General features: G+C 69.3%; 61 protein-coding genes, 1 tRNA gene and 1 pseudogene (2 of these 63 only partly in view). 34 read left to right on the top strand and 29 right to left on the bottom strand.

The window, feature by feature from the left end; translation table 11 throughout:
- Both efeB and efeO read left to right on the top strand, forming a co-directional pair.
- Positions 1–92 carry the final stretch of an iron uptake transporter deferrochelatase/peroxidase subunit gene (gene efeB / locus CK240_RS05870; RefSeq protein WP_095639403.1) on the top strand. The gene continues 1225 nt to the left of window position 1, outside the view, so only the last 92 of its 1317 coding nucleotides appear in the window; its start codon lies beyond the left edge, outside the window; its stop codon occupies positions 90–92.
- Between the two features lie 24 nt (positions 93–116).
- A complete protein-coding gene (gene efeO / locus CK240_RS05865; protein WP_095639402.1) occupies positions 117–917 on the top strand; it encodes an iron uptake system protein EfeO in 801 nt (266 codons plus the stop codon).
- A gap of 45 nt (positions 918–962) precedes the next feature.
- On the opposite strand, the gene CK240_RS05860 is transcribed toward efeO, so the two are convergent.
- Positions 963–2108, bottom strand: coding sequence for an aminotransferase class V-fold PLP-dependent enzyme (locus CK240_RS05860; RefSeq protein ID WP_095639401.1), 1146 nt, complete (start codon positions 2106–2108; stop codon positions 963–965).
- A 168-nt stretch (positions 2109–2276) separates the two neighbouring features.
- Between CK240_RS05860 and CK240_RS05855 the strand changes: the two genes are divergently transcribed.
- The 3 genes from CK240_RS05855 (at position 2277) to CK240_RS05845 (ending at position 5115) form a co-directional block, all read left to right on the top strand.
- Positions 2277–2969 (top strand): type 1 glutamine amidotransferase, encoded by a 693-nt coding sequence (locus CK240_RS05855; protein ID WP_095639400.1) that lies wholly within the window; start codon positions 2277–2279, stop codon positions 2967–2969.
- Between the two features lie 69 nt (positions 2970–3038).
- Entirely contained in the window at positions 3039–4394 is a 1356-nt protein-coding gene (locus CK240_RS05850; protein ID WP_095639399.1) for a glutamine synthetase family protein, read from the top strand.
- A gap of 61 nt (positions 4395–4455) precedes the next feature.
- Positions 4456–5115 carry an SDR family NAD(P)-dependent oxidoreductase gene (locus tag CK240_RS05845; protein ID WP_095639398.1) on the top strand — a complete coding sequence of 220 codons (660 nt, stop codon included), beginning with the start codon at positions 4456–4458 and terminating at the stop codon, positions 5113–5115.
- Between the two features lie 6 nt (positions 5116–5121).
- On the opposite strand, the gene CK240_RS05840 is transcribed toward CK240_RS05845, so the two are convergent.
- From CK240_RS05840 to CK240_RS05830, 3 genes are all read right to left on the bottom strand, one after another.
- Complete coding sequence (locus tag CK240_RS05840; RefSeq protein ID WP_095639397.1) at positions 5122–6615, bottom strand: carboxypeptidase M32; 1494 nt, start codon at positions 6613–6615, stop codon at positions 5122–5124.
- Complete coding sequence (ctaA, locus tag CK240_RS05835) at positions 6612–7754, bottom strand: heme A synthase (protein WP_095639396.1); 1143 nt, start codon at positions 7752–7754, stop codon at positions 6612–6614. The genes CK240_RS05840 and ctaA overlap by 4 nt, the downstream gene beginning before the upstream one ends.
- A gap of 75 nt (positions 7755–7829) precedes the next feature.
- Positions 7830–8585, bottom strand: coding sequence for an RNA methyltransferase (locus CK240_RS05830; RefSeq protein WP_095639395.1), 756 nt, complete (start codon positions 8583–8585; stop codon positions 7830–7832).
- 100 nt (positions 8586–8685) lie between these two features.
- On the opposite strand from CK240_RS05830, the gene CK240_RS05825 reads away from it, so the two are divergent.
- From CK240_RS05825 to CK240_RS05810, 4 genes are all read left to right on the top strand, one after another.
- Positions 8686–9294 (top strand): thiamine phosphate synthase, encoded by a 609-nt coding sequence (locus CK240_RS05825; RefSeq protein ID WP_095639394.1) that lies wholly within the window; start codon positions 8686–8688, stop codon positions 9292–9294.
- A 59-nt stretch (positions 9295–9353) separates the two neighbouring features.
- Complete coding sequence (gene guaA / locus CK240_RS05820; RefSeq protein ID WP_095639393.1) at positions 9354–10913, top strand: glutamine-hydrolyzing GMP synthase; 1560 nt, start codon at positions 9354–9356, stop codon at positions 10911–10913.
- A 237-nt stretch (positions 10914–11150) separates the two neighbouring features.
- Positions 11151–11861 carry a hypothetical protein gene (locus CK240_RS05815; RefSeq protein WP_135058798.1) on the top strand — a complete coding sequence of 237 codons (711 nt, stop codon included), beginning with the start codon at positions 11151–11153 and terminating at the stop codon, positions 11859–11861.
- A 15-nt stretch (positions 11862–11876) separates the two neighbouring features.
- Complete coding sequence (locus CK240_RS05810) at positions 11877–12254, top strand: putative quinol monooxygenase (RefSeq protein WP_095639391.1); 378 nt, start codon at positions 11877–11879, stop codon at positions 12252–12254.
- Positions 12255–12309: 55 nt separating this feature from the next.
- Here CK240_RS05810 and CK240_RS05805 read toward each other — a convergent pair whose 3' ends face one another.
- From CK240_RS05805 to alr, 7 genes are all read right to left on the bottom strand, one after another.
- Positions 12310–13107, bottom strand: coding sequence for a transporter associated domain-containing protein (locus tag CK240_RS05805; protein ID WP_240517306.1), 798 nt, complete (start codon positions 13105–13107; stop codon positions 12310–12312).
- 164 nt (positions 13108–13271) lie between these two features.
- Positions 13272–13793, bottom strand: a complete 522-nt coding sequence (gene ybeY, locus CK240_RS05800) for an rRNA maturation RNase YbeY (protein ID WP_095639389.1) — start codon at positions 13791–13793, stop codon at positions 13272–13274.
- The gene (locus tag CK240_RS05795) at positions 13786–14886 is read right to left on the bottom strand and encodes a PhoH family protein (protein ID WP_167649975.1); all 1101 of its coding nucleotides are present in this window, start codon (positions 14884–14886) and stop codon (positions 13786–13788) included. The genes ybeY and CK240_RS05795 overlap by 8 nt, the downstream gene beginning before the upstream one ends.
- Before the next feature lie 91 nt (positions 14887–14977).
- The gene (locus CK240_RS05790; RefSeq protein WP_095639388.1) at positions 14978–15730 is read right to left on the bottom strand and encodes an ABC transporter ATP-binding protein; all 753 of its coding nucleotides are present in this window, start codon (positions 15728–15730) and stop codon (positions 14978–14980) included.
- An 8-nt stretch (positions 15731–15738) separates the two neighbouring features.
- Positions 15739–16530 carry an MlaE family ABC transporter permease gene (locus CK240_RS05785; RefSeq protein ID WP_095639387.1) on the bottom strand — a complete coding sequence of 264 codons (792 nt, stop codon included), beginning with the start codon at positions 16528–16530 and terminating at the stop codon, positions 15739–15741.
- Positions 16496–16831: a hypothetical protein gene (locus CK240_RS05780; protein ID WP_095639386.1), complete on the bottom strand. Its 336-nt coding sequence runs from the start codon at positions 16829–16831 to the stop codon at positions 16496–16498. The genes CK240_RS05785 and CK240_RS05780 overlap by 35 nt, the downstream gene beginning before the upstream one ends.
- 61 nt (positions 16832–16892) lie before the next feature.
- Positions 16893–17933, bottom strand: a complete 1041-nt coding sequence (gene alr / locus CK240_RS05775) for an alanine racemase (RefSeq protein ID WP_095639385.1) — start codon at positions 17931–17933, stop codon at positions 16893–16895.
- Positions 17934–18107: 174 nt separating this feature from the next.
- Here alr and CK240_RS05770 point away from each other — a divergent pair, with 174 nt between their 5' ends.
- The 8 genes from CK240_RS05770 (at position 18108) to CK240_RS05740 (ending at position 24741) form a co-directional block, all read left to right on the top strand.
- On the top strand, positions 18108–19640 hold the full coding sequence (locus tag CK240_RS05770; RefSeq protein WP_095639384.1) for an acyl-CoA carboxylase subunit beta: 1533 nt from the start codon (positions 18108–18110) through the stop codon (positions 19638–19640).
- Between the two features lie 5 nt (positions 19641–19645).
- On the top strand, positions 19646–20389 hold the full coding sequence (locus CK240_RS18190) for a DUF6497 family protein (protein WP_240517304.1): 744 nt from the start codon (positions 19646–19648) through the stop codon (positions 20387–20389).
- 181 nt (positions 20390–20570) lie between these two features.
- Positions 20571–20708 (top strand): hypothetical protein, encoded by a 138-nt coding sequence (locus tag CK240_RS18625; RefSeq protein WP_167649974.1) that lies wholly within the window; start codon positions 20571–20573, stop codon positions 20706–20708.
- 78 nt (positions 20709–20786) lie between these two features.
- Positions 20787–21185 carry a hypothetical protein gene (locus CK240_RS05760; RefSeq protein WP_095639383.1) on the top strand — a complete coding sequence of 133 codons (399 nt, stop codon included), beginning with the start codon at positions 20787–20789 and terminating at the stop codon, positions 21183–21185.
- Positions 21186–21315: 130 nt separating this feature from the next.
- Positions 21316–21549, top strand: coding sequence for a hypothetical protein (locus CK240_RS05755; protein WP_095639382.1), 234 nt, complete (start codon positions 21316–21318; stop codon positions 21547–21549).
- Positions 21550–21678: 129 nt separating this feature from the next.
- Positions 21679–21900 carry a hypothetical protein gene (locus CK240_RS05750; protein WP_095639381.1) on the top strand — a complete coding sequence of 74 codons (222 nt, stop codon included), beginning with the start codon at positions 21679–21681 and terminating at the stop codon, positions 21898–21900.
- Between the two features lie 101 nt (positions 21901–22001).
- Positions 22002–24059 (top strand): acetyl-CoA carboxylase biotin carboxylase subunit, encoded by a 2058-nt coding sequence (locus tag CK240_RS05745; RefSeq protein WP_095639380.1) that lies wholly within the window; start codon positions 22002–22004, stop codon positions 24057–24059.
- Positions 24034–24741 carry a hypothetical protein gene (locus CK240_RS05740; protein WP_135058796.1) on the top strand — a complete coding sequence of 236 codons (708 nt, stop codon included), beginning with the start codon at positions 24034–24036 and terminating at the stop codon, positions 24739–24741. Before CK240_RS05745 ends, CK240_RS05740 begins: the two co-directional genes overlap by 26 nt.
- On the opposite strand, the gene CK240_RS05735 is transcribed toward CK240_RS05740, so the two are convergent.
- Positions 24707–24889, bottom strand: coding sequence for a hypothetical protein (locus tag CK240_RS05735; protein WP_095639378.1), 183 nt, complete (start codon positions 24887–24889; stop codon positions 24707–24709). The genes CK240_RS05740 and CK240_RS05735 overlap by 35 nt on opposite strands.
- Positions 24890–24985: 96 nt before the next feature.
- Positions 24986–25537: a DUF4174 domain-containing protein gene (locus tag CK240_RS05730; RefSeq protein ID WP_240517303.1), complete on the bottom strand. Its 552-nt coding sequence runs from the start codon at positions 25535–25537 to the stop codon at positions 24986–24988.
- Between the two features lie 45 nt (positions 25538–25582).
- On the opposite strand from CK240_RS05730, the gene scpA reads away from it, so the two are divergent.
- From scpA to CK240_RS05705, 5 genes are all read left to right on the top strand, one after another.
- The gene (gene scpA, locus CK240_RS05725; RefSeq protein ID WP_095639377.1) at positions 25583–27718 is read left to right on the top strand and encodes a methylmalonyl-CoA mutase; all 2136 of its coding nucleotides are present in this window, start codon (positions 25583–25585) and stop codon (positions 27716–27718) included.
- 153 nt (positions 27719–27871) lie between these two features.
- Positions 27872–28690: a glycosyl transferase gene (locus CK240_RS05720; protein WP_095639376.1), complete on the top strand. Its 819-nt coding sequence runs from the start codon at positions 27872–27874 to the stop codon at positions 28688–28690.
- Positions 28678–29187: a hypothetical protein gene (locus CK240_RS05715; RefSeq protein ID WP_095639375.1), complete on the top strand. Its 510-nt coding sequence runs from the start codon at positions 28678–28680 to the stop codon at positions 29185–29187. The genes CK240_RS05720 and CK240_RS05715 overlap by 13 nt, the downstream gene beginning before the upstream one ends.
- Positions 29184–29621 (top strand): methyltransferase family protein, encoded by a 438-nt coding sequence (locus CK240_RS05710; RefSeq protein ID WP_095639374.1) that lies wholly within the window; start codon positions 29184–29186, stop codon positions 29619–29621. The genes CK240_RS05715 and CK240_RS05710 overlap by 4 nt, the downstream gene beginning before the upstream one ends.
- 77 nt (positions 29622–29698) lie before the next feature.
- Complete coding sequence (locus tag CK240_RS05705; RefSeq protein ID WP_095639373.1) at positions 29699–31000, top strand: homoserine dehydrogenase; 1302 nt, start codon at positions 29699–29701, stop codon at positions 30998–31000.
- Here CK240_RS05705 and CK240_RS05700 read toward each other — a convergent pair whose 3' ends face one another.
- Both CK240_RS05700 and CK240_RS05695 read right to left on the bottom strand, forming a co-directional pair.
- The gene (locus tag CK240_RS05700) at positions 31001–31675 is read right to left on the bottom strand and encodes a GntR family transcriptional regulator (RefSeq protein WP_095639372.1); all 675 of its coding nucleotides are present in this window, start codon (positions 31673–31675) and stop codon (positions 31001–31003) included.
- Positions 31676–31794: 119 nt separating this feature from the next.
- Positions 31795–32475, bottom strand: a complete 681-nt coding sequence (locus CK240_RS05695; protein WP_095639371.1) for a M48 family metallopeptidase — start codon at positions 32473–32475, stop codon at positions 31795–31797.
- Positions 32476–32583: 108 nt separating this feature from the next.
- On the opposite strand from CK240_RS05695, the gene CK240_RS05690 reads away from it, so the two are divergent.
- From CK240_RS05690 to CK240_RS05680, 3 genes are all read left to right on the top strand, one after another.
- Positions 32584–32901 (top strand): TIGR02300 family protein, encoded by a 318-nt coding sequence (locus CK240_RS05690; RefSeq protein WP_095639370.1) that lies wholly within the window; start codon positions 32584–32586, stop codon positions 32899–32901.
- A 181-nt stretch (positions 32902–33082) separates the two neighbouring features.
- Positions 33083–33158 (top strand) — tRNA-Ala (locus CK240_RS05685).
- A 52-nt stretch (positions 33159–33210) separates the two neighbouring features.
- Positions 33211–33531 (top strand): YnfA family protein, encoded by a 321-nt coding sequence (locus CK240_RS05680; RefSeq protein ID WP_095639369.1) that lies wholly within the window; start codon positions 33211–33213, stop codon positions 33529–33531.
- Positions 33532–33542: 11 nt separating this feature from the next.
- On the opposite strand, the gene CK240_RS05675 is transcribed toward CK240_RS05680, so the two are convergent.
- Positions 33543–34826, bottom strand: coding sequence for an O-acetylhomoserine aminocarboxypropyltransferase/cysteine synthase family protein (locus CK240_RS05675; RefSeq protein ID WP_095639368.1), 1284 nt, complete (start codon positions 34824–34826; stop codon positions 33543–33545).
- Between the two features lie 131 nt (positions 34827–34957).
- On the opposite strand from CK240_RS05675, the gene CK240_RS05670 reads away from it, so the two are divergent.
- Entirely contained in the window at positions 34958–36787 is a 1830-nt protein-coding gene (locus CK240_RS05670; protein WP_095639511.1) for a M3 family oligoendopeptidase, read from the top strand.
- 4 nt (positions 36788–36791) lie between these two features.
- Positions 36792–38000 carry a dipeptidase gene (locus CK240_RS05665; RefSeq protein ID WP_095639367.1) on the top strand — a complete coding sequence of 403 codons (1209 nt, stop codon included), beginning with the start codon at positions 36792–36794 and terminating at the stop codon, positions 37998–38000.
- A gap of 78 nt (positions 38001–38078) precedes the next feature.
- Here CK240_RS05665 and CK240_RS05660 read toward each other — a convergent pair whose 3' ends face one another.
- Genes CK240_RS05660 through CK240_RS05650 form a run of 3 tightly spaced genes read right to left on the bottom strand, consistent with a single transcriptional unit; the run spans position 38079 to position 39889 of the window.
- The gene (locus tag CK240_RS05660; RefSeq protein ID WP_095639366.1) at positions 38079–39137 is read right to left on the bottom strand and encodes a 5-(carboxyamino)imidazole ribonucleotide synthase; all 1059 of its coding nucleotides are present in this window, start codon (positions 39135–39137) and stop codon (positions 38079–38081) included.
- Positions 39130–39615, bottom strand: a complete 486-nt coding sequence (gene purE / locus CK240_RS05655) for a 5-(carboxyamino)imidazole ribonucleotide mutase (protein ID WP_095639365.1) — start codon at positions 39613–39615, stop codon at positions 39130–39132. Before purE ends, CK240_RS05660 begins: the two co-directional genes overlap by 8 nt.
- A gap of 55 nt (positions 39616–39670) precedes the next feature.
- Positions 39671–39889, bottom strand: a complete 219-nt coding sequence (locus CK240_RS05650; RefSeq protein WP_095639364.1) for a YdcH family protein — start codon at positions 39887–39889, stop codon at positions 39671–39673.
- Positions 39890–40059: 170 nt separating this feature from the next.
- On the opposite strand from CK240_RS05650, the gene CK240_RS05645 reads away from it, so the two are divergent.
- A complete protein-coding gene (locus CK240_RS05645; RefSeq protein ID WP_095639363.1) occupies positions 40060–40470 on the top strand; it encodes an Hsp20 family protein in 411 nt (136 codons plus the stop codon).
- Between the two features lie 11 nt (positions 40471–40481).
- Positions 40482–40706, top strand: a complete 225-nt coding sequence (locus tag CK240_RS05640) for a DUF1150 family protein (protein ID WP_095639362.1) — start codon at positions 40482–40484, stop codon at positions 40704–40706.
- Positions 40707–40727: 21 nt separating this feature from the next.
- On the opposite strand, the gene CK240_RS05635 is transcribed toward CK240_RS05640, so the two are convergent.
- The 4 genes from CK240_RS05635 to trxB form a co-directional block, all read right to left on the bottom strand.
- Positions 40728–41537, bottom strand: a complete 810-nt coding sequence (locus CK240_RS05635; RefSeq protein WP_095639361.1) for a glycosyltransferase — start codon at positions 41535–41537, stop codon at positions 40728–40730.
- Entirely contained in the window at positions 41534–42313 is a 780-nt protein-coding gene (locus tag CK240_RS05630) for a hypothetical protein (protein ID WP_095639360.1), read from the bottom strand. Before CK240_RS05630 ends, CK240_RS05635 begins: the two co-directional genes overlap by 4 nt.
- A gap of 64 nt (positions 42314–42377) precedes the next feature.
- Positions 42378–44114 carry a bifunctional sulfate adenylyltransferase/adenylylsulfate kinase gene (locus CK240_RS05625; RefSeq protein WP_420818610.1) on the bottom strand — a complete coding sequence of 579 codons (1737 nt, stop codon included), beginning with the start codon at positions 44112–44114 and terminating at the stop codon, positions 42378–42380.
- Positions 44115–44228: 114 nt separating this feature from the next.
- A complete protein-coding gene (gene trxB / locus CK240_RS05620) occupies positions 44229–45263 on the bottom strand; it encodes a thioredoxin-disulfide reductase (protein ID WP_095639358.1) in 1035 nt (344 codons plus the stop codon).
- A 168-nt stretch (positions 45264–45431) separates the two neighbouring features.
- Between trxB and CK240_RS05615 the strand changes: the two genes are divergently transcribed.
- Positions 45432–45917: an Lrp/AsnC family transcriptional regulator gene (locus CK240_RS05615; RefSeq protein WP_090755562.1), complete on the top strand. Its 486-nt coding sequence runs from the start codon at positions 45432–45434 to the stop codon at positions 45915–45917.
- On the opposite strand, the gene pgeF is transcribed toward CK240_RS05615, so the two are convergent.
- Genes pgeF through lgt form a run of 3 tightly spaced genes read right to left on the bottom strand, consistent with a single transcriptional unit; the run spans position 45914 to position 48650 of the window.
- Positions 45914–46672 (bottom strand): peptidoglycan editing factor PgeF, encoded by a 759-nt coding sequence (gene pgeF, locus CK240_RS05610; RefSeq protein ID WP_095639357.1) that lies wholly within the window; start codon positions 46670–46672, stop codon positions 45914–45916. The two genes, CK240_RS05615 and pgeF, sit on opposite strands and share 4 nt — an antisense overlap.
- Entirely contained in the window at positions 46669–47787 is a 1119-nt protein-coding gene (locus tag CK240_RS05605; RefSeq protein ID WP_095639510.1) for a class I SAM-dependent methyltransferase, read from the bottom strand. The genes pgeF and CK240_RS05605 overlap by 4 nt, the downstream gene beginning before the upstream one ends.
- Entirely contained in the window at positions 47784–48650 is an 867-nt protein-coding gene (gene lgt, locus CK240_RS05600; protein ID WP_095639356.1) for a prolipoprotein diacylglyceryl transferase, read from the bottom strand. Before lgt ends, CK240_RS05605 begins: the two co-directional genes overlap by 4 nt.
- Positions 48651–48771: 121 nt before the next feature.
- Between lgt and CK240_RS19165 the strand changes: the two are divergent.
- Positions 48772–49011: pseudogene (locus CK240_RS19165) on the top strand (accessory factor UbiK family protein); the annotation flags it as partial.
- A 397-nt stretch (positions 49012–49408) separates the two neighbouring features.
- Here CK240_RS19165 and CK240_RS05590 read toward each other — a convergent pair.
- Positions 49409–49678 (bottom strand): DUF6476 family protein, encoded by a 270-nt coding sequence (locus CK240_RS05590; RefSeq protein ID WP_338048955.1) that lies wholly within the window; start codon positions 49676–49678, stop codon positions 49409–49411.
- Between the two features lie 37 nt (positions 49679–49715).
- Between CK240_RS05590 and CK240_RS05585 the strand changes: the two genes are divergently transcribed.
- From CK240_RS05585 to CK240_RS05575, 3 genes are all read left to right on the top strand, one after another.
- Positions 49716–50771 (top strand): RluA family pseudouridine synthase, encoded by a 1056-nt coding sequence (locus CK240_RS05585; protein ID WP_095639353.1) that lies wholly within the window; start codon positions 49716–49718, stop codon positions 50769–50771.
- Between the two features lie 31 nt (positions 50772–50802).
- Positions 50803–51705: an RNA polymerase sigma factor RpoH gene (rpoH, locus tag CK240_RS05580; protein WP_095639352.1), complete on the top strand. Its 903-nt coding sequence runs from the start codon at positions 50803–50805 to the stop codon at positions 51703–51705.
- Positions 51706–51981: 276 nt separating this feature from the next.
- Positions 51982–53004, top strand: a complete 1023-nt coding sequence (locus CK240_RS05575) for a hypothetical protein (protein ID WP_095639351.1) — start codon at positions 51982–51984, stop codon at positions 53002–53004.
- A 298-nt stretch (positions 53005–53302) separates the two neighbouring features.
- Here the strand turns inward: CK240_RS05575 and CK240_RS05570 are convergent, their stop codons facing one another.
- Positions 53303–54394 carry an SPOR domain-containing protein gene (locus tag CK240_RS05570; protein WP_095639350.1) on the bottom strand — a complete coding sequence of 364 codons (1092 nt, stop codon included), beginning with the start codon at positions 54392–54394 and terminating at the stop codon, positions 53303–53305.
- Between the two features lie 75 nt (positions 54395–54469).
- Positions 54470–54703 carry the 3' portion of a uracil phosphoribosyltransferase gene (upp, locus tag CK240_RS05565; RefSeq protein WP_095639349.1) on the bottom strand. Its footprint extends 405 nt past the window's final position, so the window shows 234 of its 639 coding nt (coding positions 406–639); the start codon falls outside the window, past its right edge; it ends in the stop codon at positions 54470–54472.

Here is a 54703-nt window from a genome sequence, read left to right as displayed (position 1 = left end):
TCTTCGCCCTGCCCGGCTTTTCCGACGCTTCCGACGATTACCTCGGCCGCCAGCTGATCGGCGCGCTTGGCCCCATCCCGACGCCCGCCTGACGGGCGCTGTACAAAGGACCGACGATGAAGACCTCGCTTGCCCTGATCGCGCTGCTGCTGCCGGGCGCCGCCCTGGCGCAGGACGCGCAGTTGAACCTTGTCGCGCCCATGGCCGAATACAAGCTGTATGTGGCCGAGCATACGCAGGAACTGGTCAAGGACACCCGCGCCTTCACCGACGCCGTGAAGGCCGGCGACATCGAAACGGCCAAGTCCCTTTTCGCGCCGACCCGCCTGCATTACGAGATGATCGAGCCGGTGGCCGAGCTGTTCAGCGACCTCGACGTGTCGATCGACAGCCGCGCCGACGACCACGAGCAGGCCGAACAGGACCCCGGCTTCACCGGCTTCCACCGCATCGAATACGCGCTGTGGGAAAAGAACTCGACCGAGGGCATGGCGCCGGTCGCCGACAAGCTGATGGCCGATGTCGAGGATCTTGCCGGGCGGATCGAGGGGCTGACCTTCCCGCCGCAGGTCGTCGTCGGCGGCGCGGCCGTCCTGATGGAGGAGGTCGCGGCCACCAAGATCTCGGGCGAGGAGGACCGCTACAGCCACACCGACCTGTGGGACTTCCGCGGCAACTTCGACGGCGCGCGCAAGATCGTGGAACTGTTCCGCCCCCACGTGGACGACACCGCGTTCCTGTCCACGGTGGACGCCAACTTCGCCCGCGTGGACCAGACGCTGGAGAAATACCGCGAGGGCGAGGGCTACCAGACCTATGACAAGCTGACGGACGAGGACCGGCGCGTCCTGGCCGCCGCCGTCAACACCCTGGCCGAGGACTTGGCCACCCTGCGCGGCCGCGTCGGCCTGAACTGAGCATGAACAGGGAAACGCCCGGCTGCCGGGCGTTTCCCCCGGACCTCAGCCCGCAAGCACCTCGTCCAGCACGCGGGTGAAGCGCGCCACGGTGCCGTCCACGTCCTTCAGCTTGTCCAGCCCGAAAAGGCCCAGCCGGAAGGTCGAGAACTCGGACCCCTCGCCCACCTGGAGGGGCACGCCCGCGGCGATCTGCATCCCCTTTTCCGCGAACTTGCGGCCGTTGCGGATGTCGGGATCGTCGGTGTAGCTGACCACCACGCCCGGCGCGGCGAAGCCGTCCGCCGCGACCGAGCGGAACCCGCGTTCGGCCAACACCGCGCGGACCTTGCGGCCAAGGTCCCACTGGGCGGCACGGGCAGCCTCGAACCCCATCTCGCGCGTTTCCACCATCGCGTCGCGCAGGACCACCAGCGCGTCGGTCGGCATGGTCGCGTGATAAGCGTGGCCGCCGTCCTCGTAGGCCTTCATGATCGCGCGCCATTTCTTCAGGTCCAGCGCGAAGCTGTCGCTGGTCGTCTTTTCCAGCCGCTCCAGCGCGCGGGCCGAGAACATCACCAGACCGGCAGCGGGCGAGGCGCTCCAGCCCTTCTGCGGGGCCGAGATCAGCACGTCCACGCCCAGGGCCTTCATGTCCGCCCAGACCGCGCCCGAAGCGATGCAGTCCAGCACCATCAGCCCGCCGACCTCGTGCACCGCCTGCGCCAGCGTGGCGATGTAGTCGTCGGGCAGGATCAGGCCCGCCGAGGTTTCCACATGGGGCGCGAAGACGACGCCGGGGCGCGTGCGGGCGATCTCGGCCACCACGTCCTCGATCGGGGGCGGGGCATAGGACGGGCGCGGCTGGTTTCCTTCCGGCCGCGCGGGCTGCACCTCGGCATCCGAATCGAAGTTGGCCGCGTCGTGGATCTGCGTCCAGCGGAAGCTGAACCAGCCGTTCCGCACGATCAGCGCGTCGGCGTCGCGGGCGAACTGGCGGGCCACCGACTCCATCGCATAGGTGCCGCCGCCCGGAACGATCGCCACGCCCTCGGCCCCGTAGACCTCGCGCGCGATGTCCGAGATGTCCCGCATGACGGCCTGGAACTTCTTCGACATGTGGTTGAGGCTCCGGTCGGTGAAGACGACCGAGAACTCCATCAGGCCGTCGGGATCGACCGCGCTGCGTCCGTCTGGGCCAAGTCCTGTCATCGCCGTCCCCTTCCTTCGTGAAATCCCCGGCACCCTAGCCGCGCGAGCCGACCGGTGCCAGCGCGACTGTTGTCTGGCCAACGCGGGGAAAGGCCCGCCGTTCCGGCCCTCTTGCGACCCCCCGGTCCCGCGCCTACCTTGGCCGCACCACGATCTGCGAGAGTTCCGATGCGCATCGGCATCCTGAAATGCGGCCAGTCGCCCGACGTCACGCGCGCCGAGCATGGCGACTATGACGACATGTTCGAGCGGCTTCTGGCGGGGCGCGGCTTCACCTTCGACCGTTACCACGTCGAGGCGATGGAGTTTCCCGAAAGCGTCCACGCCGCCGACGGCTGGCTGATCACCGGATCGCGCCACGGCGTCTACGAGGACCACGCCTTCATCCCGCCGCTGGAGGATTTCATCCGCGCGGCCTTCGCCGCCGATGTGCCGATGGTGGGCGTCTGCTTCGGCCACCAGATCATCGCGCAGGCGATGGGCGGGCGCGTCGTCAAGCATCCCGAGGGCTGGCGCGTCGGTGCGCAGGACTACGTGATCGGCGGCAAGCCGATGGTGCTGAACGCCTGGCACCAGGACCAGGTGGTGGACCTGCCCCCCGGCGCCAGGGTTGCCGGCACCAACGAGTTCTGCCAGGCAGCCGCGCTGGTCTATGACCACCGCGCCTTCACCGTGCAACCCCACCCCGAGTTCCGGGACGGCTTCATCGACGGCCTGATCGAGCATCGCGGCGGCGCGGTCCCGGGCGAGTTGCTGGACCGGGCCCGCGCCCGGCGCGGCGACGCGGATTCCCTTGCCCTGGCCGACAGGATCGAGGCGTTCTTCAAGGATCCCGAAGGAACGGCGGAGGCCGTTCTCTGACCCAAGGCGGCGGCCGGTGCGACCGGCGCCCGACACAGAGAAAGCCGGAAGCCCCGGCGGAAAGTTTCCATGTCAGACTGGCTGACGAAAATCCCGCAATCCGCCCGTGACTACATCGAGGGCCGCCGCCTGGACGAGGTCGAGTGCATCGTGCCCGACATGGCCGGCGTTGCGCGCGGCAAGGCGATGCCCGCCTCGAAGTTCGCGCGGCAGGAAAGCTTCTACCTGCCGAACTCGATCTTCCTTCAGACGATCACGGGGGAATGGGCCGACAACCCGGCCGGCGCCTTCACCGAGCCGGACATGATCCTGGCCCCCGACTTCTCGACGGTCTCGGCCGCGCCCTGGACTGCGGACGTGACGCTGCAGGTGATCCACGACGTCTTCGACCAGCAGGGCCGCCCGGTGCCGGTGGCGCCGCGCAACGTCCTCAAGCACATCGTCGGGCTTTACGCCGAGCGCGGCTGGCGCCCCATCGTGGCGCCCGAGATGGAGTTCTTCCTGGTCGCCCGCAACATCGACCCCAACCAGCCGATCCAGCCGCCGATGGGCCGCTCGGGTCGCCGCGCTGCCGCCAAGCAGGCCTATTCCATGTCGGCCGTGGACGAATACGGCAAGGTGATCGACGACATCTACGACTTCGCCGAGGCGCAGGGCTTCGAGATCGACGGCATCCTGCAGGAAGGCGGCGCGGGCCAGGTGGAAATCAACCTCGCCCATGGCGACCCGGTGCGGCTGGCCGACGAGATCTTCTTCTTCAAGCGCCTGATCCGCGAGGCCGCGCTGCGCCACGACTGCTTCGCCACCTTCATGGCCAAGCCGATCGAGGGCGAGCCGGGCTCGGCCATGCACATCCACCACTCGGTCGTGGATGCGCAGACGGGGCGCAACATCTTTTCCGACGAGAAGGGCCGCGAAACGCCCGAGTTCCTGCATTTCATCGCCGGGATGCAGAACCACCTGCCCGCCGCCGTCGCGCTGCTGGCGCCGTATGTGAACAGCTATCGCCGTTATGTTCCGGACTTCGCCGCGCCCATCAACCTGGAATGGGGCCGCGACAACCGCACCACCGGACTGCGGGTGCCGATCTCTGGGGCCGACGGGCGGCGGGTGGAAAACCGGCTCGCGGGGATGGACTGCAACCCCTACCTGGGGATCGCGGCCTCGCTGGCGACGGGCTACCTGGGCCTCGTGCAGGGGGCGAACCCGCGCGCGGAATGCCTGGGCGACGCCTACATGTCCGACGACGAGCTGCCCACCAACCTGGGCGACGCGCTGGACGAGATGGTGGCGTCCCAGCCCATGCGCGAGGTGCTGGGGGCCGAGTTCGTTGCCGTCTACGAGGCCGTCAAGCGCAACGAATACAAGGAGTTCCTGCAGGTGATCTCGCCGTGGGAACGCGAGCACCTGCTGTTGAACGTGTAAGGCGGGACCTGCGTCCATTCACCGCTTGCGGCGGCGCGCGGGGGGTGGCAAGGGGCTGGGCATGAGCGACAGAGACCAGAAACTTGCCATCGTGACCGGCGCCTCCCGCGGCCTCGGCGCGGCCATCGCCGAGCGCCTGGGCGCGCGCGGCTACCACGTCGTCGCGGTCGCCCGCACGACCGGCGCGCTTGAGGAACTGGACGACCGCATCCGCGCGGTCGGCGGCGCGGCCACGCTGGCGCCGATGGACATCACGCAGCCTGCCGCGATGATCCAGCTTGTCCAAGCAGTGCTGGATCGCTGGGGCGGCTGCGACCTGTGGGCCCATGCGGCAATCCACGCGGCGCCGCTCGCGCCCGCGCCCCATGTCGATCCCAAGGACATGGACCGCTCGGTCGCGCTGAACATCACCGCGACCCACGGCCTTTCGGCGCTGTTCGATCCGCTGCTGCGCGCACGGAACGGCACCGCCCTGTTCTTCGACGATCCCCGCGCGGGGCAGCCGTTCTTCGGCGCCTACGGGGCCACCAAGGCCGCGCAGATCGCCTTTGCCCGCAGCTGGCAGGCGGAAAACCAGCGCCTGGGGCCGCGCGTGGTCATCGCCACCCCGAACCCCATGCCGACCGCCGTGCGCGCGCGCTTCTTCCCCGGCGAGGACCGCAGCACCCTCAGCCCCTGCCGGACCGAGGCCGACCGCATTCTGGCCGAACTGGCGATCTGACGGGCCTTACAGCCCGTAGATGCCGCCGAACTTTTCTTCCAGATAGGCCAGCAGCGGCTCGGGCGTGACCGGGCCGCCGGTCGCGCGCTCGACTAGGTCGCGCGGCTCGTAAAGGCCGCCGTGACGCTGAAGGTTCTCGCGCAGCCATTCGGTGGCGGGCGTGGCGTCCCCGTCCTCCAGGCTGTCGTCGAGGTCCGGGACCGCCGCCCGCAGCGCCGCGTTCAGCGCACCGGCGTAGACGTTGCCCAGGGCATAGGTCGGGAAATAGCCGAACAGCCCGACCGACCAGTGCACGTCCTGAAGAACGCCGTTCGACGGCCGGTCCACCGCCACGCCGAAGTCGCGCAGGAAACGGGCGTTCCACGCCTCCTCGAGGTCGTCGGTGGACAGCCGGCCCGCGACAAGGTCGCGTTCCAGGTCGAAGCGCATCATGATGTGCAGGTTGTACTGCACCTCGTCAGACTCGGTGCGGATGAAGCCGGGCGTCACGCGGTTCACGGTGCGGTAGAAGGCATCCGCATCGGGGACCGACAGGCCGCCCGTCATGTCGCTCATGCGCCCGAACAGCCAGCCGGTGAAGGCGCGGCTGCGGCCCAGCTGGTTCTCGTAGATGCGGCTCTGGCTTTCGTGGACGCCCATGGACACGCCCCGCCCCAGCGGCGTGAAGGCGTGGTCGGGGTCGATCCCCAGTTCGTAGCTGGAATGCCCGACCTCGTGGATGGTCGAGTAGATGCAGTTGAAGGGGTCGGTTTCCACGATCCGCGTCGTGATGCGGCTGTCCTGCCAGCGCCCACTGGAAAAGGGATGGACCGCGATGTCCATGCGCCCGCGCGACCAGTCATAGCCGAAGGCCGTCGCGCAGGCCCGGGCCAGCCGCATCTGGGTTTCCTGCGCGAAGCGGCCCTCCAGCGCGGAGGGCTGGTCGGGGGCGCCGAGGGTATCCTCGCGCAGTTGCACCAGCCGGGGGCGCATGGCGTCGAACAGCGCAGCGATGTCGGCCTGCGTGGTGCCGGGCTCGTAATCCTCGAGCAGCGCGTCATAGGGATCGCTGCCGAAGCCCGCGCGAACCAGCGCGTGGCCCTGGTCCTGCTTCAGCACAAGGATCTGGTCCAGCGTCGGCAGGAAATCCTGCGGCGCCTCGTTCGCCCGGGCGGCGGCCCAGATGCCCTGCCCCAGGCTCGTCTGCCGCGCGATCTCGGTCGCAAGCTCGGCGGGGATCGCGTTGGCGCGGCCGAAGTCGCGGGCGATCAGGGCGACGATCCGTTCTTCGCTTTCGGTCTGGGGGACGGCCAGTTCAAGCCATTCGCCGATGCGGGGGTCGGTGCGGCGCTCGTGCAGGACGGCCTCGATGGCGGCCATCTCCTCGGACCGCTGCTCGACCGCGCCGCGCGGCATCACGGTTTCCTGGTCCCAGGACAGCCGTTCGGCGATCGACGACAGGGCCTCGGTCTGGCGCTGGAAGGCCAGCAGATCGTTCATCGCGGCATTTTCCGAGATCATCGGATCGTCCCCCGCACGCTGGTTTCATAAGGATAACGCGCGTGGTGACGCGCCCGGATGATCAGGACGAACAGCGCCACGGCGCCGAACTGGTGCGCCAGCGCCTCGGGCAGGGGCGCGCCGTGCATGACGGTCACGATGCCCAGCACGATCTGGAAGGCGACGGCCGCGATCATCACCGTGAAGGCGCCGCGCGTCACCGGATGGGGCGAGCGGCGCGAGCGCAGCCAGACCACCACGGCGAAGATCGCAAGCAGGTAGGCCACCATCCGGTGCGTGAACTGCACCGTGGCCGCATTCTCGAAGAAGTTGCGCCAGCCCAGCGCCGGGTCCCAGATAGCGGCGGGGATCCACTCGCCGCCCATGGTCGGCCAGCCGGTGTATTGCCGCCCGGCGTCGATGCCTGCCACCAGCGCGCCGATCAGGATCTGCACGAAGGACAGGTGCATCAGGCCGGTCGCCATGGAAAACAGCTTCGGCTCGCCCGCGCGGCGGGCGCGGATCAGCTGCGCCTCGGGGCGGGCGAGATGGAACACATACCACGCGATCAGCCCGAGGATGGCGAAGGCCAGACCCAGATGCACCGCGAGGCGATAGGAGGCGACCGAGGTCATCCCCTCGACCAACCCCGAGGCGACCATCCACCAGCCGACCGCACCCTGCAGGCCGCCCAAGACACCCAGGGTCAGCAGCCGGGGTGTCCAGCCCGGCGGAATGCGCCTGGTCGCCCAGAAGAACAGGAAGCCCAGCGCCCAGACGAGGCCCACCGCGCGGCCCAGCAGCCGGTGGCTCCATTCCCACCAGTAGATGCGCTTGAACCCGGCCAGGTCCATCGTCGGGTTTTCCTCGCGGAACTGCGGGATCTGCTGGTATTTCGCGAACTCCGCCTCCCACGCGGCCTGCCCGCTGGGGGGCAGCGCGCCGGTCACGGGCTTCCATTCGGTGATCGACAGGCCAGAGCCGGTCAGCCGCGTGGCCCCGCCCAGCGCGATCATGGCCGCGACCATGACGAACAGGACGACCAGCCAGACGCGGATCGCGCCCCGCGCGCCGCGAGGAGCCGTCTCGATCAGGTTGGCGGTCGGTTGAAGGACGGGCGTCGCGCTGGACACCTCTTGAAAGATCGGGCGCTTGGCCATGTCGGGCCCCTTCGGTGTTCGCTTGCAGTCGCTTGGGGGACGCGGCCCGGACATTGGCCGTCCGGCCCGCAAAGGTCAATCGGCGCGGGTCTTCCAGGTCAGTTGCCGCAGCATTCCGTGCAGGATCTGGACATCCGCGCGGGTCAGCGGCAGGCGCGACCACAGGTTCCGCAGCGTCAGCCGCATGGGCGCGGCCTTTTCCGGCGGGAAGAAGAACCGCGCCTCGGTCAGCTTCTCCTCCCAGTGGTCAGCGAGCTTCTCGATTTCCAGCCGCGTGGCGGGGACCTCGCCCGGCGGTCGCCTGGCGGCCGGCGCGGGCTGGGCGGGCAGCGCGTCGCGGCCCCATTCATAGCCCATCAGCAGCACGGCCTGCGCGAGGTTCAGCGAGGGGAAGTCCGGGTTCACCGGCACCGTCACGATGGCATTGGCCCGCGCGATGTCGTCGTTCTCCAAGCCCGCCCGCTCCGGCCCGAAGATCAGGCCGACGCGGCGCCCCTCGGCGGCGAGCCCCCGCGCCTCGGCCATCGCGGTGGCGGGCGTATGGACGGGCTTGGTCAGCTCGCGCCCGCGCGCGGTGGTGGCATAGGCGTGATCCACGTCGAACATCGCCTCGGCCAGCGTCGGGAAGACGCGGGCGCGGTCCAGAACCTGCCCCGCCGCGCCGGATGCCATCGCCACGGCGCGCGGGTTGGGCCAGCCGTCGCGGGGATCGACCAGCCGCATCTCGGTCAGGCCGAAGTTCAGCATCGCGCGGGCGGCGGCCCCGATGTTCTCGCCCATCTGCGGGCGCACGAGGATGACGACGGGTTGCAGGGCAGAGGTCTCGGTCATGCGCCGCCCCTACTCTGCCGCCGCCCGCCGGGCAAGCCCGCCCCCTTCCCCGCGCGCCCCGCCTGCGCTATCCGGGGTCGCCGCAGGAAAGGACCACGCCATGACCGAGGACGCGCCGCAGCTTTACCTGATCGCCCCCGCGCTGATCACGGCCTCCGAACTCGGGCCGCGGCTTTCGGCGGTTCTGGACGCCCATCCCGTCGCCTGCCTGCGCCTGCCGGGCGCGGGGGACGAGGCCGAACTGGGCCGCATCGCCGACATCGCCCGCGACATCGCCCATGCCCGCGACGTGGCCGTGGTGATCGAGGATCACGTGGCGCTGGCGCTGCGCCACGGCCTTGACGGCGTGCATCTGACCGGCGGCGCGCGCCCTGTCCGGCACGCGCGCAAGGAACTCGGGGCCGATGCCATCGTCGGCGCCTTCTGCGGGGGCTCGCGGCACGAGGGGATGAACGCGGGCGAGGCAGGCGCGGACTACGTGTCCTTCGGACCCTGCGGTTCGACCGCGCTGGGCCTGGGCGAGCCCGCGGACCTCGAGATCTTCCAATGGTGGTCCGAGATGATCGAGGTGCCCGTCGTGGCCGAAGGGGCGCTGGACGCGGCTCTTGTGCGCCGGCTCTGGACCATCGCCGATTTCATCGCCATCGGCCCCGAAATCTGGTCGGCCGAGGACCCCGCCGCCGCCTTGTCGGCCTTGTGGGGCGCATAAGCGGCGCTGCCTGCCGGCGCAGTCTTGCCGAGAGCGGCGCGCCGCCCTAAAGCGCGGGCATGACCCAGCATCAGCGCCTGCTCATCATCGACTTCGGCTCTCAGGTCACGCAGCTGATCGCGCGTCGGCTGCGCGAGCTGAACGTCTTCTGCGAGATCCGCCCCTACCAGTCCGTCACCGACGAGGCCCTGCGCGCCGACCCGCCGCAGGCCGTGATCCTGTCGGGCGGCCCCGACAGCGTCACGCGCGAGGGCAGCCCGCGCGCCCCGCAAGCGCTGTTCGACCTTGGCATCCCTGTCTTCGGCATCTGCTACGGCCAGCAGACGATGATGCAGCAACTGGGCGGTCGCGTCGAAGCCGGGCACCATGCTGAATACGGCCGCGCCTTCATCGCCCCCGCGCCGGGCCACACCCGCGACGGCATCTTCGCGGGCCTGTTCGGGGACGGGCGCGAGGAAGTCTGGATGAGCCACGGCGACCGCGTGACCGCGCTGGCGCCGGGCTTCGAGGTCATCGGCACCTCGCCAAATGCCCCGTATGCCATGATCGCGGATGAATCGCGCCGCTTCTATGCCGTGCAGTTCCACCCCGAGGTGCACCACACCCCCAACGGCCGCACCATGCTGGAGAACTTCGTCCGTCTGGCGGGCTTCACCGGCGACTGGACCATGGCCGGCTATCGCGCCGAGGCCGTGCGCCGCATCCGCGAGCAGGTGGGCGACGCCAAGGTCATCTGCGGCCTTTCGGGCGGCGTGGATTCCTCGGTGGCCGCTGTCCTGATCCACGAGGCGATCGGCGACCAGCTGACCTGCGTCTTCGTGGACCACGGCCTTTTGCGGCTGGGCGAGGCCGAAGAGGTCGTGACCATGTTCCGCGACCATTACAACATCCCGCTGATCCATGCCGACGAGTCCGAGCTGTTCCTGGGCGCGCTGGAAGGCGTCAGCGACCCCGAGGTCAAGCGCAAGACCATCGGCAGGCTGTTCATCGACGTGTTCCAGAAACACGCGGCGGACGTGGGCGGCGCCGAGTTTCTGGCCCAGGGCACGCTTTACCCCGACGTGATCGAATCGGTCAGCTTCTCGGGCGGCCCCTCGGTCACGATCAAGTCGCACCACAATGTCGGCGGACTGCCCGAGAAGATGGGCCTCAAGCTGGTCGAGCCGCTGCGCGAGTTGTTCAAGGACGAGGTCCGCGCCCTGGGCCGCGAGCTTGGCCTGCCCGACCGCTTCATCGGCCGCCACCCCTTCCCCGGCCCCGGCCTTGCCATCCGCTGCCCCGGCGAGATCACCCGCGAGAAGCTGGACATCCTGCGGAAGGCGGACGCCGTCTACATCGACCAGATTCGCAAACACGGGCTTTACGACGAGATCTGGCAGGCCTTCGTCGCGATTCTGCCGGTCCGCACCGTGGGCGTGATGGGCGACGGGCGCACCTATGACTTCGCCTGCGCGCTCAGGGCAGTGACCTCGGTGGACGGGATGACGGCGGACTACTACCCCTTCACCCATCAGTTCCTGGGTGAAACGGCGACCCGGATCATCAACGAGGTCAAGGGCATAAACCGCGTGACCTATGACATCACCTCGAAGCCGCCGGGCACGATCGAGTGGGAATGACCCTGCGCTGACCTTCTCGGCCGGCTGAGCGGAACACGGCCGACAATTGCCCAACATTCCTTGGGGGATGATTGGCAAACACAGGTTCTTGTGCATGATCCGAGGGAACAAGCGTTCCCTCGAGAACCGACGATGCGCGGATTGCAAGCCCTTCTGGTCGCGTTGTGCCTGCCTTTTTCGGCAGTCCCCTCCCATGCCGCCGAAGCCCTGTGCGAGATCACGGCCAAGGGGGAACGCGTGGACGGACCCTGCCGCTTTTCGGCGCGCCGCGGCGGCAGCTTCGACATCGCCATGACGGACGAGCGCACGATGGGCGGCGCCACCTCGCTGTCGCTGGATGTCGTCGGGCCCGGCATGGGCGAGGTGCGGGGCCTGACGCCCTTCGGCGTGCGGTCCCGCTGGGGCGAGGCCCGGCGCATGGCCCAGGACCGCGCCTGCTGGCGGGGCACGGACTTCACCATCTGCGTCCGCGCGCCGGACGAGGCGACCTCGGACGCAGGAAACAAGGACGGCGTCTTCCTGGGCCGCTGCCACATGGAAGGCTGCACGTGGCTGAGCCAGTCCCCGGCCCGCGACATCGGACAAGGCAGCGTGGCCATCCCCGGCCGCCGGGTCGAATCCACCGCGACCGTGGCGCAGAGCGAGCATCCCGGCGGCCTTTACCCCGCCACGGCCCCGAACGGGCTGGCTTGGTCGCAGCCCCAAAGGGTCCAGTTCTTCTGTTCGCCCGCGCGTCCCGCATTCCGAACCGCGGACGGAAGCTGGCTGGTCCTGCCCCTGCCCGAGGTTTTCGGCGCCACCGAAAGCATCACCCGGCAATACCTTCGGGCCTGCCACCCCGGAACCGGGACGGGCGACCCCTACGAGATCCCCAGGGCCCTCGGCTATTCCGTCGGGATGCCGGGGCAGGACAGCTATCCCGATTTCGATGCCCTGATCCGGGGCTGATGGCCACGAAGGAGAATGCCCGTGTCAGCCTGCGCCTGTGGCCACCATCACCACGCCCATCAGGGCTGCGCCCGTCCCGATCCGGCCGGGGCGCAGATCGCGCTGTCGGGCCGTCTCACCTGCGCGGACATGGGGCAGCTCATGACCCTGCTGACACATGTCGAGGCGCATGTCGCCGCCAGCCGCGCCGAGCCGGGCTGCCTTTTCTTCGAGATCGCGCAGACGGACGACCCGCTGGTCTGGCGCGTCGAGGAGCTGTTCCGGGACGCGGCAGCGCTGGAAGCCCACCGCGTCCGGACGAAGGCCAGCGCTTGGGCGGCCGCGACTTCCGGCATCGCCCGGCAGATCCACACGGTCGCGGCAAAGGGTGACATGGCGCCGGCTGCGGGCTGAAGGGGGTCCGACAGTCCCCTGTCCCGGCTTGGCCGAAGGGACGTCTGGTGCCGGATCAGGCGATCGTCCCGCCCGGTGCGGTGCCCGGAAGGCGCAGGCGGACGCGCTTGATGCGGCGGGCGTCGGCGTCCACCACCTCGAACTGGACTCCGCTGTCGTCGGTCACGACCTCTCCCCTGACAGGGACATGCCCTGCCAGCATGAAGATCAGCCCGCCGAGGGTGTCGATCTCTTCCTCGTAGACGCCGCTGACCAGCTTGACGCCGATCTCGGCCTCGACCCGGTCGATAGGCGCGCGGGCGAGGACCAGCCACTGGCCTGGACGCTCCTGCACCCACAGCCCGTCCTCGCTTTCGTCGTGCTCATCGTCGATCTCGCCGATCACCTGCTCGATCAGGTCCTCGATCGTGACCAGCCCGTCCACGCCGCCGTATTCGTCGATGACCAAGGCCATGTGGATGCGCTTCAGCTGCATCTGCTGCAGCAGCGCGCCGATCGGCATCGAGCCGGGAACATACAGCAGGGGCCGCAGCAGAGGTCGCAGGGCAAAGCGGGGCGCCCCCTTCGGGGCGAAGCCATGCTTCAGCGCCAGATCCTTCAGGTGCACCAGCCCAAGGGGCTGGTCCAGGTTGCCGCGATAGACGGGAACGCGGGAATAGCCGTGCTCGCGGAAGACCTCGACCAGCTCGAGCAGACCGACGGTCACGGGGACCGCCACGATGTCCGCCTTGGTCACGGCCACGTCGTCGACCGACATCCGCCGCAGGTTCAGGATGCTGGGCGCCTCGGCCGAGGTCGCGGCCTCCATCATGGAATCAGGCGCGTCCTCGGATTCCGGGGCGAGCGGCCCCAAGGTCCGGAGGATACGGCCCAGAAAGCCTCGGGCGGGCGGATCGCGGGACTCCGGTGTTCCGGCGCCCCATTCCGCGAGGGGTTGGAGAGGCTGCGTCCTGTTCGGACTGGGAGGCTCCGCGTCACCTGTGGCTTCGCCGGGACTCTGGGGGTCGTTCATGGAACTCAGTGCTCGCGGTAGGGGTCCGGGATGCCGAGGCTGGCGAGGATCGAACGCTCGGCGTCCTCCATGGTTTCCGCGTCCGCGTCGGCCTCGTGGTCATAGCCGGCCAGGTGCAGGATCGCGTGAACCAGCAGGTGCGTGACATGGTCGGCGAAGGGCTTGCCCTGCGCCTCGGCCTCGGCCTTGCAGGTGTCGAAGCTGATGGCGATGTCGCCCAGCTCCTCTGCCTCGGGCGGAGCCGGCACTTCGCCGGGGGCGCGCGGCGCCGGCTCGACCGAGGGCCAGCTGAGGACGTTCGTAGGCTTCGCCTTGCCGCGGAAATGGTCGTTCAGCGCGGCGATGCGGTCATCGTCGCAGCCCATCACGACAATCTCGACGGCATCGATCCCCATGTGCCGCGTTGCCGCCGCCGCCGCCCGCTCGGCCATGCCCTGCAGGTCCACGTCCAGCCAGCGCTCGTCCTCGATGACGATATCGACCGGGGCCGGTTCGGGCGGGGTTTCCGGCAGGGACATGTCAGGCATCGGGCGATCCTTCGGGCGGGCCGCGTCGCCAGTCGCGGCGGGGCGGATAGGTGCCATAGCCCTGCGAGGGCCGGTCGTCGCCGCCGCCGCCCGCCTCGTCGTCGGCGTCATAGGCCTGGATGATGCGCGCGACCAGCGGGTGGCGCACGACGTCCGAGGCGGTAAAGTAGCTGAACGAGATCCCCGGCACGCCCGCCAGGATGCGTTCCGCGTCGCGCAGGCCCGACTGGACGCCGCGCGGCAGGTCCACCTGGGTGCGGTCGCCGGTGATGACCATGCGGGACCCCTCGCCCAGGCGGGTCAGGAACATCTTCATCTGCATCGTGGTGGCGTTCTGCGCCTCGTCCAGCACGACAAAGGCATTCGCCAGCGTGCGGCCGCGCATGAAGGCCAGGGGCGCGATCTCGATGCGCTTTTCCTCGACCAGCTTCTGCATCTGGCGCGCGGGCAGGAAGTCGTTCAGCGCGTCATAGAGCGGCTGCATGTAGGGGTCGACCTTTTCCTTCATGTCGCCGGGAAGGAAGCCCAGGCGCTCGCCCGCCTCGACGGCGGGACGCGACAGGATGATCTTGTCCACATGGCCGTCGATCAGCATGGTGACACCCACCGCGACGGCCAGATAGGTCTTGCCCGTGCCCGCCGGGCCGATCCCGAAGGCCAGCTCGTTGGCGAAAAGCGAGCGGACATAGTCGCGCTGCGCCTCGGTGCGGGGCTCGACGATCTTCTTGCGGGTCCGCAGCTCGATCTTGCCCTGCCCGAACATCTCGAGCTGCTGGGCGGGCGTGGCGGCGGGGCCGTCCCCCTCGGTGCCCATGCGCAGGGCCGATTCGACCTCGCTCAGCTCGACCGCACGGCCCTGTTCCAGGCGCGCGTAAAGGCCGCGCAGGATCTGGGCCGCCTCGGCCTGCGCCTCGGCCGGGCCCACGACCGACAGCTGGTTGCCGCGCCGCAGGACATGGACGCCCAGCGCCTGCTCGATCCGGGCGAGATGCCGGTCATGGGGGCCGCACAGGTCCATGAGCAGGCGGTTATCGGGAAATTCAAGCAGGGTCTCGCCCGCTGCGGCGGAAGGGTTTGTCGGGGTCAGACCCACTGCATCCTCGTCTCTGGCTCTGGTTCATGTTGCAGGCGGGCCTGCGCGAAGGCAAGCCTTCGGCCACAAATCTGCGGACGCGAGGCAGCTTTCACCCTTGCCGCCCCTGGCCGGCGAGCGGCCCCCAGTCAAGCGGCTCGCCCCGCACGAAGGCGCGCAGCATCGGGTCGAAAGCCTCGTCCATCTGCGCCACGGACCCCTGCCAGCGGACCCGGCCCTGATCCAGCAGCGCCACGCGGTCGGCAATGGTGCGCACGCTGGTCATGTCATGGGTGATGGTGATGGCCGTCGCCCCCGCCTCGGTCACGATGCCGCGGATCAGGAGGTTGATCGCGGCGGCGCGCTGGGGATCGAGGCCGGTCGTGGGCTCATCGAAGAAGATAACGCTGGGATCGGCCGCGATGGCGCGGGCAAGGCCCACGCGCTTGCGCATGCCCCCCGACAGGTCGGCGGGCATCCGGTCCGCGACCTCGGGGCCAAGACCCACGCGGGCCAGCCTTTCGACCGCACGGGCGCGGGCCTGCCTGGCGGGCATAACCCGCAGCAGCCGAAAGGCCACGTTGCGCCAGACCGGCAGGCTGTCGAACAGCGCGGCATTCTGGAACAGCATTCCGAAGTCGCGCATGAAGCGGGCGCGCACGGCCGGCGAGGCAGCCTCGCCGTCAAGCAGAACCTCGCCCGCGTCGGCGCTTTCCAGCCCCAGGATCGTGCGCAGCAGCACCGATTTGCCGGTACCCGAGCCGCCGATCACGACAAGGCTCTCGCCCCGCGCGACGCCCAAGTGCACGCCGTCCAGCACCTTGTGAGCGCCGAAGGACTTGGACAGCCCGCGCGTCTCGATCACCGGCGCGCTCATGTGAAGAACAGCCCCGTGAGGATGAAGTTCGCCGCGAGAATGCCGACCGAAGCGGCCACGACCGCATTCGTCGTCGCGCGCCCCACCCCCGCCGCGCCGCGCCCCGCGTTCATGCCGAACCAGCAGCCCGCCAGCGCCACGATCCCGCCGAAGGCCGCGCCCTTCAACAGCCCCGAAACCACGTCCCAGGTTTCGAGATAGGCCCAGGAGTTCGCCAGATAGGCCTGCGAGGTGAAGCCCAGCGTCGTCGTTCCGATCAGCCAGCCGCCCATGATGCCGATGGTGTCGCCCACGCCCACGAGGACCGGCACCGACAGGATCGCCGCCCACAGCCGCGGCGTCACCAGCCAGCCCATCGGGTCGGTGGACAGCGTCACCAGCGCGTCGATCTGTTCCGTCACGCGCATGGACCCGATCTCGGCCGCGATCGACGACGCCACCCGCGCCGCCACCATCAGCCCGCCCAGAACCGGCCCGAGTTCCCGCACCATGCCGATCGCCACGATGGCGGGGACGACATCGCCGGCCTGGAACCTTTCGCCGCCCGCGTTGATCTGCAGGGCCAGCGCGGCGCCCGTGAACAGCGCCGTCAGACCCACGACCGGCAAGGACAGCCAGCCGATGCGCAGCAGCTGCTCGGCCAGCAGCCGGGGCGAGAAGCCCGGCGCGGCGAGCCCACGCGCGGCGAAGATGGCGACCGCGCCGATGCCGCGCAGCAGGGCAAGCGTGGCGCGGCCGGTGGCGCGGACCGGGTCAGGCCGGAACGGATTGGGCGCGGCTCGGGTCAAGGGGCAGCTCGATCCGCAGGCGGCGCGACAGGTCGGCCGTGTCGGAGGAGGAACTGGAAAGCTTGAAACCCTCGCCCAACAGGTGCTTCACATACATCCTGTTGTAGATGAAGGCGAAGACCAGCTGCGCCAAACCCAGGGTGAGCCAGCCGATCAGGAAAATGATCAGCGCCCCGGTCCAGTGCCCCCGGAACAAGGCCGGGAAAAAGCCGAAGAACAGCGTCGTCCAGGAAAACCCGACCGGCGCCTGCTTCAGCGCCCCGGTGCGGGGATTGTGAAAGTCGATGGTCGCGTAAGCCATGCCGAATCCTCCTGGGGCGATGGGACAGGAGAAGCGGTAGCATGGGTGCCCTAACCGAAGGTTAAGCCGGCCGGTAGTCGCGCGGATAGCGCGAGCCCAGCGACGTCAGGATCTCATAGCCGATGGTTCCGGCCAGGCGCGCAAGATCGTCCACGCCCTGCCGGGCGTTCAGGATCTCGAGCCTGTCCGGCACATCCGGCAGGTCGGTCACATCGACCGTGATGAGGTCCATCGAGACGCGGCCCACGACCGGCGCGCCGCGGTCCCCGGCCCACAGGACCAGCCCCTTGCCGGAAAGCGCACGCGGCAGCCCGTCCGCATAGCCGGCCGAGACCGTGGCGATCCGGGAAGGACGCGGCGCGGTCCAGGTGCAGCCGTAGCCCACCGCCTCGCCCGCCGCGACGCTGCGGGTCTGGATCACCTCCAGCGCAAGGGTGACCACCGGGCGCGCCTCCTGGAAGGGATCGGCACCGTAAAGGCCGATGCCGGGGCGCGTCACGTCGAAGTGATAGTCGTCGCCCAGCAGGATGCCGCCCGTCGCCGCCAGCGAGCGGGGGGCACTCACACCCTCGGTCATCTCGCGGAAGGCGCGCAACTGGGCGGCGTTGGCCGGATGGCCGGGCTCGTCGGCGCACATCAGGTGCGACATGACCAGCGCCGGGCCGGTGCCCCCGTCCGTGCGCGCCCCCAGCGCCTCGGAGCGGATCGAGGCCCATTCGGCGGGCTCGAAGCCCAGCCGGTTCATGCCGGTGTCGAGCTGGATCGCAAACGGCGCGCGCGGCCGCAGGGCGCGGTCCCGGAAGAACTGCTCGGGGCTGTTCAGCACCGGGATCAGCCCGGTCAGGTCCTGTCCCGGCATGTGCCCCGACAGCACGAAGATGCGGGCATCCGGCGCAAGAAGGGGGCGAATTGCCCTGCCCTCGGAGGCCTGCGCCACGAAGAAGTCGCGCGCGCCCGCTGCATGAAGCGCAGGCGCCACCTGCGCCGCCCCAAGGCCATAGGCATCCGCCTTGACGACTGCGCCCGGGCGCGCGCCCGGTGCGCGGTCCGCCAGCGCCTTCCAGTTCGCCACAAGGGCGCCAAGGTCGATCGTCAGTCCCATGAGCCACGGCATGACGGCGGCCAAGGGTCGCGTCAAGGCCCCCCGTCGGCCGGAGTTTGCGGGTTTGCGGCAATCGGCGCTCGTTAACAGACCGCTTTGCAAACTTTCCCCTTTCCGCTTTGCGTCATCCCTCGCTTTCCCTATTGTCCCGCCAGACATGGACGGAGGGGCGGCATGAAGGACATCGTCGAACAGCTGGAAGACCGGCGGCAGCAGGCCCGCATGGGCGGCGGCCAGCGCCGCATCGACGCGCAGCACGCGCGCGGCAAGCTGACAGCGCGCGAACGGCTGGACATCCTCCTGGACGAGGGCTCGTTCGAGGAATTCGACATGTTCGTCCGCCACCGCTCGACCGACTTCGGGATGGAGGACGACCGTCCCTATGGCGACGGCGTCATCACCGGCTGGGGCACGATCAACGGCCGCATGGTTTATGTGTTCAGCCAGGACTTCACCGTCTTCGGCGGCTCGCTGTCGGAAACGCACGCCCAGAAGATCTGCAAGATCATGGACATGGCGATGCAGAACGGCGCGCCGGTGATCGGGCTGAACGATTCCGGCGGGGCGCGCATCCAGGAAGGCGTGGCCTCGCTTGCCGGGTATGCCGACGTGTTCCAGCGCAACGTGATGGCCTCGGGCGTGATCCCGCAGATCAGCGTCATCATGGGCCCCTGCGCGGGCGGCGCGGTCTATTCGCCGGCCATGACCGACTTCATCTTCATGGTGAAGGACACCTCCTACATGTTCGTGACGGGCCCGGACGTGGTGAAGACCGTCACCAACGAGGTCGTCACGGCCGAGCAGCTGGGCGGCGCGTCCACCCACACCAAAAAATCTTCGGTCGCCGACGGCGGCTTTGAAAACGACGTCGAGGCGCTGTCCGAGATCCGCCGCCTGTTCGACTTCCTGCCGCTGTCGAACCGCGAGAAGGCGCCGACCCGCCCCTTCTTCGACGACCCGGCCCGGATCGAGACCTCGCTGGACACGCTGATCCCCGACAACCCGAACCAGCCCTACGACATGAAGGAACTGATCGTGAAGATCGCCGACGAGGGCGACTTCTACGAGATCCAGCGCGACTTCGCGGGCAACATCATCACCGGCTTCATCCGCATCGAGGGCCAGACGGTCGGCGTCGTCGCCAACCAGCCCATGGTGCTGGCGGGGGTGCTGGACATCGATTCCAGCCGCAAGGCCGCGCGGTTCGTGCGCTTCTGCGACGCCTTCAACATCCCGATCCTGACGCTGGTGGACGTGCCGGGCTTCCTGCCGGGCACCGCGCAGGAATACGGCGGCGTCATCAAGCACGGGGCCAAGCTGCTGTTCGCCTATGGCGAGGCGACGGTCCCGAAGGTCACGGTCATCACCCGCAAGGCCTATGGCGGGGCCTATGACGTCATGTCGTCCAAGCACCTGCGGGGCGACTTCAACTATGCCTGGCCCACGGCCGAGATCGCCGTGATGGGCGCCAAGGGCGCGGTCGAGATCCTGTATCGCAGCGAACTGAGCCAACCCGAGAAGATCGCCGCGCGGACCAGGGATTATGAGGACCGCTTCGCCAACCCCTTCGTGGCCGCAGAAAAGGGCTTCATCGACGAAGTCATCCAGCCCCATTCGACCCGCAAGCGGGTGGCGCGGGCCCTCGCCTCGCTGCGCACCAAGCAACTGTCCAATCCCTGGAAGAAGCACGACAACATCCCGCTGTGACGACATTGTCCGCCGCTCTTCTCCTTGCCTCGACCGCGGCCGGCATGGCCGCGAACGGCGCGCAGCCGCTGGTCCCGGTGCCTTCGGGCGCCGAGGTCTGGCTGCAGGAAGAGCTGACGGACCGTGTTCCAGGGCTGGGACTGGTGCAGCGCTACCGCTTTGTCATGCCGTCGCTGGCGGCGCTGGTTCCTCCGGTTTCCGAGGAGGACATGGCCGAGGGGCTGCCCCTCGAGATGCTGGACGAGCCCTTCGGCGAGGAGGCGCCGCTGACGCCCGAGGAGCAGGCCGAACTCGACAGCGCGCTGGGCGATCTGGTCATCCAGCAGGTCCCCGGAGAGGACATGGGGGGCCTGTCGATCCAGCCGCTGCCCGGAGAAGAGGGCGTGGACGCCGCGCCCCTGCCCTCCGAGCTTGCCCCGCCCGACGCGACGCTGCCCGAAGGGGCCGAGGCCAGCCCCCTGGACGAGGCGGGTCAGGACCATGCGGCCATCGCCGAGGGAGGGGACATGGCCCTGCCGGCCGCGCCCGACATCCTGATGCAGGACCCTGTGCACCGCGACATCGTCTGGCTGTGCGAGAACTTCGCCCTGCCCCGCTTGGCCGGGCAGACGCCGCGCCCGTCGCAGGTGGTGATCTCGATGGCCTCGGCGCCCAGTCCCTTCGGCAGCTTCGACCCCGAGATTGTCCAGCTTTTCGAGGGGTTCATGATCCCCGCCAACCGTGACGCCTGCGTGTGGGAACCGATGTGATGACCTGCGATGATCCGGGCGCAAGCCGCCCTGATGCAACCCTGCCACATGGCGCGTGCAGCGGTTCGGCTGTGCCCTGTCCCCTGTCCGGCCCCGCCGCTAACATCGCGCCGCGGCCGCACGGTGCGGTCCGCTCATCGAGCAGCCGGGGCAATCAGACCCCGCCTTACAGGAGCCATTCATGTCCAAAAAGCTCGCCCTCGCGCTGGTTCTCGCCGGCCTCGTCTCGGCCTGCCAGCAGCAGCAGCCGCAGCCGACCCCTGCGCCGGTCGCCGTGGCCCCCGAGCCTGTGTTCCAGGGCAAGTACGGCGCCAACTGACGCCTTGCGGCGCGGGCCCTCGGGTCCGCGCACTGCCGCCGCGGCGCTTCGCGTCCTTGTGAAGGAAGGCGAAGCATCATGCTGAAGCATCGCGGCTTTCCCGGACGGCTTCCGTCCACCGACCACCAGTTCACCATCCGCCGCGCCAGCCCCAAGGGTGCCACCAAGCTTGTGGCGCGCGAGCGTTATCGCGACCGCTCGGCCGGCGACCGGCGCGCGGACACGGCCTTCCTGGCCGCGCTGATCGAACATTTCGGCGACGAGCCCTTCGAGCGCGGGAACCTCGACGCGGGGCGCCTGTCCTGGCTTCTGGGACGCGAGGTCGTGGCGGTCGGCAAGCTGGACCCCACCAGCTACGAACAGCTGCTGCGCGTCGATCTCAAGCGCGCCGAGGCCAACTTCCCCGAACTGTTCGCGCCCGGCGCCAGTGAGGATTTTCACTGGGATGACGAGGACTTCGACGAGGAAGATGAGTGATGCGCGGGATGATGCCTGTGTGCGCACCATCACCCGCTTGTCAGTTTGACCTCCCGTTGCGGGATGTCATAGTGATCGCGCACGCAAAACCACGCGCCCGCTCGCGGGCCACGAATACAGGCAGAATATCATGCAGAAATCCTTCATCCTCCGCGCTTGCGGCGCGGCGCTGCTCGTCGGCACCGTTGCGGCTTGCCAGCCCGGCTACGGCACCGGCATCTCGCCCGACGCGCAGCGTGCCGCGGGCGGTGCGGTCGCGGGTGCCGTCGTCGCCAAGGCGCTGGATGAGAAAGTCGCAACCGGTGCGCTCATCGGTGCCGCCGGCGGCGCCCTGTGCGACGACGTGGGCGTCTGCGCGCCCTGATCGGAACCCTGACCGTCGGCTGGCGTTGATCGCCAGCCAAGACGGTTCAAATTCCAACTGGCCGGAAGCCGCAGCGCAGGGGCACATCACCTCGGCGCCCCTTCCGGGCAACTCGTTGAAGGATATTCCATGTCCCGGAAGCTTCTCATTGCTGGCGGTATCAGCGCGGCCCTGCTGGCCGGCTGCACCCAGAACATCCAGCCCACCGACGCCGACCGCGCCATCATCGGCGCGGGCGCGGGCTATGTCGTCCAGCAGGTCCGCGGCAAGGGCGGCAGCGACCGTCTTGCGGGCGCGGCCATCGGTGCCGCAGGCGGCGCGCTGTGCGACGACGTCCGGCTCTGCCAGTAAGCTGACCCGCGCGCACGACGCGCGCATCCGATCCTGTTCCGCCGTCCCGGTCTGACCGACCGGGGCGGCTTTTTCATATCCAGCGCCATCAAGGGACACGCATGTTCAAGAAGATCCTGATCGCCAACCGCGGAGAGATCGCCTGCCGCGTCATCAAGACCGCACGGAAGATGGGGATCGCCACCGTCGCCGTCTATTCGGACGCCGACCGCAATGCACTGCATGTCCGCATGGCCGACGAGGCGGTCCATATCGGCCCGCCGCCCGCGAACCAGTCCTATATCGTGATCGACAGGATCATGGAGGCCATCCGCCAGACGGGCGCCGAGGCGGTGCATCCCGGCTATGGCTTTCTCAGCGAGAACATGAACTTCGCCGCCGCCCTTGAGAAAGAGGGCGTGGTCTTCGTCGGCCCGCCCTCGCCTGCCATCGAGGCGATGGGCGACAAGATCACCTCGAAGAAGATCGCGCAGGAAGCCGGGGTTTCGACCGTCCCCGGCTACATGGGCCTGATCGCCGATGCCGAGGAGGCGGTGCGCATTTCCTCGCAGATCGGCTATCCGGTGATGATCAAGGCCAGCGCCGGCGGCGGCGGCAAGGGGATGCGGATCGCCTGGAACGACCAGGAAGCGCGCGAGGGCTTTGAATCGTCGCGCAACGAGGCGGCCAGCAGCTTCGGCGACGACCGCATCTTCATCGAGAAGTTCGTCACGCAGCCGCGCCACATCGAGATCCAGGTGCTGGCCGACAAGCACGGCAACTGCGTCTACCTGCACGAACGCGAATGTTCCATCCAGCGCCGCAACCAGAAGGTCATCGAGGAGGCGCCCTCGCCCTTCCTCGACCCCGAGACGCGCCGCGCGATGGGCGAGCAGGCGGTCGCGCTGGCCAAGGCCGTGGGCTACACCTCGGCCGGCACGGTCGAGTTCATCGTGGACGCGAACAAGAACTTCTATTTCCTTGAAATGAATACACGACTTCAGGTCGAACACCCGGTGACCGAACTCATCACCGGCGTCGATCTGGTGGAACAGATGATCCGCGTGGCAGCGGGCGAGCCCCTGCCTTTCACCCAAGGCGACCTGACCATCACCGGCTGGGCCATCGAGAGCCGCCTTTACGCCGAGGACCCGTACCGCAACTTCCTGCCCTCGATCGGTCGCCTGACACGCTATCGCCCGCCGGTGGAAACCGCCGCCGGTCCGCTGCTGGAAGCGGGCAAGTGGGTGCCCGCCCATCCGGGTGACGAGCCGCCCGTGGCCGAAACCGGCGTCCGCAACGACACCGGCGTTTACGAGGGCGGCGAGATCTCGATGTATTACGACCCGATGATCGCCAAGCTCTGCACCTGGGCGCCCGACCGCGCGCAGGCCATCGAGGCGATGCGCCGGGCGCTGGACGGCTTCGAGGTGGAGGGCATCGGCCACAACCTGCCGTTCCTGTCGGCGGTGATGGACCATCCGCGCTTCGTGTCCGGCGACATCTCGACCGCGTTCATCGCCGAGGAATACCCCGAGGGCTTCCAGGGCGCGACCCTGCCGGCCGAGCAGCTGGAACGTGTCGCGGCCGCCGCCGCCGCCATGCACCGGGTCGCGGAAATCCGCCGCACCCAGATCACCGGCCGCCTGGACAACCACGAGCGCCGCGTGGGCGAGAACTGGGTCGTCGTGCTGAACGGGCAGGAGTTCCCGGTCCGCGTCCGCGCCGACAGGACCGGCTCGACCGTCGAGGTGAACGGGCGCAGCCTGCGGGTGGAATCCGACTGGAAGCCGGGCATGTCGCTGGCGCGGCTGACGGTGGACGGCGAGCCCCTGGCACTGAAGGCGGACAAGATCCCCGCCGGGATGCGCCTGCGGACGCGCGGCGCCGACCTGAAAGCCCATGTCCGCCGTCCTCGCACGGCGGAACTCGCCCGGCTGATGCCCGAGAAGCTGCCGCCCGACACCTCGAAGTTCCTGCTCTGCCCGATGCCGGGCCTTGTGGTCCGCATCAACGTGCAGGCGGGCGACGAGGTGCAGGAGGGCCAGGCGCTGGCCACCGTCGAGGCCATGAAGATGGAGAACATCCTGCGCGCCGAGCGCAAGGGCACCGTCAAGTCGGTCAACGCCGAGGCAGGGCAAAGCCTCAAGGTCGATGACGTCATCATGGAGTTCGAGTGAGCAGGTGGACCTGCGCGGGCTGTTCCTGAACGACCGCGTCGCCGCGGCCCTCGTCACTGCCCTGGTGGGCGGTGGCGTGGTCGCGGCCGGGTGGTTCTGGACGCACGCGCTGTCGCGGCGCCGCGACCGCCAGCTGCGCGAGGAACGGGTGGGCGACATCCAGCGGGCGCTGCTGGCCGAGATCCGCGCCCATGTGGCGGCTCTGGAAGGCCAGACGCTGGAGGAACCGGACGCGCGCGAGGCCATGGTTGCGCGGCTGGTCCAAGGGCGGCACGTCCCGATCCTGCCTCATGACGCCAATGACCGCATCTTCCGCGCCATCGTCGAGGACGTGCATATCCTGCCGGAATGGGCGATCGACCCCGTCGTGCGCTATTACCGCCTGCTGGCCGTCCGCTCGGCGCTTGCGCAGGACATCCGCGCCAATGCCAAGGACCAGCCCGAGCGTGCGACCGAGATGTTCCGGGACTACCTGATCCTGAACGACGAGACGCTTGCCACAGGCCGCCGCGCGATGATCGTGCTGAGCGCGGGCCTGCATGGAGGGGAAGGCGCCGTGCAGGCGCTGCTTGCCGCGGCCGAGCGGCGGGAAACCGAACGCATCGCCGCCACCCTGCCGGGCGAGCTGGCGCAGCTTCGGGAAAAGCTCAGTAAGCGACCTTCGGACCCGAAAGGCCCGTGATGGGAGGCAGACCGATCACCGCAGCGATCTCGTTCGAGTTGCGCGCATTCAGCAGGCGCTCGACAAGTTCGTCCGTCGTGGCAGGCCGCTTGACGCGCCGCGGGGACGGCGGGCTGTCGATCTTGCGGGGTGAGGTTTCCTTGGCCATGGCCCTGCCCTGTCATGCGCGATGCGACACGGCGCATCCTTCGCAGATCAAGATAGTTGCGCCGCCCCGGTTCCGCAATGAATTCGCGCGCAACGCCTATCGGCCGCCGCTTGCCCGCGTTTCTCCACGCCGGACGGGGGTCTTGTCGATGGCGCGGCCGATTTCGCGCGTGTCCCAAGGAAAGGGCTTGCGGTCGATCACGGTGCCGTCCGTATCCAGCACGATCAGCGAAAAGCCCCGCGGCCTGAACCGCTGCCGCCAGGCCGACGCCGCTGCCGGGTCGGTGTCCGTGATGACCGTCACGTCCCTCCGCTCCATCGCGGCGGGATCGCGGGCCAGCAGATCCATCTGCGTGGAAAAGGAAGGCTCCTCGGGCGTGTCGGCGAAGACAAGGACCGGCCTGCGATCGAACAGCAGCGCCTCGGGCGTGACCTCGGTTGCGGCGCGGATGTCCAGCTCGACCTGCCGGGGCCCGGCGGGCGGCGTATCCGCAGCCGCTTGCGGGACCTGGGCGGTTGCGGGACGCGCGGGGGCGGCGCGCTCGACCCGCACCGGCTCGGGCGGGGGCGTCGGGCCACCCATGGCAAGCGCCTGCGCGCCCGTCACGGCCAGCGCGAGGGCCGACATCTTCGACAGCAAGATCCTCATGTTTCAGAATATAGCGACTGCGGTCGCATCGGAAAGGACCAAGAGATGACCCGGACCCCCGACCTCGATCAATGGCGCGCGCTGGCGTCGAAGGAACTGAAGGGCGCCGATCCCGACACGCTGAACTGGGACACGCTGGAAGGCATCACCGTCAAGCCGCTGTACACCGAGGCGGACACGGCTGGGCTCGACCACATGGGCTCCCTTCCCGGCATCGCGCCCTTCACCCGGGGCCCGCGCGCGACGATGTACGCGGGCCGGCCCTGGACGATCCGGCAATACGCGGGCTTCTCGACCGCCGAGGAGTCGAACGCCTTCTACCGCCGCAACCTTGCCGCAGGCCAGCAGGGCGTCTCGGTGGCCTTCGACCTGGCGACCCACCGCGGCTATGACAGCGACCATCCGCGTGTCGAAGGCGACGTGGGCAAGGCGGGCGTGGCCATCGACAGCGTCGAGGACATGAAGATCCTGTTCGACGGCATCCCGCTGGACAAGGTCTCGGTGTCGATGACCATGAACGGCGCGGTGATCCCGATCCTCGCCAGCTTCATCGTCGCGGGCGAGGAACAGGGGCACGACCGATCGGTGCTGTCGGGGACCATCCAGAACGACATCCTCAAGGAGTTCATGGTCCGCAACACCTATATCTATCCGCCCGAGCCCTCGATGCGGATCATCGCGGACATCATCGGCTACACCTCGCGCGAGATGCCCAAGTTCAACTCGATCTCGATTTCTGGCTATCACATGCAGGAAGCCGGGGCGAACCTGGTGCAGGAACTGGCCTATACGCTGGCCGACGGGCGGGAATATGTCCGCGCGGCCATCGCCGCGGGCATGGACGTGGACGCCTTTGCCGGGCGTCTCAGCTTCTTCTTCGCCATCGGCATGAACTTCTTCATGGAGATCGCCAAGCTGCGCGCCGCCCGTCTGCTGTGGCACCGGATCATGACCGAGTTCGGGGCGAAGAAGCCGTCCAGCCTGATGCTGCGGACGCATTGTCAGACCTCGGGCGTGTCGCTGCAGGAGCAGGACCCCTACAACAACGTGATCCGCACCGCCTACGAGGCGATGAGCGCGGCGCTGGGCGGCACCCAGTCGCTGCACACCAACGCGCTGGACGAGGCGATCGCGCTGCCTACGGACTTCTCGGCCCGGATCGCGCGGAACACCCAGCTGATCCTGCAGGAGGAAACCGGCATCACCCATGTCGTCGATCCGCTGGCCGGGTCCTACTACATCGAGAGCCTGACGGCGGAACTGGCTGAAAAGGCCTGGGCCATCATCGAGGAAGTCGAGGCGATGGGCGGCATGACCAAGGCCGTCGCCTCGGGACAGCCCAAGCTGCGGATCGAGGAAACGGCGGCCCGGCGGCAGGCCATGATCGACCGGGGCGAGGAAGTGATCGTCGGCGTCAACAAGTACCGCAAGGACAAGGAAGACCCGATCGACATCCTCGACATCGACAACATGGCCGTCCGCCGCAGCCAGATCGAGCGGCTGGAGCGCATCCGCGCCACTCGCGACCAGGCCGCCTGCGACGCGGCGCTGGCCGAGGTGGAACGTCGCGCGCGCGAGGGCGGCAACCTGCTGGAAGCGGCGGTCGAGGCCGCCCGCGCCCGTGCAACCGTGGGAGAGATCAGCATGGCGATGGAAAAGGTCTTCGGCCGCCACCGGGCCGAGGTGAAGACCCTGGCCGGGGTCTATGGCGCGGCCTACGAGGGCGACGAAGGGTTCGCCCAGATCCAGCGCGACGTGGAAGCCTTTGCCGAGGAAGAAGGCCGCCGCCCGCGGATGCTGGTCGTCAAGATGGGCCAGGACGGCCACGACCGCGGCGCCAAGGTGATCGCCACGGCCTTCGCCGACATCGGCTTCGATGTGGACGTGGGCCCGCTGTTCCAGACGCCCGAGGAAGCCGCGCAGGACGCCATCGACAACGATGTCCATATCGTCGGGATCTCCTCGCAGGCCGCAGGGCACAAGACCCTGGCGCCGAAGCTGATCGAGGCGCTCAAGGCCCAGGGCGCGGACGACATCATCGTCATCTGCGGCGGCGTGATCCCTCAGCAGGACTATGCCTTCCTGCGCGACGCGGGCGTGGCCGCGATCTTCGGTCCGGGCACGAACATCCCCTCCGCCGCGCGCGAGATCCTGGGGATCGTGCGCGAACGGCGCGGCTGAGGCCCTTGCGTCGCCGCCGGACCGGGGGGCTGTCTGCCCCCCGGGCCCCCGAGGATATTTGTGCAAAGAAGAACGAGGCCCCGAAGCGACCGGGGGCGAAGCCCCTGCTTCGGGCGCTTGCCGCAGCCGGTCCTCCGTGCCACCACTCGGTTCATGACCGGCACGATCAAGCAGATCATCTGCATCAAGTGGGGCACCAAGTTCGGCCCCGAATATGTCAACCGTTTGCGCGGGATGATCGCGCGGAACATCACGCCGCCGTTCCGGCTGATCTGCTTCACCGACGACGGCACGGGCCTGCACCCCGATGTCTTGGTGCGCCCCCTGCCCCGCTTCGACTACGAACCGCCGAAGAACACGCTGGGGAAATGGCCCAAGTCGCGGCTGTGGGGGGATCTGGGCGACATTACGGGAACAGTGCTGTTTCTGGACCTCGACGTGGTGGTCGTCGGCAACCTCGACGATTTCTTCAGCTTCGGCGATCCCGACGACACCGTGCTGGCCACCAACCCCCAGAAGGTGAAGCCCTTCGAGAAGCTGGGCCAGACCTCGGTCTACCGGATGCGCGTCGGCAAGCTCGCCCCCTTGCAGGAGATCTTCCGCGCCGACCCCCAGGCGGTCGCCGACGAATACCGCTTCGAGCAGCGCTTCGTCACCCGCCGCGCGCCGGGGGGCGTCAAGTTCTGGCCGAAGGGCTGGGTCGTCCACTTCCGCGCGGACTGCGTGCCCGCCTTTCCCGCACGCTACTGGCGCGCGCCGCGCATCCCTGCCGGCGCGAAGATCGTCATCTTCGCGGGCAGCCTGAACCCGCCCGACGCCATCCTCGGCCGGTGGAGCGAGAAGGACACCCCGCGCGACCCGGCGGACCACCTGCGCGCGGCCTTGGACGGACGGCGGCGCGAAAGCCTGCCCCGGCACCTGCGCCATTACATCCGCCCTGCCGAATGGGTCGGCCGGCTGTGGCGCGAATAGACGGGGCGCCAGCCGTCTGGCACGAACTGCCCGCGCCCCTTGCGGCGGAACTGGGCCAGACCATCGCCAGCTTCGGCCATGTCGAGGACATGCTGAAACGGGCGATCTTCGCGATGGACCGCCACCGCCTGCCCGGCGGCATCGGAGAGTCCGACTTCCGCGCTTGGCTGCGGCGCATGGACCACGTGGCGTCCGATTCCCTGGGCACGCTGATCGAGCGGATGGAACGCACCCTCGCCCGCGAGAACATCGCCGATCCCGAACTGATGGGGCAACTGGACGAGATCAAGGATTGGCGCAACCTGCTGTGCCACGCGGCCTGGGCGCCTGTCGCAGAGGGCTGGCAGCCGCGCTTCGCCAGCACCCAGGGCGAGATCTTCGAGGATACCTTGGACGCCAGCGACCTTGCGGCCATCCGCGCCATGACGTTGGATGCCGCGCGCCGGGTCGCCCGCTTCATCCACGCGCTGGACGACGGCAACGGAGTGTCGGAGTGATACGGAAGCTGTTTGCCTATCCGCAGGTCTGGCTGGTGATCTTCGCCGGGCTGGCGTTCCTTGCCGGCCGCATTGTGCCGATGCCGGCCGCGCCCCTGCCGGGGTGGGCCCTGGTGGCGGCCGGGCTTGCGCTGATGGCAACCGCGGCGGTGACGATGCTGCGCGCCGGCGCGACGGTCGATCCGACGCGGCAGCCCACGGCGCTGGTCACGCATGGCATCTTCCGGCTGAGCCGCAACCCGATCTACCTGGGCGACGTACTGATCGTGGCGGGGCTCTGCCTTGTGTGGCAGCCGCTGGCCGCGCTGGTGCTGGTGCCCGGCTTCCTTCTGGTGATCGACCGCCGGTTCATCCGGCAGGAAGAGGCCTGGTTGCGGAACCGCGACAGGGCCGCCTTCGACGCCTGGGCCGCGCGCACCCGCCGCTGGTTGTAAGCGGCCAAGTTGCCATCCCGCAGGCCCCGCGCTAACACCCGGCCAACCCCTGCGCCCCATCCTGACACGAGGCCCCCATGTCCCCCACCCCCTCGCCCGCGCCGCTGCGCCTTGGCATCGCCGGTCTGGGGACCGTCGGGATCGGCGTCGTCAAGATCGTCCAGAACCATCCCGACCTGATCGCCCTGCGCTCGGGCCGCCCGGTGCAGATCACGGCCATCTGCGCCCGCGACCGGACCCGCAACCGCGACGCCGACCTGTCGGGCTATGCCTGGGTGGACCGCGCCAGCGACCTCGCCCTGCGCGACGACGTGGACGTGGTCGTGGAACTGATCGGCGGCGACGAGGGCCCCGCGCGCGAACTGATCGAACTGGCGCTGGAGAACGGCAAGGACGTCGTCACCGCCAACAAGGCGCTGCTGGCCGTCCACGGGCAGGCGCTGGCCGAGCGGGCCGAGTCCCGGGGCCGCACCATCCGCTTCGAGGCCGCGGTCGCGGGCGGCATCCCCGTCATCAAGGCCATGACCGAAAGCCTGGCGGGCAACCGCATCAAGCGCGTCATGGGCGTGATGAACGGCACCTGCAACTACATCCTGACCCGGATGCAGTCGGCGGGCCTGCCCTATGACACCGTGTTCGAGGAAGCCCGGCGCCTCGGCTATCTGGAAGCCGACCCGACGCTGGACGTGGGCGGGATCGACGCCAGCCATAAGCTGGCGATCCTCGCCTCGATCGCCTTCGGGACCCGGGTGGCCTTCGAGGGCGTCGAGATCGAGGGGATCGAGCGCGTGTCCATCGACGACATCAGCCGCGCCGCCGACATGGGCTATCGCATCAAGCTGCTGGGCGTGGCGCAGATGACGGGCCGGGGGCTGGAGCAGCGGATGTCGCCCTGCCTTGTCCCCTGCGACAGCCCGCTGGGGCAGCTCGAGGGCGGCACCAACATGGTGGTGATCGAGGGCGATGCCGTCGGCCAGATCGTCCTGCGCGGCGCGGGCGCGGGCGAAGGCCCGACGGCCAGCGCGGTCATGTCCGACGTCGTGGAACTGGCGCGCGGGGTCCGGATGCCGGTCTTCGGCCAGCCTGCCACCACGCTCGGGACGCCGCAGCCCGCACGGACAGCAGTTCCGGCGGCCTATTACCTGCGGCTGACGCTGGCCGACAAGCCGGGCGCGTTGGCCAAGGTGGCCACCGTGCTGGGCGACGCGGGCATCTCGATCGACCGGATGCGGCAGTACGGGCACGCCTCGGGCGCGGCCCCGGTGCTGATCGTCACCCACAAGACCACGCCCGAGGCCATCGACCACGCCATGCAGGCGCTGCCCCGCACCGGCGTCGTCGAGGGCGACCCGGTCGAGTTGCGCATCGAGGAAGTCTGATCAGCGCCCGGCGTCGGCCGGCGCGGGCAGCAGGTGGCGCAGGCCCTGCGTGACGTCGGTCCGCACGGCCAGCCGCAACGCGGGCTCGTCCCCGGCGCGCAGCGCGGCCAGGATCATGCGGTGGTGGCGCGGGGCCTCGTTCCGGCGCATCCGCTGGTAGACGGCGCGCATGGTCGGGCCCAGCTGCAGCCAGATCGTTTCCAGCATCGCCAGCATCGCAGGGGCCTGCGCGCGCAGGTAGAGCGTGCGGTGAAACTCCAGGTTCGTGCGGATATAGCCCACGGCGTCGTGGTTCTGCGCCGCCTCGCCGATAGCGGTGTTGATCGCGGCCAGCCGGTCGATCAGCGCGAAATGCGCGCGCGGCAGGGCACGGCTTGCAAGCTCCGGCTCGATCAGCGCGCGCAGGGCGGCCAGTTCCTCGATCCGCTCGACCGACAGGGCGGGCGTGGACACACGCCCCGAGGCCGACAGCGTCAGCGCCCCTTCCGCCACCAGCCGCCGCACCGCCTCGCGCGCGGGGGTCATGCTGACGCGTTCCTCGGCGGCGATGCCGCGCAGGGTCAGGGCGCGGCCCGGCGGCAGTTCCCCCAGCATGATCCGCGTCCGCAGTGCCCGGTACAGCCGCTCATGCACGGCGGGAGGAGACGGGGCGAGGGCGCGAGCAGCGGTGGCCATGCCCGCCTTGTGATCACATCAGGGCCGCCTGTCAATTTTCCTGATGCCGCAGGGCAGAGATCCCCTCATCTGGGCATCTTCTGTCCTGGAACGTCCCGGGCGCACGGGGCCCCCGCTTCTCACGCCTCGCGGAAGCGCCAGGCGTGCAGGCTGCTGCCATGCTGGCGCAACCATTGCCGTTGCCGCTCGTAACCGGGAAACAGCCGCCCGACCGCCCCCCAGAAGGCGGGCGAATGGTCCATGTGCGCCAGATGCGCGACCTCGTGGGCGGCGACATAGTCCAGCACCTCGGGCGGGGCCATCGCCAGCCGCCAGGAATACATCAGCCGCCCTTCGTGCGTGCAGCTGCCCCAGCGCGAGCGCGTGTCGCGCAGCGCCAGCGCCATGAAGCGGCGGCCCAGCGCGCGGGCATGGCGGTCGCTGGCCTCGGCCAGGCGCGCCTGCGCCAGCGTCCGCAGGAAGGCCGCCGCCGTGACCGCCGCCGGACGGGCGCGCGGCAGCAGCAGCGTCTCGCCGTCGATCCGGGGGGCGCGCACCGGCGCCGGCGTCAGCAGCAGGGGCCGCCCCTCGACCGGGACCGCCGCGCCGAACGCCACAAGGCGCGGCGGCTCGATGCCCTGAAGCGCACGGGCAAGCCAGTCGCGGCGGTCCTCCAGGAAGGCCAGCGCCTCTGCCTCGGGCAGGCGCGGCGGCAGGGTCAGGGTGACGGTGCCGTCCCGGCGCGACACCCGCAGCGTCATCCGCCGTGCCCGCGCGGTGCGGCGCAGGCTGACGGAGGTGCCGTCGGGAAGTATGACCATGCCGCCCATCCTTGCGTCCCCGCCCTCAAGGCGAAAGCCTTTGACACCCCTCATGCCCTGTGGCAGGGGAGGCCGGATTTACCTGACCTTTGGCGAAAAGAGAACACCATGCCCAAAGAGGAATGGGGCACCAAGCGCCTTTGCCCCACTTGCGGAAGCCGCTTCTATGACCTTCGCAACGATCCGATGACCTGCCCGGCCTGCGGGTCCGAGTTCTCGGCGGAAAGCCTGACCAGCGCCCGCACGCGCTCGATGATCGCCGAAAAGACCTCGGCGCGCGACACCGACCAGGACGACGTGATCGAGGACGATCTGGACGATGCCGCCGACACGGGCGAGATCGACGACGATCTGCTGGACGAGGATGACGACGCGGATGTCTCGCTGGACGAGATCGCCGACGTCGCCGAGCCGGACGACGAATGAGCGTCGGACAAGACTGACGGGAAAGGGGCCTTCGGGCCCCTTTTTCATTGTGTTGCAGCGGCTTGCAGGAAGAATCCGCCATTGTTTGCACATGCGTGATTTTTCCGCTTGCGCCCCTCTGCGGCTGCCCCTATACGACCCCCCACGCGGGCGGCAGATGCTGCAGCCCGAGACCTCCGGTGGGGCCATAGCTCAGTTGGTAGAGCGCTTGAATGGCATTCAAGAGGTCAGGGGTTCGACTCCCCTTGGCTCCACCAATCTCACGACATCATCGTTGCAGAGCAGCGCCGCCAAGGCCGGCGCGCCCGCATGACGGCCGTGGTCTACCCCCTCGCCGCAATCGCCGAGATCGCCGGATGCTTCGCCTTCTGGGGCTGGCTGCGGCTGGGCAAGTCCTGGCTCTGGCTTGTGCCGGGCATGGCCAGCCTTGCGCTGTTCGCCATCCTGCTGACGCGGGTGCCCGCAGATGCGGCGGGGCGGGCGTTCGCGGCCTACGGGGGCGTCTATATCTGCGCCTCGCTGGCGTGGATGTGGGCGGTGGAAGGGGTGCGCCCCGACCGCTCGGACGCGATCGGGGCGCTGCTGTGCCTTGCGGGCGCTGCGGTCATCCTGCTGGGACCGCGCAGCTAGGCCCAAGGCGATCAGCCGAGCGCCTGGTCCAGGTCGGCGATGATGTCCTGCGCGTCCTCGATGCCGATGGACAGCCGCACGAGGTCCGGCCCGGCCCCTGCGGCGATCTGCTGGGCTTCGGTCAGCTGGCTGTGGGTGGTCGAGGCCGAATGGATGGCCAGCGTCCGCGCGTCGCCCAGGTTCGCCACGTGGCTGATCATCTTCAGCCGCCCGATCATGTCCACGCAGGCCTGATAACCGCCCTTCAGGCGGATGGTGAACAGCGCCCCTGCCCCCTTGGGGTAAAGCCGCTGCACACGCTCGTTCCAGGGCGAGGCGGGCAGGCCCGCATAGCTGACATCAAGGACCCGGGGGTCGGCATCCAGCCACTCGGCGACCGCCTGGGCGTTCTCGACATGGCGCTGCATCCGCAGGCCCAGCGTCTCGATCCCCATCAGCGTGTAATGCGCGGCCTGCGGGTTCAGCGTCATGCCGAGGTCGCGCAGACCGATGGCGATGGAATGGAAGGTGAAGGCGGCGGGCCCGAAGGTCTCGTGGAACTTCAGCCCGTGATAGGCGGGCTCGGGCGCGGACAGCGAGGGGAACTTGTCCGAAGCCGACCAGTCGAAGCGGCCCGAGTCGATGACGGCGCCGCCCGTGACGGTGCCGTTGCCGGTCAGGTATTTCGTCAGGCTGTGGACGACCAGCGTCGCGCCCGCCTCGATCGGGCGGCACAGCCAGGGCGTCGCCAGCGTGTTGTCCACGATCAGCGGCACGCCCGCCTCATCCGCGATCCCCGCGATGGCGGGCAGGTCCGTGACATAGCCGCCGGGGTTCGAGATCGATTCGCAGAAGATCGCCCGCGTGTCCCCGTCGATGGCCGCACGGACGGCGTCGAGGTCTTCCAGGTCCACGAAGCGGCAGGACCAGCCGAAGCGGCGGATGGTCTGGCTGAACTGCGTGACCGTGCCGCCGTAAAGCCGGCTCGAGGCGACGAGGTTCCTGCCCGGCCCCATCAGCGGGAACAGCGCCATGATCTGCGCGGCGTGGCCCGAGGAACAGCAGACGGCCCCCGCGCCGCCTTCCAGCGCGGCCACGCGGTTCTGCAGCGCGGCCACGGTCGGGTTGGTCAGGCGGGAATAGATGTATCCCACCTCCTTCAGGCCGAACAGGCGCGCAGCGTGCTCGGCGTCGCGGAACTGGTAGGCGGTCGTCTGATAGATCGGCACCTGCCGCGCCCCGGTCGCCGGATCGGGCGCGGAGCCCGCGTGGATGGCAAGCGTGTCAAAGGCTTGCGGGCGGTCGCTGTCGGACATGGAACTCTCCCCTTGGGTCGTCGGGCAAGAGGCTAGGCGCGGCGCGGCCCTCTGGCAATCGCCTGCGCGACGGGTTGAACCGGCGGCCCCGAGGGGACAGATGTTGGGCAACGCTGAAAATGGAGACGACCATGACCCGCCTGCCCCTGCGCGACAGCCTGATGCGCGATGCCGAAGCCAGCGGGGCCCTCGCTCTCGGGGACCTGCCGGAATGGGACCTGACGGACCTTTACCCCTCGCCCGATGCGCCGGAACTGTCCCGCGACCTGGAGCGGCTGGAAAAGGCCTGCGCCAGCTTCGCCGCCGATTACGAGGGCAAGCTGGCCGGCCTGACGCCCGCCGAGATGCTGGACTGCATCCGGCGCTACGAAGAGATCGACCTGATCGCCGGGCGCATCATGTCCTATGCGGGCCTGCGCTATTACCAGAACACGACCGACGCCGCGCGCGCCAAGACCCTGGGCGACCTGCAGGCGAAGATCACGGACATGACGACCCCGCTGGTCTTCTTCAGCCTGGAATTCAACCGCATCCCGGAGGACGTCTATCAGGCGACCTTCGGTGCAAAGGACGGCCCGGCGCGCTACAAGCCCGTCTTCGACCGGATGCGGGCGATGCGGCCCTACCAGCTTTCCGACGAGCTGGAGAAGTTCCTGCACGACAACTCGGTCGTGGGCGCCGCCGCCTGGAACCGGCTGTTCGACGAGACTACCGCCAGCCTGACCTTTGACGTGGATGGCGAGGAACTGGGGCTGGAAGCCACGCTGAACCTGCTGACCGACCACGACCGTTCGCGCCGCGAGGCGGGGGCGAAGGCGCTGGCCAAGGTCTTCGGCGACAACGTCAAGCTCTTCTCGCGCATCCACAACACGCTCGCCAAGGAAAAGGCGATCGAGGACAAGTGGCGCAAGATGCCGACGCCCCAGACGGCGCGGCACCTGTCGAACCATGTGGAACCCGAGGTCGTGCAGGCGCTGCGCGATGCCGTGGTGGCAGCCTATCCGCGCCTGTCGCACCGCTACTACCGGCTGAAGGCCAGGTGGCTCGGCCTTGACAAGTTGCAGGTCTGGGACCGCAACGCGCCGCTGCCGCAGGAAAACCCCCGGCTGGTCGGATGGGACGAGGCGCGCCAGACGGTGCTGGACGCTTATGCGGGCTTCGACCCCGAACTGGCGGAACTGGCGCAGCCGTTCTTCGAGAAGGGCTGGATCGACGCGGGCGTGAAGCCGGGCAAGTCGCCGGGCGCCTTCGCGCATCCGACCGTCACCGACGCGCATCCCTATGTGCTGCTGAACTATCTCGGCAAGCCGCGCGACGTGATGACGCTGGCGCATGAACTGGGCCACGGCGTCCACCAGCGGCTGGCGGCGGGCCAGGGGGAACTGCTCTCCTCGACGCCCCTGACGCTGGCGGAAACGGCGTCGGTCTTCGGCGAGATGCTGACCTTCCGCGCGCTGCTGGCAAAGACGACCGACCCGGCCCAGCGCAAGGCCCTGCTGGCGGGCAAGGTCGAGGACATGATCAACACGGTCGTGCGCCAGATCGCCTTCTACGACTTCGAATGCCGCCTGCACGCGGCCCGCGCCGAGGGCGAACTGACCCCCGACGACATCAACGCGATCTGGATGTCGGTGCAGCATGAGTCGCTGGGCGACGCCTTCGAGTTCATGCCGGGCTACGAAAGCTTCTGGACCTATGTCCCGCATTTCGTGCACTCGCCCTTCTACGTCTATGCCTATGCCTTCGGCGACGGGCTGGTGAACGCGCTTTACGCGGCCTACGAGGCGCAGCCCGAGGGCTTCCAGGCGAAGTATTTCGACATGCTGCGCGCGGGTGGCTCCAAGCACCACTCGGAACTGCTGGCGCCCTTCGGGCTGGACGCGGCGGATCCGGCCTTCTGGGACAAGGGCCTCTCCATGATCGAGGGCTTCATCGACGAACTCGAGGCGATGGAAGCCTGAGGGGATGGCGCGCGACCCCTTCCGCCAGCGCCGCCGGAGCCGCCTCGTCCGCGCCCTGTGGGTGCTTGCGGCGATGGTCGTGCTGGCGGTCGCCGCCTTCTTCGTCTTCGGCCCGCGCATCGCTGCGGACCGCTTGAACCCGGTCACGGCCAAGGCCGCGTGGCCGGTCTCGGCCGAGGCGCGGGCGCTGCATGACCGGCTGGTCATCGGCGATCTGCACGCCGACGCCCTGCTGTGGGACCGCGATCTGTCGGTGCGCCGCGCCGAGGGCCATGTGGACCTGCCCCGGCTGGACCAAGGCAACGTCGCCTTGCAGGTCTTCACCGCCGTCACCCGCAGCCCGCGCGGCCAGAACTATGCCGAGAACGAGACCGAGGCCCCGGACAACATCACGCCGCTGGTGATCGGGCAGCTTCGCCCGGTGCAGACCTGGTTCAGCCTCAAGGAGCGGGCGCTGGACCAGGCCGCCCGGCTGCGGCACCTCGCCGAGGCGGAACCCGGGCGGCTGCGGCTGATCCGCACCCGCGAGGACCTCGACGCCGTGCTGGCGGATCGCGCGGCGGGCCGCCGTGTCATCGGCGCGATCCTGGGAATGGAAGGCGCGCATCCGCTGGAGGGAGATCTCGGCAACCTCGGCGTGCTGGAGGGCGCGGGCTATCGGCTGGTGGGGCTCACGCATTTCTTCGACAACGAACTCGGCGGCTCGCTGCACGGGCAGTCGCAGGCGGGCCTGTCCGGTTTCGGCCGCGAGGTCGTGGCCGAGGCGGTGCGGCGCGGGATGGTGATCGACCTGGCCCATGCCTCGCCGCAGATGGTGCGCGACGTGCTGGCAATGCCGGGCACGCGGCCCATCATCAGCCACACCGGCGTGCATGGCGCCTGCAACACGCCGCGGAACCTTCAGGACGACCTGCTTCGTGCGGTGGCGGCCAGCGGCGGAATCGTCGGCATCGGCTTCTGGCCGGACGTCACCTGCAACGACAGCCCCGCCGGGATCGCGGCGGCGATCGCCGCCGCGATCGCGCTGGTGGGCGAAGACCACGTGGCGCTCGGGTCGGACTGGGACGGCTCGGTCGGCGTGCCCTTCGACGCGGCGGGGCTGCCGGCGCTGACGCAGGCGCTGATGGATGCAGGACTGACCGAGGCGCAGATCGCCAAGGTCATGGGCGGCAACATGGTGCGCTATCTGCGCGAGGTGCTGCCGCGCGCGTGAACTTGCGGCGGTGCGCAGGGTGGCACCGCCGCAATGGGTATTTGGGTCAGGAAGAAACCCGCTTGCCGCGCAGGGGCGTCAGCGGCGGATGATGTTGACGTGGCCCATCTTGCGGCCCGGCCGGGCCTCGGCCTTGCCGTAAAGGTGGACCTGGGTCTCGGACTGCGCGAGCCAGTCGGGCAGGCGGTCGATGTCGTCGCCGATCAGGTTCTCCATCACCACGTCGGCGTGCCGCTTGCCGTCTCCCAGCGGAAGGCCCGCCACGGCGCGGATGTGCTGCTCGAACTGGTCCACGGCGCAGCCCGCCTGCGTCCAGTGGCCCGAGTTGTGGACGCGCGGCGCGATCTCGTTGACGACAAGGCCGCGCGGGGTGACGAACAGTTCGACCCCCATCACGCCCACGTAGTCCAGCGCGGTGACGATGCGGCTGGCGATCAGCACCGCGTCGGGGATCAGCCGCGCGGGCAGCCCGCAGGGCACGGTGGTCGTGCGCAGGATGCCTTCGCGGTGGACGTTCAGGCCGGGGTCAAAGGCCGCGACGGCGCCGTCCTGGCCACGCGCGACGATGACGCTGATCTCGGCGGTGAAATCGACGAAGCCTTCCAGCACCGCGGGCGCGTTCACCAGCGCCCAGGCGGAGGCGAGGTCGTCGCCCGCCCCGATGCGGACCTGCCCCTTGCCGTCATAGCCGAAGCGCCGGGTCTTGAGGATCGCGCGATCCTGTCCCCCCATCGCGGCGACCAGGTCTTCGGCGGACTCGACGCGGGCATAAGGCGCGGTGGTCAGGCCGAGGCCGGAAAGGAAGTCCTTCTCGTCCAGCCGGTCCTGGCTGACCGACAGCGCCCTGCGGTTGGGGCGGATGGGCGCGAGGCTTTCGATCAGGTCCAGCGAGGCGGCGGGGACGTTCTCGAACTCGTAGGTCACGACATCGACCGAGGCGGCGAAGTCGCGCAGGGCGGATTCGCTCTCGTAGGGCGCGGTCGTCAGGCGGTGGGCCACATCGGCGGCGGGCGCGGCGCCGGGCTCGAAGATGTGGCAGCGATAGCCCAGGCGGCTGGCCGCGACGGAGAGCATCCGGCCAAGCTGGCCGCCGCCGAGGATGCCGATGGTGGCGCCGGGCTTCAGGGTCTCAGTCATCGACGGGCTCCTGCGGGATCGAGGCGGACAGCGCCTCGCGCCAGGCGTCCAGCCGCTGCGCCAGCGCCGGGTCGTCCAGCGCCAAGATCGCGGCGGCCATCAGGCCGGCGTTGGCCGCCCCCGCCGCGCCGATGGCCATGGTGGCCACGGGATAGCCCTTGGGCATCTGGACGATGGAATAAAGCGAGTCCACGCCGTTCAGGGCGCGGGTCTGGACCGGTACGCCGATCACGGGAAGGCGGGTCTTGGACGCCATCATGCCCGGCAGGTGCGCCGCGCCGCCCGCCCCCGCGACGATGACCCGAAGGCCGCGATCCACGGCGGAACGGCCATAGTCCCACAGGCGGTCCGGCGTGCGATGGGCGCTGACGATGCGCGTTTCGTACCCCACGCCCAACTCGTCCAGAACCGCCGCCGCTTCCTTCATCGTGGCCCAGTCGGACTGGCTGCCCATGATGATGCCGACCGGAACCGTCATCCCCTGCCCCCTTCGCGGAAAGCCCGCATCATACCGGCGGCGCGGACGGGTGCAATCAGGCGATGATGTCGGGGGTCAGTTCGTCTTCCAGCCGGGCGATGCGGTCTTTCAGCGCAAGCTTCTGCCGCTTCATCCGGCCCAGCGTCAGGCTGCACACGACCCCGCCCGCGGCCATGCCGGCAATCGCCTCGTCCAGTTCGCGGTGTTCGCGCCGCAGGCCTTCCAGCCGGGTGCGGGCGATTTCCTCGGGCGACATCTCGTGGTGGGCGTTCATCTTCTGCTTGGCCTGCCTTGCGCAGCTGCAGCATACGCCGGGTTTTTCGCTTTGCTAAGCAAAACTTAGCGGGCACTTGCGAGAAGATGCCGCAGTCCACATATCTGCCTCGGGGCCGGTCGCCGCAACGGGGCCGGACCAAAGCAGTCGCTTGTTGACCGAGGACGCCAATGACCAAGATGACCCTGGGCACCCACCCCTATCTGCTGGGCTTCGACCAGCTTGAACGGCTGGCCGAGCGCGCCGCCAAGGGGGCCGAGGGCTACCCGCCCTACAACATCGAGCATCGCGCCCCGGACGGGTTCCGCATCACCCTGGCCGTCGCCGGTTTCGCCGAGGACGACCTGTCGCTGACGGTCGAGGACCGGCAGTTGGTGATCCGCGGCCGCCAGGCCGAGGGGGGGGATGAACGGGTCTTCCTGCATCGCGGCATCGCCGCCCGCGCCTTTCAGCGCAGTTTCGTGCTGGCCGAAGGGATCGAGGTCGAAGCTGCCGCGTTGGAAAATGGGCTGCTGCATATCGACCTGCGGCGTGTCACGCCGCATGGCATTGTCAAGACCATACCGATCAGCCGCAAGTGAAGGGGATCGCCATGAACATGAAACACGATTTTCTGCCCGTCCACGGCAACACCGTCTACATCCGTCGCGTCGCCATGGACAGCCTGCCCCACGAAGTGCGCGCCCAGGCGCCCGAGCTGGACGCGCTTTATGCCGTCCACGGCGTGGATGGCGAGCGCCTGGCGCTGGTCGCCGACCGCAAGCTCGCCTTTGTCCTGGCCCGCCAGAACGAACTGAACCCGGTCAGCGTCCACTAGGCCGAAACCGGCGCCCCGCTGTCAGCGGGGAAACCCGTACCGTTCCGTCAGGGCGCGGATGGCCTGGTCGTTTCCATCGCCATTCAGGTTGCCGGCACGCAGGTTCTGCGACTGCGTGCCGGGCCATTCGGTGATGCGAAAACGCTTGCCGATCTTGGCGGGCCGGCTGCCGCGAAGCCGGTGCATCCAGTAAAGCCACAGGTCGTCGGCTGTCGGGGCAAGGGCCTGGAACAGGTCCTCCCGCAGCACGTCGGCATGAAAGATCCCCGGAGCGTAGAGCACGCCCCCCACCCCCGTGGGAAAGACCAGGGGCGAGCACTCCGGCGCGCCTATGTTGAGTTCCCAGTCACCATAGGGCTGCGGCCCGCCCGCCGGGTCCAGCGCGATGCGGTGCGCGCGGTGGCAGACGACGCCGGCGTCGGCATGACGCGCCAGCCCCGCCAGCCAATCCGGCTTGTAGTAGATGTCGTCATCGGCGGTGACGATATGCGCCTCGGGCCACTCCATCAGCGTGGGGATGATCTTCTTGTAGGATCGCCAGCGCGGGCAGATGCGCGTCTCGACCCCGAGGGAGGTGACGGCTGGTGGCAGCAGATGCTCGTCCCCTTCGTCCAGCCACAGGACGACGCGATCGGCCCGGACGCTTTGGGTCAGAAGCGAGCGCAGCACCAGGTGCAGGGACCCGAAGCGCGCGGGATAGCTGGTCAGGCTGACGATCAAAGGCGAACGCAACCCGTGCGGCGCGGGCTCGCCTCGGCGCGCCAGGATCTCGGCTTCCGCCCGCGCTATGCGCCGTTCCCGCTTCCAGCGTCGGATTGCCTGGTCGATCATCCCCTCCATTCCTTTCGCAGCCACTCGATGTCGCCGATGCGGCGATACCATGTCCCGCCCCTGCCAGCGAAGACATCGGCCATCTTGGGATTGCCCGCGAACAGCACGATTTTTGCCCCCTGCGGACAGGCCGGGTCGCGCAGGTAGCTGCCCAGCCCCCGGCCCACGCAATCGTTCTTGAAGCTGACGCACCAGCCGCGCGGCCAGTAGTTCAGATGCCCATGCGCGGCCAGCTGGGCGCTCTGGAATTGCTGGCTGATCTCGTACTGCCGCGTCGCTGCCGCCGGATCGGCCAGATAGGCGTCAAGAATATAGGCATGCGCCCCCACCTGATACCGGAAGACCGAGGAATTGCCGACCGAATGGAGAAAGCGGTCGCGGGCCGGGTTGATCCGGCGCAGGGGCTTCGGCCGGAACAGGTCGTCGTCGCGGATGATGTGGAAGTCGCCGGGCAGGTCGAAGAACGGCCCGAGGTCGTCCACCACCACCAGGTCGAGATCCAGGAAAAGCGCCGTCGCCCCTGCAAATCCGCCAAGGTCGCGGCGGAACAGCGCCAGCTTGCGCCAGCGCGTGTCGCCATGGCCCGCGGGCAGCCCCAGTTCGGGCAGGGGCAGGACCTCGACCCCCTCGCCGATCCCGTTCCCGTCATCGGTGAAGCAGATGAAGCGGTAAGGGCGCGAGAGATGGCGGCGCACCTGCCGGGCGAGGCGGTTCACGTCCTCGGCGCCATACAGCGTGCCCCATTTCATCGTCAGGATCAGCACGGGATCGGCCATCGGCACCCCAATGAAAAACGCCCCCCGGTTGGACCGGGGGGCGGCGACCTTGTCAATGGGCGGCTCAGGACAGGCCGATCAGGCCCATCTGTTCCAGCTTCAGCAGGACCTGCTGGGCGGCGTAATCCACGTCCACCCCTTCGGTCTGCACGCGCAGTTCGGGCGTCGCGGGCTCCTCGTAGGGGTCCGAGATGCCGGTGAACTCCTTGATCTTGCCTTCGCGCGCCAGCTTGTACAGGCCCTTGCGGTCACGGCGCTCGCATTCCTCGATCGAGGTCGCGACATGGACCTCGACGAAGGCGCCATACTGCTCGATCATCTCGCGCACGGCGCGGCGGGTCGCGGTGTAGGGCGCGATCGGCGCGCAGATGGCGATGCCGCCGTTCTTGGTGATCTCGGACGCGACATAGCCGATGCGCTTGATGTTGATGTCGCGGTGCTCCTTCGAGAAGCCCAGTTCGGACGACAGGTGCTTGCGCACCACGTCGCCGTCCAGCAGCGTGACGGGACGGCCGCCCATCTCCATCAGCTTGACCATCAGCGCGTTGGCGATGGTGGACTTGCCCGAGCCGGAAAGGCCCGTGAAGAACACCGTGAAGCCCTGCTGGTCGCGCGGGGGCGAGGTGCGGCGCAGTTGCGTCACCACCTCGGGGAAGCTGAACCATTCGGGGATTTCCAGCCCTTCGCGCAGGCGGCGGCGCAGTTCCGTGCCCGAGATGTCGAGGATGGTCGCGCCTTCCTCGACCTCGTCGCGGGGCTCGTACTGGGCGCGCTCCTGGACATAGACCATCTGCTTGAAATCGACCATCTCGACGCCGATCTCGTCCTGGTGCTGCCGGAACAGGTCCTGCGCGGCGTAGGGGTCATAGAAGTCCTGACCCTGGCTGTTCTTGCCCGGGCCGGCGTGGTCGCGGCCGACGATCATGTGGGTCAGGCCGTGGTTGCGGCGGATGATGCCGTGCCACACCGCCTCGCGCGGGCCGCCCATGCGCATGGCCAGGTTCAGCAGCGACAGGTGCGTGGTCGCGGCCGGATACTTGTCCAGCACGGCCTCGTAGCAGCGGACGCGTGTGAAGTGGTCCACGTCGCCCGGCTTGGTCATACCGACGACCGGGTGGATCAGCAGGTTCGCCTGCGCCTCGCGCGCGGCGCGGAAGGTCAGTTCCTGGTGGGCGCGGTGCAGCGGGTTGCGGGTCTGGAAGGCCACGATCCGGCGCCAGCCCATCTTGCGGAAGAAGGCGCGCAGCTCGTTCGGCGTGTCGCGGCGGGCGCGGAAATCGTAATGCGTCGGCGGCTGGATGCCGGTGATCGGGCCGCCCAGGTAGACCGGGCCCGCGACGTTGTGCAGGTAGTTGACGGCCGGATGGGCCAGGTCGTCGGCGCCGAAGACCTTTTCGGCCTCGCGCTTCTTGTTGGGCACCCACTTGTCGGTGACCGACAGGATGGCAAGGATCACGCCTTCCTGGTCGCGCAGGGCGATGTCGGTGCCGGGCTCGATCTTGTCGGCGAAGTCCTGGCTGACATCCAGCGTGACCGGCATTGGCCACAGGCTGCCCGAGGCGAGCCGCATGTTCTCGACCACGCCGTCATAATCGGCCTCGGTCAGGAACCCCTTCAGCGGGTAGAAGCCGCCGTTCATCAGCAGCTCGACGTCGCAAAGCTGGCGCGGGGTCAGGTCCCACGACAGCATATCGCCGGCGTCGGCCTTGAGCTTCTGCGCCGAGTCGGCGTTGACATAGAGTTCCGGGATCGGCGCGAGGTTCGGCTGCTGGCTCATCTTCCACTCGGTGCTTCGTGACATGGCGCGGCACCGCGCAATGAGCCGCGGTGTGCGCCTGCCCCTTATCCCCCGCGCCTGCCCTGTGCAACCTGGGCGTTATCGCCGGGCAGCCTTTCGCCCGGCGCATGGCTGGGATCAGCCCGCAGCCTCGGTTTCGCGCAGGACCTCGGTCGCGGTGGCGGGGGTCATCGCACCCTCGGCCAGTCCCTGCGCGGCCAGCCAGTGCTCGGCGTCCAGGGCCGCCATGCAGCCCATGCCCGCGCTGGTGATCGCCTGGCGATAGGTGTCGTCCGTCAGGTCGCCCGCCGCGAAGACGCCGGGGACCGAGGTGCGGGTGCTGCCCGGCTCGACCTTGACGTAGCCGCCGTCGCGCAGTTCCAGTTGGTCCTTCACCAGTTCGGACGCCGGCGAATGGCCGATGGCGATGAAGACGCCGTCCGCCGCCACCGTGCGGCTGCTGCCGTCCCGGGTCGAGCGCAGCACCGCGCCGGTCACGCCCAGGGGCTGGTCGGTGCCGGTGATCTCGGCGACCTCGTGGTTCCAGATGATCTCGACCTTGGGATGCCTGAACAGGCGGTCCTGCAGCACCCGTTCCGCCCGCAGGCTGTCGCGGCGGTGGACCAGCGTGACCTTGCTGGCGAAGTTGGTCAGGAACAGCGCCTCCTCGACGGCGGTGTTGCCGCCGCCCACGACGATCACCTCGCGCCCGCGATAGAAGAAGCCGTCGCAGGTGGCGCAGGCGCTGACGCCGAAGCCCTGGAAGCGGGACTCGCTGTCCAGCCCCAGCCAGCGCGCCTGCGCCCCGGTGGCAAGGATCAGCGCGTCTGCCGTCAGCCGCGCGCCGCTGTCGCATTCCAGCACGAAGGGGCGCTGCGACAGGTCAAGCCGCGTCACGGTGTCGGACACGATCCGCGCGCCCATCTCGCGGGCGTGGCTTTCCATGCGGACCATCAGGTCGGGGCCCTGCACCTGGGTGTCGCCCGGCCAGTTCTCGACCTCGGTGGTGATGGTCAGCTGCCCGCCGGGCTGGATGCCCTGGATCAGCAGCGGCACCAGCATGGCGCGTGCGGCATAAACGGCGGCCGTGTAGCCCGCGGGCCCCGAGCCGATGATGACAAGCCGGTGGTGGGTCGGCACGGAAGCGGCGGTCTCGGTCACGGGTGGCCTCATGGATGGGTTTGCGCCCGAGTTAATCGCGCAGGGACGCCGGTTCAACCGTGGGCCCTTGGGCGGGACGCGGGTCTTCCGCAACGGCGCAGGGCGCGTGCGACGAAACAATGTTGCGGATCAACCGGCCGGGGGATAAGGAACCGTCTGTTTCTGAGCATCGGAGAAGACATGGCGGGCGCCCGGCTGGATGACATCGACAGACGCATTCTGGCCGAGCTGCAAGCCGACGGGCGGATGACGAATGTCGAGCTGGCACGGCGCGTCGGCATCTCGGCGCCCCCCTGCCTGCGTCGCGTCCGCACGCTGGAAGAGCAGGGCTTCATTCGCGGCTACCACGCCGACGTGGACCCGCGCAGCCTCGGCTTCGAGGTGCAGGTCTTCGCCATGGTCCGGCTGCACAGCCAGTCCGAGCGCGACCTGACCGCCTTCGAGAACCGCGCCCGCGACTGGGCGCTGGTGCGCGAATGCCACATGCTGAACGGCGAGATCGACTTCATCCTGAAATGCGTGGCGCCGGACCTGTCCACCTTCCAGCGCTTCCTGACCGACCAGCTGACGGCCGCCGACAACGTGGCCAGCGTCAAGACCAGCCTTGTCATCCGCTGCGCCAAGGACGAGCCGGGCGTTCCCTTCGAGCTGGTCGAGGGGCGCTAAAGCGCGATGGCCGAGATCAGCCGCCCGTAATCGGCCGCCCCCTCATGCGTGGCCCGGCGATAGCTGAAGAAGCGCGCGGGGTCGGAATAGGTGCAATGGCCGATCCACTCGGCCTCGACGCCAAGCTCGCGCAGCGTCGCCAGCCCGAAGCCCGGCAGGTCGAACATCGGCCGCCCGTTCGGTCCGCCCGAGAAGAAGCGGGAATAACGCTCGTCCTCGATCAGGAAGCGGTCCATGAAGTCCTCGCTGACCTCGTAGGCGCGCTGGCTGATGCAGGGACCGATGACGGCGCGGATGTCGCGCGCGCCCGCGTCCCGCATGGCGGCGACGGTGGCCTGCAGGATGCCGTCCAGCGCCCCGCGCCAGCCCGCATGGGCGGCACCGACGACGCCGCTGCCCGCGTCGGCGAACAGGACCGGCTGGCAGTCGGCGGTCAGCACGGCGATGGCAAGGCCGGGAACGGCCGTGACGATGGCGTCGGCCTCGAACCGGGCGACGGCGTCCAGGTCCTCGGTCCCCGTCAGGGTCACGACCCTGTCCGAGTGGGTCTGGTTGACGGTCGCCAGGCGCTCGGGCGGCAGGCCCATCGCCGCCGCGACGCGGGCGCGGTTGATCGCCACGACCTCCTTCTGGTCGGACGAGCCGCGGCCGCAGTTCAGCCCGGCGAACAGCCCCGAGGACGCGCCGCCCTTGCGGGTGAAGAACCCGTGCCTGAGGGGGTGAAGGGCGGGATGGGTCAGGATTTCAAGTGTCATCGGGCCGGCGGGTCTGCTTCGGGACGAGGGGCGAGGTCGGACAGCCCGGCGCTGGCAACGGACTGGGCGGCAAGGGGCAGCGGCCGGAAACCCGGCGGCGGCGGAAGCTTGGACGGCCAGACGGCCATCGCCTTGAAGAGGTGCCCCATCTGCGCCGGGTCGGTCAAGCGATGAAGCGCGGCCTGCGCGCCCGGGTCGCCCGCCTGCGCCAGCCGCGCGGCCCGCGTCTCGATCCCCAGGGCGCGCAGCCAGTCGCCCTGGCGCTCGGGGATCGAGGCGGCGGCACCGGCGCGCAGCGCGGCCCCGGCGAGGGGCGCGAAATCGACATGGGCGGTCAGGTCGGCCTCGCCGGGGTGGGCCAGGATGCCGTCGGGCGCATGGCGGCGCAGGGCCTGCAGGCTGTCGCCCTTGCCGTTCCAGGTGCCGTAGTCGATGGCGATGGCCGCGCCCCCATGGGCCGCGATGCGGGCGGCGACGGTTTCCATGATGGCGGCGCCCTCGGCGCAGATTTCCCAGACCTCGCCCTCGGGCGCCTCGCGCGGCAGGCTCACCGGGGCCGCCAACGCGAGCATCAGGTCGCCCCGGGCGTCCAGCGTCACCATCCGCTCGGCCCAGCCGCCCGTCACGCGCTGCATCTGGCGGACCGGCAGGGCATCGAAGAACTCGTTGGCGACCAGGAACAGCGGGGCTTCGGGCAGGTCCGTGACCGAGGAAAGATGCGTGATCTCGCCCAGCCTTTCGCGCTGGACCTGCCGCAGGTGGGGCGAGGTCTCGATCAGGGTGACCCGCGCCGCCTGATGGAAGCCGGGCACACGGCGGCTCGCGCGCAGCAGGTCGGCCATCAGCGTGCCCCGGCCCGGCCCCAACTCGGCCAGCGTGAAGGGCGCGGGCGCGCCCTGGTCCAGCCAGGCCTGCGCCAAGGCAAGGCCGACCAGTTCCCCGAACATCTGGCTGATCTCGGGCGCCGTGGTGAAATCCCCTTTCGCCCCGAAGGGATCGCGGGTGGAATAATAACCGTGCAAGGGATGCATCAGGCACAGCCGCATGTAGTCGTCCAGCCGCATCGGCCCCTCGGCCGCGATGCGCCCGGCGATGATGCGGCCCAGCGGCGTCATCGCCGCAGCGCCCACAGCGCGAAGCCCAGGCCCACGGCGATCATCGGCAGCGACAGAAGCTGGCCCATGGTGATCCCCCAGACCGGCCCGCCGAGAACGTGGCCCCAGGGATTGCCGGGCGTCACGAACTGGGCGTCGGCCTGGCGGAAGAACTCGACGACAAAGCGGGAAAGGCCATAGCCCGACAGGAACACGCCCAGCGCAAGGCCCGGCCGCGCAAGCCCGCCGCGGCGCACCAGCAGGAACAGGACCAGACCCAGCAGCAGCCCTTCCAGCCCCGCCTCGTAAAGCTGGCTCGGATGGCGGGCGCAAAGGCCCTCGACGCCAGGGCAGTCCTGCGCGGCCTCGCCGGGGAAGATCACGCCCCAGGGCGCGGTCGTCGGACGGCCCCAAAGCTCGGCGTTGATGAAGTTGGCAATGCGGCCGAGGAACAGCCCCACGGGCGCCGCGATCGCCAGGGCGTCGGCCAGCCGCAAGGGCGCGATGCCGTTCCGGCGGGCATAGGCCCAGGCGGCCAGCACGACCCCAAGGAAGCCGCCGTGGAAGGACATGCCGCCCTGCCAGACCTTGATGATCTGTCCCGGGTTCGCAAGGTACCAGGCGGGCTCGTAGAACAGCACGAAGCCGAGCCGCCCGCCGAGGATGACGCCCACCACGACCCAGGTCAGCAGTTCCTCGACCTTCTCGGGGCGCATGGGCGCGGTGCCGCCCCACAGGCCCGGGCGGCGCATCAGGGCCACGATGACCCTCCAGCCGATCAGCAGCCCGGCCAGGTAGGCCATCGCATACCAGCGCAGCGCGAACTCTCGCCCCGCGATGGTGATGCTGAAGATATCGGGCGAAATCTCGGGGAAAGGGATCATGGGGGCCTCGCGCGTCCTGCGGTTGCTTGGCCGGGCGGGCCGGGGGTGTCAACCGCACCGCATTGAAGCGGGGCGGCGCGCTCGCCATATTGACCCAAAGCCTTTGCGAAAGGATTGCGCGATGACCACCTCTGGCAGCGGCCCCAGCCGCTTCTTCGACGACATGTCCCGGCTGATGACCAACGCCATGGGCGTGGCGCAGGGCGCGAAAAGCGAGGCGGAGACGGCCATGAAGGGCTGGGTGGACCGCTGGCTGGCCGACCGCAATCTGGTCACGCGCGAGGAATTCGAGGTCGTGCGCGAGATGGCGATCAAGGCCCGCAGCGAGAATGCCGAGCTGCGCGCGATGATCGCGGCCATGAGCGGCGGCACGCAGGCGACTGGCACCACGCAGGCGACGGGCACGGGCGCGACCGGCACGCAGCCGGGCGATGCCCCGCATGTCAGCGAGGCCGAGGCCCCGGCGGCCGACATGACGCCGCCCGATCTGGGCAATGTCGGCGGACCGGATGCGCCCCATGTCAGCGAGGTGGACGCGCCTGCAATCGACATGACCCCGCCGGACGAGACCGGCCCTGATCTTGACGAGCCTCACGTCAGCGAGGTCGAGGCGCCCCCCACCGACATGACCCCGCCCGACATGGGCTACACCGGCACGGATGCAGGTGCCAGCGAGGCCGAAGCGCCCACAACCGACATGAACGCCGGCAACAAGGCCTGAACCGCGGCGCCCTGCCCCCGTTCAAGGGGACGGGGCGTTACTGTCCGGGCACGACCCTCTGCCGCAGCGCGCCCGAGCGGTCGTACAGCAGGACCTCGCCCGCCTCCGTGACCACCACGGTCCAGTCACGGCCGAAGGTGACTGCCGCGGCACTGGCTCCCTCGGGCAAAGCCAGTTGCGGCGGCAGTTCCGGCAGCGGCGGCTGCGACAGCCGCACCCACAGGATCGCGGCCACCGCCACCATCCCCAGCCCCATCACCACGGCCAGCCCCGTGACCAGCCTGCGCAGCCAGGCAAGTTCGGGCACTTCCGCTAACGGCTTCCCTGCCCTATCATCCCGCGCCATGCCCGACCTCGTCCTGACCCTTCCGGCCGACCTCGCTGCGGCCGACGCCTCGCGGCTTGATAAGGCGCTGGCCGAGGCCGCGCCAGAGTCCGCCGCCCTGTCCCGCTCACGCATCGCCAAGCTGATCGCGGCGGGCGCGATCATGGGCCCGAACGGCCCCGTCACCGACGGCAAGGCGCGGCCCCTGCCGGGCGACTACGTCGTCACGCTGGGTGAGCCCGACCCCATCGATGCGCGTCCCGAGGACATCCCGCTGGACGTGGTCTATGAGGATGACAGCCTGATCGTCATCGACAAGCCTGCCGGCATGGTCGTCCATCCGGCGCCCGGCTCGCCCTCGGGGACGCTGGTGAACGCGCTTCTGGCCCATTGCGCGGGCAGCCTGTCGGGCATCGGCGGCGCGGCGCGGCCGGGGATCGTGCACCGCATCGACAAGGACACCTCGGGCCTGCTGGTCGTCGCCAAGACGGACCTGGCCCACCAGGCGCTGGCCCGCCAGTTCGAGGATCACTCGGCCGCCCGCCGCTATCTGGCGCTGGCGCACGGGACCATCGACCCGGCGGACCCCCGCCTGCGCGGTCTGCCCGGCGTCAGCTTCGAGCCGGGCAATGTCCTGAAGATCGCCACCCTGCTGGGCCGCCACCCGACCGACCGCCAGCGGCAGGCCGTCAGCCTCAGGCAGGGGCGGCACGCCGTCACCCGCGCGACCATGCTGGAAAGCTTCGGCACGCCCCCTACGGCCATGCTGGTCGAATGCCGCCTGGAAACCGGCCGCACCCACCAGATCCGCGTTCATCTGGCCCATTGCGGGCTGGGGTTGATCGGCGACCCGGTCTATGGCGGCGCGCGCCGGGCCTCGGCCCGCGCGCTTGGGGACGCGTCAGAGGCGGTCGCCGCCTTCCCCCGCCAGGCGCTGCACGCGGCGCATCTGGGCTTCGCCCATCCGGTGGACGGGCGCTGGCTCTCATTTGATAGTGAATTACCCCCCGACATGCAGGCCTTGCTGGACGCCCTGCGGGGAACCCCGGCGGTTGACGCGACGTTCCCCGGGTAACCCCGCCAGAGTCGCTGCACAGGAAAGGACAATGGCAAACTACGACAAGCTTCCCGCGCCCAGCCCGGAACAGGGCCTCAACCGCTACCTGCAGGAGATCCGCAAGTTTCCCCTGCTGGAACCGGAGGAGGAATACATGCTGGCCAAGGCCTGGGTCGATCACCAGGACGCCGAGGCCGCCCACAAGCTGGTGACCTCGCACCTGCGGCTGGCCGCCAAGATCGCCATGGGCTATCGCGGCTACGGCCTGCCGCAGGCCGAGGTGATTTCCGAGGCGAACGTCGGGCTGATGCAGGCGGTCAAGCGCTTTGACCCCGAAAAGGGCTTCCGCCTTGCCACCTATGCGATGTGGTGGATCCGCGCCTCGATCCAGGAATACATCCTGCGGTCCTGGAGCCTGGTGAAGATGGGCACCACCTCGGCCCAGAAGAAGCTGTTCTTCAACCTGCGCAAGGCCAAGGCCAAGCTGGGCGCGCTTGAGGAAGGCGACCTGCGGCCGGAAAACGTGCGCCAGATCGCCACCGACCTGAACGTGACCGAGCAGGAAGTGATCGAGATGAACCGCCGCCTGTCCGGTGGCGACGCATCCCTGAACGCGACCGTCGGTTCGGGCGAGGGCGAGTCGACCGCCCAGTGGCAGGACTGGCTTGAGGACACGAACGCCGACCAGGCCAGCCAGTATGCCGAGGAAGACGAGCTGGACACCCGCCGCTCGATGCTGACCGCCGCGATGGATGTGCTGAACGAGCGCGAGCGCGACATCCTGACCGAGCGCCGGTTGCGCGACGATCCCGTGACGCTTGAAGCCCTGTCGGAACGCTACGGCGTCTCGCGCGAGCGGATTCGGCAGATCGAGGTCCGCGCCTTCGAAAAGCTGCAGGACCGCATGCGCCGGCTGGCCAGCGAACGCGGCATCGAGATCGGCGCCGACTGAGGCAGCCGGCAGCTCGGCCCGAGGCGTGGCCGCGGCCGTTCCAGCCTTTCGCGCGGCGTCGGATGCGGGTGTTTGGCTGGCCGCAAGGGCCAAGCCGCGTCTTGTGCCTGCCACCCTGCGCTGCCTTGGGAAACAAGGGCGCGGGCGCCAGCCGTGCCGATCTTCCTGTCGGGTCTGGACGTAGTGCCATGAATCGGCACATTCTTGCCGAGACGCCGGGACAGTCGCCTGTTCCGGGCAAGGCTGGCGCAACCACACGGAAGGGCTTCCGCGATCGTGACGGCACTGACGCAGTTCCAGCGGCTCGAGGCGACCGGCGTGTGGCGGCCCAACTCCTCCGAGCGGCTGCGCGACGTCATCGTGTCGTTCGGGGATGCCACGCTGATCCTGCGCGATCCCCGGTCCGAGGAGCCCCTGACCCACTGGTCCCTTCCTGCCGTCACCCGCCTCAACCCCGGGCAGATGCCCGCGATCTTCGCCCCCGGCGATGCCGAACAGGACGAGGTGGTCGAGATCGACGACACCCTGATGATCCAGGCGATCGAGCGCGTGCACTCCGCCATTGCTGCCAGCCGTCCCCGGCCCGGTCGGCTGCGGGGCGCGCTGATCTGGACCTCGATTGGCGCGGCGGTGATCGCCGGAGTGATCTGGCTGCCCGATGCCGTGATCGCCCATGCCGCCCGGATCGCGCCGCCCGCGCAGAGAACCGCCGTCGGGTTGTCGATCCTTGCCGACATGCGGCAGGCGACCGGGGCGCCCTGCGACCGGGCGTCCGGCGCGGCGGTGCTGGACCGCCTGTCGGCGCGTCTTCTGGGACCTGACGGACGGATCGTGGTGCTGCCCGCGACGATGCGCGGTGCGCGCCCCCTGCCCGGCCGCATCGTGGTGATCGGTGACGACATGATCGCGGGCGAGCCCGGCCCGCAGGTCGCGGCGGGCCATGTGCTTGCGGCCGATCTGGCCGCCGCAGGGGCGGACCCGCTTCTTCAGGTGCTGCAGAAGGCGGGGCTGGCGGCGGCGGTGTCGATGCTGACCTCGGGGGAACTGGACGCACGCGCCATCGCCGGCCAGGGGACGGCCCTGCTGCTGCGCCCCGCCCCGCGTCCTGACGACAACGCTCTGCTGGACAAGATGCGCGAGGCGGGCGTGCCCAGCGCGCCCTATGCCCGCTCGCTCGATCCAAGCGGAGAAACGGTGCTTGCCCTTATCGAGGCCGACCCTTTCCGCGCCGTCGACCCGCCCGAGCCCCTGATGTCCGAGGGAGAGTGGGTGCAATTGCAGCAGGTCTGCTCTCGCTGAACGGCGCGGGTCCGTGAAGGCGGCGGGCGTCACGCAGCGGCAATGCGGGCGCAGCGGCCCTTGGGGGGCCTGTAACCCGGGGGCGATCCCAATCTGCCAGCGTCCTGCCTGTCCACGCAGCGTAGTGCCTCGGCCCGGCTGGCACGGCCGATCCGCACGGCAAGGCCCCTAGATTGCAGCACCTTCCCGTTCCGTTCCCGCAACCACAAGAACGACAGCCAGCCCTCGGGTCGAGAGCGCACGATTGCGGCCGCCGCACGCAAGGGGTCGTCGGGCGGCTGGCCGCGCCCTCATCCGCCTATCTTCGCGCGCGCAGATCACCATAGCCGGCGTGGCGGAGCCGCTCGATCATCCGCACGATCGCCTCTCGTCCCTTCAGCGGACCGACAAGGATCAGCTCGGCCCTGCCATCCTTCGCACGAGCCACGGGCACGCCCAACCGGGCCAGCTTGCCGGCAGTCGCTTGCGCCTGCCCGGCGTCGCGGAACGATCCGATCTGCACGAAGCGGGCTCCCGGCGGGACCATCCGCACGTCGTCCGGACTTGCAGCCTTCCCGGAGGCGGCTACCCGGTCCGTTCGGGAACCCCGGGCGACGGCCTTGGCCTCCTGCCTTTTCGCGCCCGGGTGCGCCAGATCGCTCTTCGTCGCACTGGCAGTCCTCGCCGTGGCGGCGCCACCCTTTCGGCCTGGTGAGATGTGGCTGAGCGAGGCAAGCGGGGCCGCGCTTCCGCACAAACCCAAGCTGGCGCCATCCGGTGCAGGCTGGCTTGCGCCGATCAGCGCGCAAAGCCTGTCGGTGCGGCCGGGCCCGGCCATCTGCTTGGAAAGCGCGGGTGCCTGTGCGATCACTGCGCCGATCTGCAGCGGATCCGAGGTCAGTTCGCCTCGCGGCTGGTCCGCAACGACCGGCAGCGCAGCGGAGTTTGCAACCGCTTCTGCCGGTGTCTTCCCCGCCTTGCCCTCAGGACCGGTGAGTTCCGCAGCCTGAAGATTGGGGATGATGGCCTGCGTCAGGTCGCGCTCGATACGGGCCGCAGGGGGCAGTTCGGGCCGGGGAAACAGCGCCGGTTCGCTTTCCGGCCCGGTGCGCCGCGCGGAAAGCGTGGGCGGATAGCCGCACACCGCCGCGCCGTCGCGGTCCACCCGGCCGTTCCAGCCCCCGTCTGTCCGGACAAAGACGCAGCCTGCCGAATCGATGTACTGGCCTGCGGTAAAATCGGGCGGAGGCGTTTCTGCCGGACGCAGGGCCGGCGACAGCTCGCTGGCCGGAACCTCGACATGCCGCATCCCCTCGCCCGGCTGGCCTGCTTCGGCGGGCACCGTCACGCTTGCCAGCGCCGCAAGGGCAGCCACGGCCGCCAGCAGCAGCGAAAACCCCGAAACGCCCATGCCCGACCCCTTCGATTCGGTTCTTCCCGGGGTCGGATCTACAGGACCGGGCGCTAAGCCCCGGTTAACGGGCGGTCACTTCGTGCCGAACATCCGATCGCCCGCGTCGCCCAGGCCCGGCACGATATAGCCCTGCTCGTCCAGCTTTTCGTCCAGTGAGGCGGTATAGACCGGGACGTCGGGATGCGCCTCCTGCATCCGCGCCACGCCCTCGGGCGCGGCCAGAAGGCACAGGAAGCAGATGTTCCGCGCGCCGCCGGCCTTGAGAAGGTCGATCGCCGCAACCGCGCTGTTGCCCGTGGCCAGCAT

The organism is Paracoccus salipaludis, assembly GCF_002287065.1.
Lineage (GTDB): Bacteria > Pseudomonadota > Alphaproteobacteria > Rhodobacterales > Rhodobacteraceae > Paracoccus > Paracoccus salipaludis.
This window is presented reverse-complemented; position numbering and strand designations above follow the sequence as displayed.

Coding starts and splice junctions, on each gene's coding strand:
- CK240_RS05850 (WP_095639399.1), top strand. CDS start 3,039: ATGTCAGACTGGCTGACGAAAATCCCGCAATCCGCCCGTGACTACATC.
- ctaA (WP_095639396.1), bottom strand. CDS start 7,754: ATGGCCAAGCGCCCGATCTTTCAAGAGGTGTCCAGCGCGACGCCCGTC.
- alr (WP_095639385.1), bottom strand. CDS start 17,933: ATGGGACTGACGATCGACCTTGGCGCCCTTGTGGCGAACTGGAAGGCG.
- CK240_RS05665 (WP_095639367.1), top strand. CDS start 36,792: ATGGCGCGCGACCCCTTCCGCCAGCGCCGCCGGAGCCGCCTCGTCCGC.
- CK240_RS05615 (WP_090755562.1), top strand. CDS start 45,432: ATGGCGGGCGCCCGGCTGGATGACATCGACAGACGCATTCTGGCCGAG.
- CK240_RS05690 (WP_095639370.1), top strand. CDS start 32,584: ATGCCCAAAGAGGAATGGGGCACCAAGCGCCTTTGCCCCACTTGCGGA.
- CK240_RS05705 (WP_095639373.1), top strand. CDS start 29,699: ATGTCCCCCACCCCCTCGCCCGCGCCGCTGCGCCTTGGCATCGCCGGT.
- CK240_RS05825 (WP_095639394.1), top strand. CDS start 8,686: ATGACCGAGGACGCGCCGCAGCTTTACCTGATCGCCCCCGCGCTGATC.
- CK240_RS05745 (WP_095639380.1), top strand. CDS start 22,002: ATGTTCAAGAAGATCCTGATCGCCAACCGCGGAGAGATCGCCTGCCGC.
- CK240_RS05840 (WP_095639397.1), bottom strand. CDS start 6,615: ATGATCTCGGAAAATGCCGCGATGAACGATCTGCTGGCCTTCCAGCGC.
- CK240_RS05670 (WP_095639511.1), top strand. CDS start 34,958: ATGACCCGCCTGCCCCTGCGCGACAGCCTGATGCGCGATGCCGAAGCC.
- CK240_RS05855 (WP_095639400.1), top strand. CDS start 2,277: ATGCGCATCGGCATCCTGAAATGCGGCCAGTCGCCCGACGTCACGCGC.
- CK240_RS05845 (WP_095639398.1), top strand. CDS start 4,456: ATGAGCGACAGAGACCAGAAACTTGCCATCGTGACCGGCGCCTCCCGC.
- guaA (WP_095639393.1), top strand. CDS start 9,354: ATGACCCAGCATCAGCGCCTGCTCATCATCGACTTCGGCTCTCAGGTC.
- CK240_RS05585 (WP_095639353.1), top strand. CDS start 49,716: ATGCCCGACCTCGTCCTGACCCTTCCGGCCGACCTCGCTGCGGCCGAC.
- CK240_RS05740 (WP_135058796.1), top strand. CDS start 24,034: ATGACGTCATCATGGAGTTCGAGTGAGCAGGTGGACCTGCGCGGGCTG.
- CK240_RS05570 (WP_095639350.1), bottom strand. CDS start 54,394: ATGGGCGTTTCGGGGTTTTCGCTGCTGCTGGCGGCCGTGGCTGCCCTT.
- CK240_RS05730 (WP_240517303.1), bottom strand. CDS start 25,537: ATGAGGATCTTGCTGTCGAAGATGTCGGCCCTCGCGCTGGCCGTGACG.
- CK240_RS05770 (WP_095639384.1), top strand. CDS start 18,108: ATGAAGGACATCGTCGAACAGCTGGAAGACCGGCGGCAGCAGGCCCGC.
- CK240_RS05635 (WP_095639361.1), bottom strand. CDS start 41,537: ATGATCGACCAGGCAATCCGACGCTGGAAGCGGGAACGGCGCATAGCG.
- CK240_RS05605 (WP_095639510.1), bottom strand. CDS start 47,787: ATGACGCCGCTGGGCCGCATCATCGCCGGGCGCATCGCGGCCGAGGGG.
- CK240_RS05700 (WP_095639372.1), bottom strand. CDS start 31,675: ATGGCCACCGCTGCTCGCGCCCTCGCCCCGTCTCCTCCCGCCGTGCAT.
- pgeF (WP_095639357.1), bottom strand. CDS start 46,672: ATGACACTTGAAATCCTGACCCATCCCGCCCTTCACCCCCTCAGGCAC.
- CK240_RS05720 (WP_095639376.1), top strand. CDS start 27,872: ATGACCGGCACGATCAAGCAGATCATCTGCATCAAGTGGGGCACCAAG.
- CK240_RS05830 (WP_095639395.1), bottom strand. CDS start 8,585: ATGACCGAGACCTCTGCCCTGCAACCCGTCGTCATCCTCGTGCGCCCG.
- CK240_RS05810 (WP_095639391.1), top strand. CDS start 11,877: ATGCCCGTGTCAGCCTGCGCCTGTGGCCACCATCACCACGCCCATCAG.
- CK240_RS05625 (WP_420818610.1), bottom strand. CDS start 44,114: ATGTCACGAAGCACCGAGTGGAAGATGAGCCAGCAGCCGAACCTCGCG.
- ybeY (WP_095639389.1), bottom strand. CDS start 13,793: ATGCCTGACATGTCCCTGCCGGAAACCCCGCCCGAACCGGCCCCGGTC.
- purE (WP_095639365.1), bottom strand. CDS start 39,615: ATGACGGTTCCGGTCGGCATCATCATGGGCAGCCAGTCCGACTGGGCC.
- CK240_RS18625 (WP_167649974.1), top strand. CDS start 20,571: ATGTCCAAAAAGCTCGCCCTCGCGCTGGTTCTCGCCGGCCTCGTCTCG.
- CK240_RS05760 (WP_095639383.1), top strand. CDS start 20,787: ATGCTGAAGCATCGCGGCTTTCCCGGACGGCTTCCGTCCACCGACCAC.
- CK240_RS05675 (WP_095639368.1), bottom strand. CDS start 34,826: ATGTCCGACAGCGACCGCCCGCAAGCCTTTGACACGCTTGCCATCCAC.
- lgt (WP_095639356.1), bottom strand. CDS start 48,650: ATGATCCCTTTCCCCGAGATTTCGCCCGATATCTTCAGCATCACCATC.
- trxB (WP_095639358.1), bottom strand. CDS start 45,263: ATGAGGCCACCCGTGACCGAGACCGCCGCTTCCGTGCCGACCCACCAC.
- CK240_RS05680 (WP_095639369.1), top strand. CDS start 33,211: ATGACGGCCGTGGTCTACCCCCTCGCCGCAATCGCCGAGATCGCCGGA.
- CK240_RS05735 (WP_095639378.1), bottom strand. CDS start 24,889: ATGGCCAAGGAAACCTCACCCCGCAAGATCGACAGCCCGCCGTCCCCG.
- CK240_RS05860 (WP_095639401.1), bottom strand. CDS start 2,108: ATGACAGGACTTGGCCCAGACGGACGCAGCGCGGTCGATCCCGACGGC.
- rpoH (WP_095639352.1), top strand. CDS start 50,803: ATGGCAAACTACGACAAGCTTCCCGCGCCCAGCCCGGAACAGGGCCTC.
- CK240_RS05695 (WP_095639371.1), bottom strand. CDS start 32,475: ATGGTCATACTTCCCGACGGCACCTCCGTCAGCCTGCGCCGCACCGCG.
- CK240_RS05650 (WP_095639364.1), bottom strand. CDS start 39,889: ATGAACGCCCACCACGAGATGTCGCCCGAGGAAATCGCCCGCACCCGG.
- scpA (WP_095639377.1), top strand. CDS start 25,583: ATGACCCGGACCCCCGACCTCGATCAATGGCGCGCGCTGGCGTCGAAG.
- efeO (WP_095639402.1), top strand. CDS start 117: ATGAAGACCTCGCTTGCCCTGATCGCGCTGCTGCTGCCGGGCGCCGCC.
- CK240_RS05750 (WP_095639381.1), top strand. CDS start 21,679: ATGTCCCGGAAGCTTCTCATTGCTGGCGGTATCAGCGCGGCCCTGCTG.
- CK240_RS05660 (WP_095639366.1), bottom strand. CDS start 39,137: ATGACTGAGACCCTGAAGCCCGGCGCCACCATCGGCATCCTCGGCGGC.
- CK240_RS05755 (WP_095639382.1), top strand. CDS start 21,316: ATGCAGAAATCCTTCATCCTCCGCGCTTGCGGCGCGGCGCTGCTCGTC.
- CK240_RS05780 (WP_095639386.1), bottom strand. CDS start 16,831: ATGGCTTACGCGACCATCGACTTTCACAATCCCCGCACCGGGGCGCTG.
- CK240_RS05630 (WP_095639360.1), bottom strand. CDS start 42,313: ATGGCCGATCCCGTGCTGATCCTGACGATGAAATGGGGCACGCTGTAT.
- CK240_RS05640 (WP_095639362.1), top strand. CDS start 40,482: ATGAACATGAAACACGATTTTCTGCCCGTCCACGGCAACACCGTCTAC.
- CK240_RS05645 (WP_095639363.1), top strand. CDS start 40,060: ATGACCAAGATGACCCTGGGCACCCACCCCTATCTGCTGGGCTTCGAC.